Annotated in this window: 44 protein-coding genes and 2 pseudogenes (2 of these 46 running past the window's edge); 25 read left to right on the plus strand and 21 right to left on the minus strand. The window is 73.6% G+C overall.

The features are described 5' to 3' along the window. Nucleotides 1–3,633, minus strand: the 5' portion of a protein-coding gene (locus tag ACZ619_RS06570) for a glutamate synthase-related protein (RefSeq protein ID WP_469594927.1). It extends 1,887 nt beyond the left edge of the window; only the first 3,633 of its 5,520 coding nucleotides appear in the window; it begins with the start codon at nucleotides 3,631–3,633; its stop codon lies off the left edge, out of view. Between the two features lie 233 nt (nucleotides 3,634–3,866). Here ACZ619_RS06570 and ACZ619_RS06575 point away from each other — a divergent pair, with 233 nt between their 5' ends. Next, on the plus strand, nucleotides 3,867–5,660 hold the full coding sequence (locus ACZ619_RS06575) for a serine/threonine-protein kinase (RefSeq protein WP_469594928.1): 1,794 nt from the start codon (nucleotides 3,867–3,869) through the stop codon (nucleotides 5,658–5,660). A 20-nt stretch (nucleotides 5,661–5,680) separates the two neighbouring features. Here the strand turns inward: ACZ619_RS06575 and ACZ619_RS06580 are convergent, their stop codons facing one another. Next, nucleotides 5,681–6,325: a response regulator gene (locus ACZ619_RS06580; protein ID WP_469594930.1), complete on the minus strand. Its 645-nt coding sequence runs from the start codon at nucleotides 6,323–6,325 to the stop codon at nucleotides 5,681–5,683. Then, nucleotides 6,322–7,584 carry a sensor histidine kinase gene (locus ACZ619_RS06585; protein WP_469594932.1) on the minus strand — a complete coding sequence of 421 codons (1,263 nt, stop codon included), beginning with the start codon at nucleotides 7,582–7,584 and terminating at the stop codon, nucleotides 6,322–6,324. Before ACZ619_RS06585 ends, ACZ619_RS06580 begins: the two co-directional genes overlap by 4 nt. 301 nt (nucleotides 7,585–7,885) lie before the next feature. On the opposite strand from ACZ619_RS06585, the gene ACZ619_RS06590 reads away from it, so the two are divergent. After that, nucleotides 7,886–8,470, plus strand: coding sequence for a GlcG/HbpS family heme-binding protein (locus ACZ619_RS06590; protein WP_469594935.1), 585 nt, complete (start codon nucleotides 7,886–7,888; stop codon nucleotides 8,468–8,470). 146 nt (nucleotides 8,471–8,616) lie between these two features. Here ACZ619_RS06590 and ACZ619_RS06595 read toward each other — a convergent pair whose 3' ends face one another. The 3 genes from ACZ619_RS06595 to ACZ619_RS06605 all read right to left on the minus strand — a co-directional run bounded on the left by ACZ619_RS06595 (nucleotide 8,617) and on the right by ACZ619_RS06605 (nucleotide 10,634). After that, nucleotides 8,617–8,895 carry a hypothetical protein gene (locus ACZ619_RS06595; protein WP_469594938.1) on the minus strand — a complete coding sequence of 93 codons (279 nt, stop codon included), beginning with the start codon at nucleotides 8,893–8,895 and terminating at the stop codon, nucleotides 8,617–8,619. 16 nt (nucleotides 8,896–8,911) lie between these two features. Beyond that, the gene (locus ACZ619_RS06600; RefSeq protein WP_469594941.1) at nucleotides 8,912–9,772 is read right to left on the minus strand and encodes a bifunctional 5,10-methylenetetrahydrofolate dehydrogenase/5,10-methenyltetrahydrofolate cyclohydrolase; all 861 of its coding nucleotides are present in this window, start codon (nucleotides 9,770–9,772) and stop codon (nucleotides 8,912–8,914) included. A 295-nt stretch (nucleotides 9,773–10,067) separates the two neighbouring features. After that, entirely contained in the window at nucleotides 10,068–10,634 is a 567-nt protein-coding gene (locus ACZ619_RS06605; RefSeq protein ID WP_469594943.1) for a formyltetrahydrofolate deformylase, read from the minus strand. A 217-nt stretch (nucleotides 10,635–10,851) separates the two neighbouring features. Here ACZ619_RS06605 and ACZ619_RS06610 point away from each other — a divergent pair, with 217 nt between their 5' ends. Then, nucleotides 10,852–11,700 carry an alpha/beta hydrolase gene (locus tag ACZ619_RS06610; RefSeq protein WP_469594946.1) on the plus strand — a complete coding sequence of 283 codons (849 nt, stop codon included), beginning with the start codon at nucleotides 10,852–10,854 and terminating at the stop codon, nucleotides 11,698–11,700. A gap of 350 nt (nucleotides 11,701–12,050) precedes the next feature. On the opposite strand, the gene ACZ619_RS06615 is transcribed toward ACZ619_RS06610, so the two are convergent. After that, nucleotides 12,051–12,437, minus strand: coding sequence for a hypothetical protein (locus tag ACZ619_RS06615; protein WP_469594948.1), 387 nt, complete (start codon nucleotides 12,435–12,437; stop codon nucleotides 12,051–12,053). Between the two features lie 598 nt (nucleotides 12,438–13,035). Between ACZ619_RS06615 and ACZ619_RS06620 the strand changes: the two genes are divergently transcribed. Beyond that, nucleotides 13,036–14,568: a hypothetical protein gene (locus ACZ619_RS06620; RefSeq protein WP_469594951.1), complete on the plus strand. Its 1,533-nt coding sequence runs from the start codon at nucleotides 13,036–13,038 to the stop codon at nucleotides 14,566–14,568. A 610-nt stretch (nucleotides 14,569–15,178) separates the two neighbouring features. Here the strand turns inward: ACZ619_RS06620 and ACZ619_RS06625 are convergent. After that, nucleotides 15,179–16,000: a sulfurtransferase gene (locus tag ACZ619_RS06625; RefSeq protein ID WP_469595281.1), complete on the minus strand. Its 822-nt coding sequence runs from the start codon at nucleotides 15,998–16,000 to the stop codon at nucleotides 15,179–15,181. Between the two features lie 7 nt (nucleotides 16,001–16,007). Here ACZ619_RS06625 and ACZ619_RS06630 point away from each other — a divergent pair, with 7 nt between their 5' ends. Further along, entirely contained in the window at nucleotides 16,008–16,667 is a 660-nt protein-coding gene (locus ACZ619_RS06630) for a DUF4232 domain-containing protein (RefSeq protein WP_469594953.1), read from the plus strand. A 123-nt stretch (nucleotides 16,668–16,790) separates the two neighbouring features. Beyond that, nucleotides 16,791–17,234 (plus strand): universal stress protein, encoded by a 444-nt coding sequence (locus tag ACZ619_RS06635; protein ID WP_469594955.1) that lies wholly within the window; start codon nucleotides 16,791–16,793, stop codon nucleotides 17,232–17,234. 30 nt (nucleotides 17,235–17,264) lie between these two features. Here the strand turns inward: ACZ619_RS06635 and ACZ619_RS06640 are convergent, their stop codons facing one another. From ACZ619_RS06640 to ACZ619_RS06655, 4 genes are read right to left on the minus strand one after another with little or no spacing between them, the layout of a single operon-like run. Beyond that, on the minus strand, nucleotides 17,265–18,278 hold the full coding sequence (locus ACZ619_RS06640) for a sugar phosphate isomerase/epimerase family protein (RefSeq protein ID WP_469594957.1): 1,014 nt from the start codon (nucleotides 18,276–18,278) through the stop codon (nucleotides 17,265–17,267). Beyond that, nucleotides 18,275–19,378: a Gfo/Idh/MocA family protein gene (locus ACZ619_RS06645; protein WP_469594960.1), complete on the minus strand. Its 1,104-nt coding sequence runs from the start codon at nucleotides 19,376–19,378 to the stop codon at nucleotides 18,275–18,277. The genes ACZ619_RS06640 and ACZ619_RS06645 overlap by 4 nt, the downstream gene beginning before the upstream one ends. After that, nucleotides 19,375–20,493, minus strand: a complete 1,119-nt coding sequence (locus tag ACZ619_RS06650; protein ID WP_469594962.1) for a Gfo/Idh/MocA family protein — start codon at nucleotides 20,491–20,493, stop codon at nucleotides 19,375–19,377. The genes ACZ619_RS06645 and ACZ619_RS06650 overlap by 4 nt, the downstream gene beginning before the upstream one ends. Beyond that, the gene (locus tag ACZ619_RS06655; RefSeq protein WP_469594964.1) at nucleotides 20,493–21,290 is read right to left on the minus strand and encodes a sugar phosphate isomerase/epimerase family protein; all 798 of its coding nucleotides are present in this window, start codon (nucleotides 21,288–21,290) and stop codon (nucleotides 20,493–20,495) included. The genes ACZ619_RS06650 and ACZ619_RS06655 overlap by 1 nt, the downstream gene beginning before the upstream one ends. An 82-nt stretch (nucleotides 21,291–21,372) precedes the next feature. Here ACZ619_RS06655 and ACZ619_RS06660 point away from each other — a divergent pair, with 82 nt between their 5' ends. Then, on the plus strand, nucleotides 21,373–22,014 hold the full coding sequence (locus ACZ619_RS06660; RefSeq protein WP_469594966.1) for a TetR/AcrR family transcriptional regulator: 642 nt from the start codon (nucleotides 21,373–21,375) through the stop codon (nucleotides 22,012–22,014). 69 nt (nucleotides 22,015–22,083) lie between these two features. Next, complete coding sequence (locus ACZ619_RS06665; RefSeq protein WP_469594969.1) at nucleotides 22,084–22,590, plus strand: hypothetical protein; 507 nt, start codon at nucleotides 22,084–22,086, stop codon at nucleotides 22,588–22,590. A gap of 4 nt (nucleotides 22,591–22,594) precedes the next feature. Here the strand turns inward: ACZ619_RS06665 and ACZ619_RS06670 are convergent, their stop codons facing one another. Further along, nucleotides 22,595–23,533 (minus strand): amidohydrolase family protein, encoded by a 939-nt coding sequence (locus ACZ619_RS06670; RefSeq protein ID WP_469594972.1) that lies wholly within the window; start codon nucleotides 23,531–23,533, stop codon nucleotides 22,595–22,597. A gap of 104 nt (nucleotides 23,534–23,637) precedes the next feature. On the opposite strand from ACZ619_RS06670, the gene ACZ619_RS06675 reads away from it, so the two are divergent. From ACZ619_RS06675 to ACZ619_RS06685, 3 genes are all read left to right on the plus strand, one after another. Further along, nucleotides 23,638–23,949, plus strand: a complete 312-nt coding sequence (locus ACZ619_RS06675) for a hypothetical protein (protein ID WP_469594974.1) — start codon at nucleotides 23,638–23,640, stop codon at nucleotides 23,947–23,949. A gap of 170 nt (nucleotides 23,950–24,119) precedes the next feature. Continuing rightward, the gene (locus tag ACZ619_RS06680) at nucleotides 24,120–25,751 is read left to right on the plus strand and encodes a phosphodiester glycosidase family protein (protein ID WP_469594976.1); all 1,632 of its coding nucleotides are present in this window, start codon (nucleotides 24,120–24,122) and stop codon (nucleotides 25,749–25,751) included. Nucleotides 25,752–25,899: 148 nt separating this feature from the next. After that, on the plus strand, nucleotides 25,900–27,672 hold the full coding sequence (locus tag ACZ619_RS06685) for an ABC transporter ATP-binding protein (RefSeq protein ID WP_469594979.1): 1,773 nt from the start codon (nucleotides 25,900–25,902) through the stop codon (nucleotides 27,670–27,672). Between the two features lie 20 nt (nucleotides 27,673–27,692). On the opposite strand, the gene ACZ619_RS06690 is transcribed toward ACZ619_RS06685, so the two are convergent. Further along, nucleotides 27,693–29,096, minus strand: a complete 1,404-nt coding sequence (locus tag ACZ619_RS06690; RefSeq protein ID WP_469594982.1) for an MFS transporter — start codon at nucleotides 29,094–29,096, stop codon at nucleotides 27,693–27,695. 602 nt (nucleotides 29,097–29,698) lie between these two features. Between ACZ619_RS06690 and ACZ619_RS06695 the strand changes: the two genes are divergently transcribed. Together ACZ619_RS06695 and ACZ619_RS06700 are read left to right on the plus strand one after the other, a co-directional pair. Further along, complete coding sequence (locus ACZ619_RS06695) at nucleotides 29,699–30,817, plus strand: FAD-dependent oxidoreductase (protein WP_469594985.1); 1,119 nt, start codon at nucleotides 29,699–29,701, stop codon at nucleotides 30,815–30,817. 134 nt (nucleotides 30,818–30,951) lie between these two features. Then, a pseudogene (locus ACZ619_RS06700) lies at nucleotides 30,952–31,568 on the plus strand (transposase). A gap of 14 nt (nucleotides 31,569–31,582) precedes the next feature. Here the strand turns inward: ACZ619_RS06700 and ACZ619_RS06705 are convergent. Further along, nucleotides 31,583–33,178 carry a phospholipase D-like domain-containing protein gene (locus tag ACZ619_RS06705; protein ID WP_469594987.1) on the minus strand — a complete coding sequence of 532 codons (1,596 nt, stop codon included), beginning with the start codon at nucleotides 33,176–33,178 and terminating at the stop codon, nucleotides 31,583–31,585. Nucleotides 33,179–33,550: 372 nt separating this feature from the next. On the opposite strand from ACZ619_RS06705, the pseudogene ACZ619_RS06710 reads away from it, so the two are divergent. Beyond that, a pseudogene (locus ACZ619_RS06710) lies at nucleotides 33,551–33,793 on the plus strand (IS5/IS1182 family transposase); the annotation flags it as partial. Between the two features lie 39 nt (nucleotides 33,794–33,832). Here the strand turns inward: ACZ619_RS06710 and ACZ619_RS06715 are convergent. The 3 genes from ACZ619_RS06715 to ACZ619_RS06725 are packed head-to-tail and all read right to left on the minus strand — an operon-like array spanning nucleotide 33,833 to nucleotide 37,816. Next, entirely contained in the window at nucleotides 33,833–35,971 is a 2,139-nt protein-coding gene (locus ACZ619_RS06715) for an iron ABC transporter permease (protein WP_469594990.1), read from the minus strand. A gap of 4 nt (nucleotides 35,972–35,975) precedes the next feature. Next, nucleotides 35,976–36,947 carry an ABC transporter substrate-binding protein gene (locus ACZ619_RS06720; RefSeq protein WP_469594992.1) on the minus strand — a complete coding sequence of 324 codons (972 nt, stop codon included), beginning with the start codon at nucleotides 36,945–36,947 and terminating at the stop codon, nucleotides 35,976–35,978. Continuing rightward, nucleotides 36,944–37,816: an ABC transporter ATP-binding protein gene (locus ACZ619_RS06725; RefSeq protein ID WP_469594994.1), complete on the minus strand. Its 873-nt coding sequence runs from the start codon at nucleotides 37,814–37,816 to the stop codon at nucleotides 36,944–36,946. The genes ACZ619_RS06720 and ACZ619_RS06725 overlap by 4 nt, the downstream gene beginning before the upstream one ends. Nucleotides 37,817–38,213: 397 nt before the next feature. Between ACZ619_RS06725 and ACZ619_RS06730 the strand changes: the two genes are divergently transcribed. Together ACZ619_RS06730 and ACZ619_RS06735 are read left to right on the plus strand one after the other, a co-directional pair. Next, nucleotides 38,214–41,234 carry a glycosyl hydrolase gene (locus ACZ619_RS06730; protein WP_469594997.1) on the plus strand — a complete coding sequence of 1,007 codons (3,021 nt, stop codon included), beginning with the start codon at nucleotides 38,214–38,216 and terminating at the stop codon, nucleotides 41,232–41,234. A gap of 95 nt (nucleotides 41,235–41,329) precedes the next feature. Then, nucleotides 41,330–41,848 (plus strand): AAA family ATPase, encoded by a 519-nt coding sequence (locus tag ACZ619_RS06735; protein ID WP_469594999.1) that lies wholly within the window; start codon nucleotides 41,330–41,332, stop codon nucleotides 41,846–41,848. Nucleotides 41,849–42,053: 205 nt separating this feature from the next. Here ACZ619_RS06735 and ACZ619_RS06740 read toward each other — a convergent pair whose 3' ends face one another. The 3 genes from ACZ619_RS06740 to ACZ619_RS06750 form a co-directional block, all read right to left on the minus strand. Then, the gene (locus ACZ619_RS06740) at nucleotides 42,054–44,075 is read right to left on the minus strand and encodes a CASTOR/POLLUX-related putative ion channel (protein WP_469595001.1); all 2,022 of its coding nucleotides are present in this window, start codon (nucleotides 44,073–44,075) and stop codon (nucleotides 42,054–42,056) included. A 112-nt stretch (nucleotides 44,076–44,187) separates the two neighbouring features. After that, complete coding sequence (locus ACZ619_RS06745; RefSeq protein WP_469595003.1) at nucleotides 44,188–44,418, minus strand: hypothetical protein; 231 nt, start codon at nucleotides 44,416–44,418, stop codon at nucleotides 44,188–44,190. A 127-nt stretch (nucleotides 44,419–44,545) separates the two neighbouring features. Further along, nucleotides 44,546–46,015 (minus strand): sulfatase-like hydrolase/transferase, encoded by a 1,470-nt coding sequence (locus ACZ619_RS06750; protein ID WP_469595004.1) that lies wholly within the window; start codon nucleotides 46,013–46,015, stop codon nucleotides 44,546–44,548. 248 nt (nucleotides 46,016–46,263) lie between these two features. Between ACZ619_RS06750 and ACZ619_RS06755 the strand changes: the two genes are divergently transcribed. The 9 genes from ACZ619_RS06755 to ACZ619_RS06795 all read left to right on the plus strand — a co-directional run. Further along, nucleotides 46,264–47,604: an ABC transporter substrate-binding protein gene (locus ACZ619_RS06755; protein ID WP_469595007.1), complete on the plus strand. Its 1,341-nt coding sequence runs from the start codon at nucleotides 46,264–46,266 to the stop codon at nucleotides 47,602–47,604. Next, the gene (locus tag ACZ619_RS06760; RefSeq protein WP_469595009.1) at nucleotides 47,601–48,584 is read left to right on the plus strand and encodes a carbohydrate ABC transporter permease; all 984 of its coding nucleotides are present in this window, start codon (nucleotides 47,601–47,603) and stop codon (nucleotides 48,582–48,584) included. Before ACZ619_RS06755 ends, ACZ619_RS06760 begins: the two co-directional genes overlap by 4 nt. Nucleotides 48,585–48,647: 63 nt before the next feature. Beyond that, nucleotides 48,648–49,529 (plus strand): carbohydrate ABC transporter permease, encoded by an 882-nt coding sequence (locus ACZ619_RS06765; protein ID WP_469595011.1) that lies wholly within the window; start codon nucleotides 48,648–48,650, stop codon nucleotides 49,527–49,529. Nucleotides 49,530–49,555: 26 nt separating this feature from the next. Next, entirely contained in the window at nucleotides 49,556–50,671 is a 1,116-nt protein-coding gene (locus ACZ619_RS06770; RefSeq protein ID WP_469595014.1) for a LacI family DNA-binding transcriptional regulator, read from the plus strand. Beyond that, on the plus strand, nucleotides 50,668–51,687 hold the full coding sequence (locus ACZ619_RS06775; protein WP_469595017.1) for a Gfo/Idh/MocA family protein: 1,020 nt from the start codon (nucleotides 50,668–50,670) through the stop codon (nucleotides 51,685–51,687). The genes ACZ619_RS06770 and ACZ619_RS06775 overlap by 4 nt, the downstream gene beginning before the upstream one ends. Nucleotides 51,688–51,753: 66 nt before the next feature. After that, entirely contained in the window at nucleotides 51,754–52,782 is a 1,029-nt protein-coding gene (locus ACZ619_RS06780) for an ROK family protein (protein WP_469595020.1), read from the plus strand. A 290-nt stretch (nucleotides 52,783–53,072) separates the two neighbouring features. Then, complete coding sequence (locus ACZ619_RS06785) at nucleotides 53,073–56,006, plus strand: polysaccharide lyase family 8 super-sandwich domain-containing protein (RefSeq protein ID WP_469595021.1); 2,934 nt, start codon at nucleotides 53,073–53,075, stop codon at nucleotides 56,004–56,006. Between the two features lie 136 nt (nucleotides 56,007–56,142). Next, the gene (locus tag ACZ619_RS06790; protein WP_469595023.1) at nucleotides 56,143–56,934 is read left to right on the plus strand and encodes an IclR family transcriptional regulator; all 792 of its coding nucleotides are present in this window, start codon (nucleotides 56,143–56,145) and stop codon (nucleotides 56,932–56,934) included. A gap of 555 nt (nucleotides 56,935–57,489) precedes the next feature. Then, nucleotides 57,490–57,671: the beginning of a hypothetical protein gene (locus ACZ619_RS06795; protein WP_469595025.1), read on the plus strand. The gene runs 1,537 nt beyond the window's last position; the window shows 182 of its 1,719 coding nt (coding positions 1–182); it begins with the start codon at nucleotides 57,490–57,492; its stop codon lies beyond the right edge, outside the window.

Here is a 57,671-nt window from a genome sequence, read left to right on the forward strand (position 1 = left end):
CACCTCGGCGACGCCGATCTCCGCCGACCGGCCCGCGTACTTGAGGCTGGTGACGGCCGCGGCGCCGGTGCCGCCGGTGTTCCCGGCGACGTTGATGACGTCGGCGCCGGCCTTGGCGACGCCGACCGCGATGGTGCCGATGCCCTCCGAGGACACCAGCTTCACGACCACGCGCACCCGGGCGGCCTTGCAGTCGTGGATGAGCTGGGCGAGGTCCTCGATGGAGTAGGTGTCGTGGTGCGGCGGCGGTGAGATCAGCTCGATGCCCGGGGTGCCGCCGCGCGCCGCCGCGATGTCGACGGTGACCTTCGGGGCGGGCAGCTGGCCGCCCTCGCCCGGCTTGGCGCCCTGGCCGATCTTGATCTCCAGCTCCTGGAGCATGGGGTCGGCGAGGTAGCCCGCCCAGATGCCGAACCGGCCGGACGCGAACTGCTTGATCCGGGAGCCGCGGATGGTGCCGTACCGGGAGTGGTGCTCGCCGCCCTCGCCGCTGTTGGACAGGGCGCCGACCATGTTGGTGCCGTGCGCGACGGCCTCGTGCGCGGTCGCGACCAGCGCGCCGTGGCTCATCGCGCCGGAGGCCAGCGCGCGGGTGATCAGGTGCGCGGGCTGCACCTCATCGAGGGGGACGCTGTCGGGGGCGCCGTCGAGGAGGGCCAGGAGGCGGGCGGCGGTGCCGGTGGCCAGGACGAGGACGCCGTCGGGGCCCGCTTCGAGGGTCTCGACCTCGCCGGGGTGGGCGAGGGCGAGGCCGTCGGCGAGGGCGGCGTGGCGGGCGGCGGGATCGGGGCCCGGCGCGGTGAGGCGCAGGCGGACGGCGCCGTCGGCGGCGGCGGTCGCGGCCACCCCGCGGACGGTGACGCTCGCGTTGCCGGTGGTGGAGAACCGGCCGAGCTCGCGGGCGAACTCCGCGGGGGTGCGCAGTGCGCTCACGTCGGCGGGCAGCGCGAGCACGTCGCGGAGCGCGGCGGGGCGGCGCGAGCGCTCCTCGTGCGTGGTCCGCAGGAAGGCGCGGTACCCGGGGGTGATCCGGAACGCGTCGATCTCGGCGTCGCCGAGCGCGTCGTAGCCCGTGTCGCGGTAGGCGGCGTCGGTGATGCCGAAGGCGTCGTCGAGCTGGCCGAGGGTGAGCAGCCGCAGCGCGTCCGGGTCGTCCTCGTGGCCGAACTCGGGTCGTTCCTCGGTCATGTCGCCGAAGCCGCGCACGGCGGTGACGCCGAACGAGTGCCCGGCGCCGTCCGACCGCTCCTTGAACAGGCCGAGCAGCGGGATCTGCTGCTCGGTGGTGACCGTGCGGGCCCGCTCGTGCCAGTCCGTCGCGGCCTGCGCGATGCGGGCGAAGCCGACGCCGCCGACCGGGGCCGCCATGTGCGGGAAGATCCGGGCGAACACGTCGTCGCGGGTGTCGAGGTAGTTCGGTTCGAAGAACTCGCCGCCGATGTAGCTCTCGGCGGTGCACAGGCCGACCCGGCCCATGGTCTTGGCGAGGGCCTTCTCGGCGGCCTTGCGGAAGCGGGCCAGTGCCCGGTCGGTGTCGGTCGTCTCGCCCGCGGGCGCCGGTGCGCTCGGGTACTTCTCCTCGGCGCGCAGCCGGGCGCTGAGGCTGTAGACGGCCGAGGCGCCGAAGCCCAGCGCGGTCGCCACGTGGTGCGAGGAGGCCAGCTGGCCGCTCTCCGCGACGAGCGAGACGCGCAGCCGCAGTCCGGTCTCGATGAGGCGCTGGTTGACGGCGGCGACGGCGAGGATCACCGGCAGCGGGGCGCGGGCGGAGGAGACGGCCCGGTCGGTGAGGAGCGCGATGCCGCCGTGCTCGCCGGCGAACCGCTCGACGTCGTCGCAGAGCCGCCCGAGCGCGCCGCGCAGGGCGTCGGCGTTGGCCTTCTCGTCGCCGGGGACCGGTTCGTAGAGCATGGCGAAGCGTTCCAGCGGCACGATCCGCTGGTCGCGCAGCCGGACCATGTCGAGGTGGCCGAGCACGGGCGAGGAGACCACGAGCCGGCGGCCGTCGGTGTTGCCGGTGCCCTCGGGCCTGGGGCCGAGCGCGACGCGCATGCTCATGCCGTCGGCCTCGCGGATGCTGTCCAGCGGCGGGTTGGTGACCTGGGCGAAGCGCTGCGAGAAGTACTTGGCCATGCCGCCCTCGGTGTCGCTGAGCGCGTTGATGGCGTTGCCGTAGCCCATCGCCGAGATCCGCTCGGACCCGCTGGCGAGCATGGGGTCGAGCATGAACCGGAAGCTCTCCTGGTTCAGCGAGTAGGCCACGTAGCGGCCGGCGAGGGTGAGGTCGCCGTCGTAGCCGAGGGTGGTCGTGGTGCGCCGGTAGCCGGGGGCGGGCAGGTCGTCGAGGTGGACCCGGGCCGCGCCGAGGAGTTCGGAGTACGGACGGCGGGCGGCGAGGGCGTCCAGGATCTCGCGGGTGCGCATCCGGCGGCCGGTGCGGTGGTCGACGACGAGCATGCCGCCGGCCTCGATCCGGCCCCGGTGCACGACCTCGTCGTCGGAGAAGGCGACCTGGCCCGCCTCCGAGGCGACCATGAGGTACTCGGCGGTCTCGACGGTGCGCAGGGGGCGCAGGCCGAGCCGGTCCAGCCGGGCGCCGACGACGTCGCCGTCGCTGAAGACGACCGCGGCCGGGCCGTCGTTCTTCTCCTCGTACAGGGAGAAGTACTCCAGCATGTCGCGGACGGCGGCGGGCAGGGTGCGGTCGTTCTCCCAGGCGGGCGGCATCAGGGAGACGACGGCCTCGACGAGGTCCAGGCCGTCGTCGAAGACCCGGCTCTGCAGGGTCTGGTCGAGGCGGCTGGAGTCGGACTGGCCCGGCGGGCGGACGATGCTGCGGGTGCGGGCGCGGGCGAGCGCCTCGTCGGAGAGGCGGTTCTTGCGGTCGGTGTTGAGTTCGCCGTTGTGCGCCATGAGCCGGAACGGCTGGGCCATGGTCGGGTGCGGTTCGGTGTTGGTGGAGAACCGGGTGTGGAAGTACAGGGTCCGGACCGAGTGCCGGGGGTCGCCGAGGTCGCGGAAGTAGCCGATGACCTCGAGGGAGTTGAGGCGTCCCTTGAGCACCTGGGTCCGTGCGCTCAGGGACAGGGGGTACAGGCCGGCGTGGGTGTCGTCGGCGTAGGCGACGGCCTCGACCGCGAGCAGGGCGCGGTGGGCGGCCGCGTCGACGTCGGCGCGCGACCAGGTGTCTGGGGCGCGGAACACCCACTGGACGATGGGCAGTTGATACCGCTCGGCGGCGGGGCGGGCCGCGCCGTGGTCCACGGGGACGTCCCGTACGGCCACGGTCTCGAAGCCCTGCTCGGCGATGCTGCGGCCGACGAGGCGCACGGCGTCGGCACGGCGGGCGGTGTCGGTGGGGACGAAGCAGTTGGCGACGCCGAAGTGCCCGGCGCGCAGCGGCAGGCCGGTGATCGCGCGGAAGAACTCCACCGACAGGTCGACGCTCACGCCCGCGCCGTCGCCGACGCCCTCGGCGGCCGCGCCGCCGCGGTGCGGGATGGCGCGCAGCGCCTCGTCTCCCTTGCGGATGACGTCATGACCGGGCGTCCCGTCGAGGCGGGTGATGAAGCCGACGCCGCAGTCGCTGTGTTCACGGGCGGGGTCGTGGAGACCGAAGGCGGAATGGTTCAAGTGCGGTCCTGTGAGCGGGTTCCGACGGCGGACGGCCAGGCTGCGTCGGTGAAGCGCTCGCCGCGGGCGGGCCGGTGAGACGGCCGGGCCCCGAGTGGTGCGATTGAGTACGGTAAGGCTTACCTAACTTAACCGCAAGTATGCTCCCTGCGCGTATCCGCCCGGGCCGTGACCGAACTACCCAAGCTGATATGAATAGATCACCGCAGGCCGACCCACGCCCGGAGACGTTCATGAGGAGTCCCGACCCGACGGACCCGCCCGCCGTCGGCGGCTATCCGCTGCTGGCCCGGCTCGGGGCCGGCGGCATGGGGCAGGTCTTCCTCTCCCGCACGGCCTCCGGCCGGCCGCTCGCGCTGAAGACGGTACGCGGCGAGTTCGGCCAGGACCCCGGCTTCGAGGAGCGGTTCGCCCGCGAGATCGCCAGCAGCGACCAGGTCCGCTCCCCGTGGACGGTCGCGGTCGTCGACTACAGCGCGCCGGGACAGCGGCCGCAGTGGCTGGCCACGGAGTACGTCCCGGCACCGACCCTGGCCGACTGGGTGGCGCGGCACGGCCCGCTGCCCGGGAGCGCCGTCCGTGCGCTGGCGGCGGAACTCGCCGAGGGGCTCGGGGCCGTGCACCGGGCGGGGCTGGCGCACCGGGACGTGAAGCCGTCCAACGTGCTGCTCGCCCGCCGCCGTCCGCTGCTCATCGACTTCGGCATCGCCCGCGCCGCCGACGACACCCGGCACACCCGCACGGGCGGGGTCATCGGCTCCCCCGGGTACATGGCACCCGAACAGGTCACCGGCGGGGCCGCGGCGGAGCCCGGCGACATCTTCTCTCTCGCCGCGGTCCTGGTGTACGCGGCCACCGGACAGGGGCCCTTCCTGCGCCGCGGGGAGGAACCCTCCGCCGCCCAGCTGCTCTACCGGATCGCGCACGAGGAGCCCGTGCTCGACGACGTACCGGGCCCGCTCGCGGCGGTGCTGGCGGCCTGCCTGGACAAGTCGCCCGGGTCCCGGCCCACCGCGCGGGAGTTGCTGGAGCGGCTCGGGTCCGACTCCGGCTCCGGCTTCGCGGACTGGGCCGCCGCGCTCGTCCCCGGCCTGGCGCAGGACCTCGCGGCGCGGGAGACCGAGCTGCGCGGATGGCTCGACGCGCCGGGGTCCGCCACGACCGCCGGGACCGCCGAGCCAGTCGGTGCGGCGCCGGACACCGCCTCGCCAGTCACCTCCGGGCCAGTCGGCGCCGCGCCGGACACCGCCTCGCCGGTCACCGTCGTGGCGCCGCCGGTTCCGGCCGAGGCGACGGGGTTCGGACCGCCGCCGCACCTCCCGCCGCCGCACCTCCCGCCGCCGTACCTCCCGCCGTCCGCCGTGCCGCCGCACGCCGTCCCGGCCTGGAGTGGCACGGGGGCGGGGAGCGGCACGGGGGCCGGGCCCGTGGGCGCCCCGCCTTCGCCGGCCGCCGCGCGGGGGCCGGGGCGGTCCCGGGCCGCGGTCGTGGCCGCGGCGGTGCTGGCGGTCGCGGCGGCCGTCGCCGTGGCGGTGTGGGCGGACGGGGACGGAGACGGCGGCGACCGGGCAGCGGACCGCACCTCCGCGCCGTCGACCCCCGCCTCGTCCACGACGACGGCGGTGGACGCGCTGCCCGCCTCCTGGGTCGGCACCTGGAAGGGCACCGGCCCCGGCAGCACCGCGGGCGACGGCGTGTTCAACGCCCGTACGACGGGCGTGTCCGTGACCGTCGTCCTGCACGCGGCGGCACAAGGACAGATCGTCGGCCGGCAGATCAGCCGGGTCACCGAGGCGGACAGCGGCGCCGACATCGGGTGCACCGAGACGCTGCGGCTGGCGGAGGCGCACGGGACGTCGATGGTCTTCCAGGCCGCCACCAGCACCCCCACGGACCCTTCGGCGGGCGTGGTGTGCAGTGCGGGCAACGTCTACACGCTGACCAGGTCCGGGGCCGACGCCCTGACCCTCGGCGACGAGGGCAGCCAGACGGCGGGGTCGCCCTCGCGGCTCGACCGCGTCGGCTGAGGGGCGGCACGCCCGCGCGTTCACAGCAGCAGGCGCTGTTCCTTGGCCACCGCCACGGCGCCCGCGCGGGTGTCCACGCCGAGCTTGTCGTAGATGCGGCGCAGGTGGGTCTTGACCGTGGCCTCGCTGATGTACAGGGCGCGGGCGATCTCCCGGTTGCCGATACCGCGGGCGAGCTGGGCCAGGATCTCGCGCTCGCGGCCGGTGAGGGTGGGGCGGGGGCTGCGCAGACCGGCCATGACCCGGCCGGCCACCGGCGCGGACAGGACGGTCCGGCCCTCGGCGGCGGCCTGGATCGCCGCGAACAGCTCGTCGGGGCGTTCCGCCTTGAGCAGGTATCCGGTGGCGCCGGCCTCGATCGCGCGGGTGATGTCGGCGTCGGTGTCGTAGGTGGTCAGGACCAGCACACGGGGTGCGGCGGCGGGGCCGGCGGTGAGGCGGCGGGTGGTCTCGACGCCGTCGATGCCGTCCCCCAGTTGCAGGTCCATCAGCACCACGTCCGGGGTGAGCCTGGCCGCCAGGGCGAGCGCCTCCTCACCGGTGCCGGCCTCGCCGACGACCCGGATGTCCGGGGTGCTCTCCAGGAGCGCGAGCAGTCCGGCGCGTACGACGGCGTGGTCGTCGCAGACCAGGATGCGGACGGCGGCTCGGTCGGGGGTGGTCACGGGGCCTCCAGGGGGACGGCGGCGGACACGACGGTGCCCTCGCCGGGGGTGGACTCGACGGTCAGGGTGCCGCCGAGCGCGCGCAGCCGGGCCCGCATGGCGGGCAGTCCGTACCCGCGCGTGCCGTCGGGGGCCGCGGTCCGCGCCGCGGGGTCGAACCCGGTGCGGTCGTCGAACCCGGTGCCGTCGTCGAACCCGGTGCGGTCGTCGAATCCGGTGCCGTCGTCGAATCCGGTGCCGTCGTCGGAGACGTCGAGGACGACCTGGTCGTCGAGGAGGGTGAGGGTCAGCGCCGCGCTCCGCGCGCCGGCGTGCTCGCGGACGTTGGCCAGGGCGCCCTGGGCGATGCGCAGCAGGGCGCCCTGGACGCGGTCCGGGAGGCGGCCGAGCCGGCCGTCGGCGTCGACGTGGACGCGTACCGCGAGCCGGGGTCCGGACTCCCGTTCGGCCAGGGTGCGCAGCGCCTCGCCGAGGCCGCCGTGGGCGAGGTCGGCCGGGGCGAGGTCGTGGACGAAGCGCCGGGCCTCGGTGAGGTTGTGCTCCGCGACCGAGGCGGCGGTGCGGACATGGGCCCGCGCCTTGTCCGGCTCCGCGTCCCAGACCCGGTCCGCCGCCTGGAGGAGCATCCGCTGGCTGGACAGGCCCTGGGCGAGGGTGTCGTGGATCTCCATGGCCAGCCGCTGGCGTTCGGCCAGGGTGCCCGCACGGCGTTCCGAGGCGGCCAGGTCGCGCCGGGTGCGGATCAGGTCGGCGATGAGCGCGCGCTGGCGCGCGGTGTGCCGTTCGCCCTGTAGGAAGACGGCGGTGGCGAGGGCCGCGACGGCGGGCGGCGCGAGGAGCAGGTTCGGGTCGAAGCGGCCGGCCAGCCGCAGTTGCGCGGCCACGACGAACGCCGTCAGGACGGCCACCAGCGCGAGCGCGGCGCGCGCGGGCAGGGTGCGCAGGCCGGTGTACAGGAGTGGTACGGCGCACCAGGCGAAGCTCGGTGCCAGGACGACCAGCACCATCCACACGGCCACGACCAGCGCGAGCCAGGCCGCGCGGCGGCGGCCCCCGGCGCGTCCGCTCCCGGGTCCCAGGAGGTGCAGCACCGCGAGCACGACGCTCAGCGCGATGATCCACGGGGTGCGGGGTTCGCCGGGGTGGCGCAGCAGGAACCGGGCGAGCGCGCCGCCGAGCAGCAGGAAGAACGCGGTGTGCATCACCGCGCCGAGCCACCGGCCGTCCCCGGCGTCCGTCCCGTCCGGCACGTCACGCATCCGCCGCCCGCCTCCTCTCCGCTTCGCTCTGTTCTGCTCTGTTCTGTTCTGTTCTGCTCTGTCCCGCTCCCGGCGCGCTGGCCCGGTCCCACGGAACGCCGCTGAACTGGGCAGACACACTCCATTGTGACCACGGCCGGCGGCCTGGCCCGTCAACCGATCGGATGACCCGGGCATCGTCCGACGCGCTCGCCTCAAGCAGCCGTAGCGCCGACCGTCCGGGCCCTCGGGCGGCCCGAGGGTGGAGAGCAGACGAAGCGGGACGGCAGCAGGCCGCCCGCCCAGCCGAGGAGTGGACCCCATGAAGGCCGACAAGCCCGCACACAAGAAGTTCTCCCGCCGTGCCCGCGTCACCGCCGGAGCCGCCGTGCTCGCCGCCGTCGCCCTCGCGGGCTTCGGCACGGTGTCGTCCGCGAACGCCTCCGCACCGGCCGCCGCGGTGTCCGCGTCCGCCACCACCACCTCCACCTCCACCTCCACCTCCACCTCCACCCACCTGAGCGTCGACGCCGCGCTCAGGGCGGCCCGCGCGGCGCTGGACGCGGCGGAGAAGGAGGGGCAGCGGGTGACGGTCGCCGTGGTGGACCGCAACGGCAACACGATCGTCACCCTGCGCGGTGACGGCGCGGGCCCGCAGTCCTACGAGTCCGCCGAGCGCAAGGCGTTCACGGCGGTGTCGTGGAACGCGGCGACCTCCGAACTGTCCGGGCGGCTCGCGGACGCCCCGAACCTCAAGGACATCCCCGGCACCCTGTTCCTCGCGGGCGGTGTCCCGGTCGACGTGCGCGACGCGCCGGTCGCCGGCATCGGGGTCGCGGGTGCCCCGTCCGGCACCCAGGACGAGAAGTTCGCACAGGCGGGCGCGAACGCCCTCACCCGCCGCTGACACGGGCCGCCGGCCCGGCCGACACCGTCCGACGATCCGGCCCGCACCGTCGGACGGGCAAGCGGCTCGGCCCGCACCGTCCGGCGGGCAGACGGTTGGGTGCCTGTCCGGCGTACGGTCGGCCGGGCCTGCGGGCGCCGATGCGCTCACGGATGCGGGTGACCCCCTCGGTGCAGGCGGCGCGGTCGAGCGAGCCGGCCCTGCAGCGGCACCGGCACCGGCACCGGGCCGCGGGCCGCGGGCCGCGGGCCGCGGGTACCGACGCGGCGGACGTCGTGGAAGCGGGCGCAGGTCAGCCGGCCCTCGAAGCCGGCCGCCACGGCCCAGAAGTCCTCGGAGTCGAGCGCCGCGGGATCGTCGGTGACGTCCGTGAGCCCGGTGGCCGGGCGGTCCCCGAACGGCGCGACGGGCGCGAACCGTTGCACGCCTCCCGCTGTCCCGCTACGCGGCCACGGTCCGGGGTTCGGCCTGCCGGCGGGCCGCGCGCAGGGTGTTGAGCACGAGCATGGCGATGGTCATGGGTCCCACGCCGCCCGGAACGGGGGTGACGCGGTCGGCGATGCCGTCGAGTTCGGCGGAGCGGACGTCGCCGCGCAGGCCGGACGGGGTGCGGTGGATACCGGCGTCGACAACGACGGCGCCCCGGCGGACGTGCTCGGGCCCGATGAGCCCGCGGACCCCGGTGGCGGCGACGATGTCGGCGGGTCGGGTGACGGACGCGAGGTCGGTGGTGTGCTCGTGCGCGACGGACACGGTCGCCCCGCGTTGCAGCAGCAGTTGGGCCAGGGGTCTGCCCACGAGTGCGCCCCAGCCGACGACGGCGACATGGGCGCCCCGCAGCACGACGCCCTCGGAGTCGAGGAGTTCGATGACGCCCATGGGCGTGCAGGGGCGCAGGCCGCGCTCGCCGCGGGCGAGCAGCCCGGCGCTGGCGGTGGTGAGGCCGTCGACGTCCTTGGTGACGGGGATGCGGTCGATCAGCTCGGCGGCCTCCAGCCGCCGGGGCAGCGGCAGTTGGAGGAGGATGCCGGAGACCTCCGGGTCGGCGGCGAAGGCGTCGATGGCGGCGGCCACGTCGTGCTGGGTGGCGTGCGCGGGCAGGTGACGGTGGAAGTCGCGCATGCCGACCTCCCTGACGGCGCGCCGTTTGGCGGCGACGTAGACGGCGCTGGCCGGGTCGTCGCCGACGAGCAGGGTGGCGAGGCCGGGTACGCGGCCCGGCCCGGTCGGCGCGGAGACCTCCGCGCCGACCTGGGCACGGATGCGCCGGGCGATCCCGGTGCCGTCGATGGTGCTGGTCATGGTGGCGGAACCGCCTTCTTGTCGTGAGGGACGAACCGCCCGGCCACACGGGATACCGGGGCCGGCCGGACCGCGAAGAGCCAGGCCGGTCGGGCCGCCAGGGACCAGGGACCAGGGGCCAGGGGCCAGGGGCCAGGGGCCAGGGCGATGGTGGGGGCGCCGGGCCGGGGGCGGAGCGCCGGGCGTTCGGGACGCCGAAGGTGCCGTGGTGCCGTGGCGTCGTGGCGTCGTGGTGTCGTGCTCCGTCGGGCGGAGTGCTGTCAGGCGAAGACGATGGTGTGGTTCCTGGACCGGATCACCCGGTCCTCGGCGTGCCAGAGCACGGCGCGGGAGAGCACGGCGCGTTCCACGTCCGCGCCGCGCCGCGCCGGGTGAGGTCGGCGGCGGTGTCGGCGTGGGTGACGCGGACGACGTCCTGCTCGGTGATCGGGCCCTCGTCGAGGTCCTCGGTGACGTAGTGGGCGGTGGCCCCGACCAGCTTGACGCCGCGTTCCTCGGCCTTGGCGCAGGGGCCGGCGCCGATGAAGGCGGGCAGGAAGGAGTGGTGGATGTTGATGACGGGGACGCCGACCCGTTCGATGAAGTCGCCGGAGAGGATCTGCGTGTAGCGGGCGAGGACGACGAAGTCGACGTTGCCCGTGAGCAGCCGCAGGTGCTCCGCCTCGACGGCCGACTTGTCCGCTCCCTGGCAGGGCACGTGGAAGTACGGGATACCGAAGCCGCGCACCTCCTCGGCCAGGTCGGGGTGGTTGGAGATCACCATGGCGACGGTGACGGGGAGTTGGCCCTGCCGGTGCCGCCAGAGCAGGTCGAGCAGGCAGTGGTCGGACCGGGAGGCGAAGATCGCGACCCGTTGGGGCACCTACCCGATCGCCGACGGCCCGACATCACCGGCGCCCCCTGGGGCCTTCCCGGAGCCGAAGCCGTCCTGGCACAACCGTGCCGCCCGCGAGCACGAACGCCGCTGCCCGACCCCGAACAGCGAACGTACGCCCTCACCTCGTGATCGCGGCCTTCGATCCGGGCCAACCGCACACAATCCCTTTGAGGCGATCGGACAGCGTCTCTAGGGTGCGGGCGTGACCATCGAGCTGCCCTTTCGTCCGCTCCCCGTCGACCAGCAAGACGTTCGCTACGCCTACGGACCCGATTCGGATGTCCAGCCGGGTGTCCCCACCGGCTCGACCTTGGAGTTCGACTGGTGCGAGAGCACGGTCTACCCCGGCACCACGAGGCGGTACTGGGTCCATGTGCCCGCGCGGTACGACCCCTCCGAACCCGCGTCGCTGATGGTGTTCCAGGACGGATGGTGGTACCTGGACCCGAACGGGGAGGTCCGCGGCGCCATCGTGCTGGACAACCTCGTGCACCGCGGCGAGATCCCGGTCACCATCGGCGTCTTCGTCGACCCGGGCGTCCTCGAGAACGCCGAACGGCCGAAGAACCGCAACGCCGAGTACGACGCGTTCGACGACCGCTACGTCACCTTCCTCCTGACCGAGATCATCCCCCAGGTCACACGGCGCTACACGATCGCCGAGGACGCCGACCGCTGGGGCATCTGCGGTGGCAGCAGCGGCGGCAACTGCGCCTTCACGGCCGCGTGGATGCGCCCGGACAGGTTCCGGCGAGTCATCTGCTACCTCTCCAGCTTCACGCAGATGCCGAACGGGAACCCCTACCCTGCCCTGATCCCCGACGCCCCCCGCAAGCCGCTGCGCATCTTCATGCAGGCAGCCCACCGCGACCTCAACTGGAACGGACCCGAAAGGAACTGGCTCGCCGGCAATCTGCGTGTGGCAGCCGCTCTCGCGGAAGCGGGCTACGACGTCCGTCTCGTCCTCGGCGACGGTGGCCACAGCCCCAACCACGGCGGAGTCCTGCTCCCCGACGCGCTCCGCTGGCTATGGCGCTCACCCACGACCTGACGAAACCTGCCCGACCGATCACTCCGTCCGAGCCGCACCCATGTCGGATCGGCGTTCCCAACCGAGGGGTAGGCGGCGGAAGCCGTGCGGCCGGGCGAAGGTCCGCTCGACCGCCCCCGCCCGCAACCGTGCCTGCATCGGACACGCTCAAGAAGGACCCGTTTGCCTCCGTCCGAGCGAGAACACCGCGCACGACCGTGCGGGACGCGCCGAACCGCTCGCCACAACCGCAGGCGCCTGCGCAGGCGTCCCGACTGACGCCACCTCACGCCCCCCGAGACCCGCCGGTGCCATCACAGCGCACATGTGGGCCCCTCCCGGCGATGGGGCCCACGCGGCGCGCGCGGTTGTCAGCAGGTGGAGTCGTCCTGGATCTCGATGCCGGTCACCGTGAAGGAAGAGGAGAAGTAGACCCCTTCGTTCGGCGCCAGGCAGGTGTAGTACGTGCTGCCGCCGTAGGTGTACCTCAGGTAGGCCAGGTCGGTGTTGCGGGTGTTGTACACGTAGTTGGCGCCCTTACTCTTCGAGCCGAGGGTCTGGTAATAGCTGGTGATGTCCTGGTACGCGGCGGTGGGCGAGCCCGCACTCCAGTCGCTGTCGGTGAGGTAGAAGCAGACGCGCGGGTGCACGCAGCCGTTGTAGCTGGTGGCGCTGGCGGGTGCCGCGGAGAAGAAGGCCGCGCCGGCAGCCATGGCGAACGCCATGGCGAGAGTCCGCTTGGGGAATGGCATGCGCATGGTCGCCTCTTTCTGTTGAAGAGATGTCACGGTGGGGTGGGACGAGCGGTGAGGCCGCAGGCCCGGCTCGTCCCGTGCTGCGAACGCCGAACTCGCCGGTGGCTCCACTCGGCGGCGTTCCGTGTTGCAGACAGAACGGTGCGCCATGGACCTTGTGAAATTCTTGCGCCCTTAGTGGACGGTTCGTGAGTTGATGTCCGTTTCGAAGCGACGCTTGGGGCAAGGGTGCTGGCCGCGGCGCCGGCTGTCGCTTCCTGACGAAGTTGCCGGTGTCCGCTTCGCTGAGGATGCCGAGTTCGACGACGACCACGAACACCGGCCCTCCGTCCCCTTCGGGACCGCAGGGAAGGTCCGCGACCGCACATCTCACAGCGTCACGACCGTCTCACTGGACTTGAAGTCCTCCGTGGTCCTCGTCACTCGACTCTCGGCTATCGACGTTTTCGTTGATCGTCGTCGGGGTCGCTCGGAGCAACCAGACCCTCTCCAGTGTGGTGTCGAAGCATCCAGGCAGGCCCGAGGGCACCCCCGGGCCAGGGCCCCTGGCAGCCCTCGTACGCTTCTGCGATCACGCGCAGCGGAGGAGACGACGGAACCGATGATCGCCAGCTTTGTGGGGCTCGTGGTGATGCCCTTGGTCATAGCCGGGCTGGCCCGGTGGGCGGCGGCAACCAGGCGGCGCGGCCTTGCCGCGGGCCGGGCCGTGCACTTCCGCTGCCGATTCGACGGTCACAAGGGCCGACTGCTGGTCGACCCACGCCTCGACGGGCCCGTCTTCCTGGACCGTTCCGGGAACGTCACCGCCCTCCCACGCGGTGGCGAGGCCCTGGACGCGACAGTCTCCACCAACGGCCGGCCCCCCTTCGAGAAGGCCGACCTGCGCTACCGCACACCCGAAGGCCAGGTGCTGCGGCTGCGCCTGGCCACGCACGATGCGCGGACCCTCGGCGCCTGGCTGGGCGAACGGACCCGCCCGGTTTCCGCGCCCGCCCGACGGCTTCTCCTGCCGGCCGCACCGCCATGGGCGGTACTCGCCCTCGCGGCGTCCCTGTTCGTGGGCCTGGCCACCGCGGACGTCGCCCTGCTGGGGAAGCACACCGCCGCCGAGGTCGTCCGTGTGGACCGGGACGACGAAAGCTGCACCGTCGGCTGGGACGGCGGCTCACAACGGGCGGCTGTGGACTGCGACACGACAGCCGTCCGCTCCGGCGACCGCATCCGGATCACCGCCCTGCCCTGGCCCTTCCTGGGCGAGGCCGTGAACACGCGAACCGCCCTGAGCGCGGCAGCCGTGCTCGGAGGCGGCCTCGGCCTTCTCGGCCTGGGCGGTGCGTTGCTGGTCAACCCGCTGGCCTGCGCCCGACGCGTCCGGCTGGCTCGCCGGGCCCGGCCGTCGATCCCCCCGCAGGCGGCCGCGGGCGGCGAGTCGGGCGAGGACAGGTGGCCCGTCCTTGACGACGACCTGAGCCACGCGAGCCTCGCTGCCGCGGCCCGGCACGGCGATCGCCATCGCCCGGGCCCCCGGGTGACCCCGCCGCGCCGCGGCTCCGGCCGCACGTCCGTGTCGCCGCGCATCTGGGTGCTGACCACCACCCTCGGCACCAACGCCTGGTACTCCCTGGGGTTCTCCTCCGCCGCCGTCCTCGAGGACCACTTCCACCTGGGGCACTGGCGCCTCCTCGTGTTCGGCACGGTCGGCATCGCGTCCCTCGCCCGGATCGGCTGGGTCGCGACCGACCGCTCCGCCCTGTGCGGTCCGGTACTGCGTGCCGCGCGTTCGGAAGCCGGGAAGGACACATGGCAGCCCATGCGCTACGTCCGTCTGTGCCGGGATCCCGGCGAGATGGCGCTGGTCCTGTTCCGGCCGGAGGGCGGCGAGGTGACGGCGCCGCTGTTCCTCCAGCCGATCTCCCGATCCCGCGGCAGTGGACGCCGCACCGTCGGCGGTCCCGCTCCGGTCGGCGAGGCCCTGGTGCTCAACACCGGCGTGGGGCCGCTGATCTGCGAGATCGACGGCGTCCGCTACCTCCCCAGAGGCCGTGCCACCGAGGCCGCGACCGACCCCGCACGAACCCGCGAAGAACTGCGCAGCTTCGCCGAGAGCCACCTCCGGCCGGCCGGACGGAGCTAGTTCGGACGGGTGATGTGGCGTCATCCGGCCGCGCAGGCAGACAGCCGAGAAGCATCGGCGGTGCTTCCGTCTCCTCCGGGGAGGGACCCGCCGATGCCGCCGGATCCGACCGTACCTGCTTCACCACCTCCTCCTCGCCGGTCTCGCATCGCTGTCGACGTCTCCGCCCTGTCACCCCGCAGGCCCGGAGGCGGTGTCGTAGTCGTCCTTGTACATCGCGCCGGCCTCGCAGGCCGTCGAGAAGGCTCACGTACGGGTCTGGTGCGCCCGCAGGGCAGCCTTGATCTCACCGCAGCGGTGACTGCAGGCATGGATCGGCCCAACAGGGCATCGATCTCCAGCACGGCTGTTCCCTCGTCACAGAACTCACCGAACCGTCAAACGTAGCCCCACGCACGGCCATTTGCACTCGAAGTGCCCGATTGCACTCGGAGCCCCCGAAACATCACCTCAGCTTGAGGACAGCCGAGTTGGGGGCTCGACACCGCGGCGCCTTCAACGACGCCCCGGCCCACCCACACGGCCTGGGGCAGCATCCCGAACTCGGTCCCGCTCCCCTGCTCAGCCCGGCCCTGTCGTCCCGGCTCGGCCAGGCCGGTTCATCCCGGCTTCACCGACCGGTGAGGACCGGGAGCTGTGCGTCAGGCGTCCACTCCTCCAACGAACCGTCATAAAGGGCGACTTGCCCGACCCCTGCCAGGGTGAGGGCAAGTGCGGTGAGGGAGGCGGAGATTCCTCCGCCGCAGCAGATGACGATCGGACCGTCGTGATGAGCTCGCCGCGGACGCCGGGCGTACGACATCAGCGCGTCGCCGGTCAGTACGCGTCCGTCGGGAGCGGTCGCGTCGTGGGCGGGCAGGCTGCCGCTGGCGGGGATACGGCCACGCCTGGTGTAACGGGTGGGGGTGGTGCCATCGAAGTGGGCCGGCCCCAGCGCGCACACCCACCGCGCCGGGCGCACACGGCTGCCCGAGGACCATCCCGGCGTCCGCCACCGGCACGGCTGACCACCCGCTGCCGCCCACCCGGGTCCGGCCGGCGGAAAATCCTGGACGACCCCGCCCGTTCCGTTGCGCGGCCCCGGACACCGGCGGCAGGGAGGACGTCGGCGCTTGCGAGGTGGAGAGCCGTCACGTCCACCCAGCCGGCGGCCACGGGCTGGGTGAGCCCCTTCACGCCCGCGCGGCCGCCCAACCCGAAGCCTTCCCGGCCTCGCCGTCGGCGCGGCCCGCACCGACACGGACCCGGCCAGAGATCCGTGACCGGCGGACCGCGGGACGTGTCGTGACGGCTCGCGGTGGGGGCCGCGGATATTTTTCTGTGGTCCGCCGCGAACCGACCGCCCGCACCCCGCATCGAACCTCGTGCAGAAGACATGGAGGACGGCGCGGGACGCGGGACGCGGCCCGCCCGCAGAGCACGAGTGGAGCATCGTCACCGTGAACGCACACCAGGACACCACCCACCGGACCGTCACCGACCGGACCGTCACCGGCCGAACCGGCACCCACCGTCCCGCCGACAGCCTTTCCGTCACCGTCCGTTCCGCCGCCCTCCGTTCCGCCGGCCGGGGCCGCGCGGGGCTCGCCCTCGCCGCCGTCGCCGGGCTCGGTCTGGGCCTCGCCGGCGCGGGTCCGGCGCAGTCCGCGGTCGGCACCGCGCGGTCCACGCCGACCTGCTCGGCCGCCGCGCTCAGGGCGACCTTCGGCGCACAGCTCGCCGGCGGCATGAACCACCGGGGAGTCGTCGTCCGGCTGCGCAACCTCGGCGGCGTCACCTGTGCCCTGCGCGGCTATCCCGGGCTGGGGCTGGAGGACTCCGCGCACCGGGCGCTGCCGACCGGCACGCACTGGGGCGACACCTGGTACGCCGCCGACCCGGGCCGCAGGACCCTGGTCCTCAAGGACGGCCAGAGCGCCGAGGCCGTCGTCGCCTGGACCCACGCCAACACCGGCACCCCGGACGCGGTGCACGCCGCCTACCTGCGGATCACCCCGCCCGCCGCCACCGTGCACAAGACGTTGGCGTTCCCCGAGTGGGCCGACCACGCCGACCTCTCCGTCACCGCCCTGGCCAGGCACATCGACGTCACACCGTGACCCGGGCCCGGCGCGGGCGTCCGTCACGCGGCCGGCGGCGCATCTCTGGCGGGGCGGCCCGGGGTCCCGCAGGGTGGAGGGGTGCGGGTGGGTGGCGCGGGTGCCGCCGGAGAGGTGGGACACATGGACAGGGATGCCTCCGTGGCGAGGGTCGTGGTCGGCGTCGACGGGTCACCGGCCTCGTACGCCGCCCTGCGCTGGGCGGTGCGCTACGCCGGGCTGGTCGGCGGCACCGTGGAGGCGATCGGCGCCTGGGAGCTGCAGGGCCTCCAGAACTGGGCGGGGCCCGCCGTGGACATGGACGTCGACGAGGACGACGCCCGGCAGCGGATGCGGCAGGAACTCACCGACGTGCTGGGTCCGGAGGCGGCCGGGTCGGTCTCGGCGCACCTGGTGCACGGCAACGCGGCGGACATCCTGCTGCGGGCCGCGCAGGGCGCCGAGGTGGTGGTCGTCGGCAGCAGGGGGCGCGGCGGGTTCGCCCGCGCGCTGCTGGGCTCCGTCAGCCAGCACGTGTCCCAGCACGCCCCCTGCCCGGTCGTGATCGTGCGCCCGGAGCCGTCCTGACCCGGCGCCCGAACCGTCCCGACCCGGCGCCTACTGGTTGCTGAACGCGGCGTCGAAGGACGCCTTCGGGGTGGGCCAGAGCAGCGACCGCACGAAGGTGACCGCCTCGGCCGCACCGTGCAGGCGGTCCATGCCGGCGTCCTCCCACTCGACGGAGATGGGGCCGTCGTAGCCGATGGACTCCAGGGCGCGGAAGGCGTCCTCCCAGGGCACGTCGCCGTGGCCGGTGGAGACGAAGTCCCAGCCCCGGCGCGGGTCGCCCCACGGCTGGTGCGAACCGAGCACTCCGGCACGGCCGTTGCGGGGACGCAGCCGGGTGTCCTTGCAGTCGACGTGGTAGATGCGGTCCTTGAAGTCGGTGATGAAGCCGACCGGATCGATGTTCTGCCACATCATGTGGCTGGGGTCCCAGTTGAAGCCGAAGGCCTCGCGGTGGCCGATCGCCTCCAGCGCGCGGACGCTGGTCCAGTAGTCGTAGGCGATCTCGCCGGGGTGGACCTCGTGGGCGAAGCGCACCCCCTCCGCGTCGAACACGTCGAGGACCGGGTTCCAGCGGGTGGCGAAGTCCTCGTAGCCGGCGTCGATGACGGAGGCGGGGACCGGCGGGAACATGGCGACGTAGGGCCAGATGGCGGAGCCCGTGAAGCCGACGACGGTGTCCACGCCGAGCTTTCGGGCCACCCGCGCGGAGCGCTTCATGTCCTCGGCGGCGCGCTGCCGGACCCCTTCGGCGTCCCCGTCGCCCCAGACGTACGGGCGCAGGATCGCCTGGTGGCGGAAGTCGATGGGCGCGTCGCAGACGGCCTGGCCGGCGAGGTGGTTGGAGATGGCGAAGACCCTGAGGCCGTGCCGGTCGAGGATCTCCAGGCGTGATGCCGCGTAGGCGTCGTCCTCGTCGGCGCGCCTGAGGTCGAGGTGGTCGCCGGAGGCGGCGATCTCCAGGCCGTCGTAGCCCCACTGCGCGGCGAGGCGGGCGACCTCCTCGAAGGGGAGGTCGGCCCACTGTCCGGTGAACAGGGTGACGGGGTGGGTGGCTGCGGTCATGTGCGGTCCTCCGTCTCGGGTGCGGTCTCGGTCCAGGCGCCGTCCGCGGCGGCGGAGGCCAGGACGGCCTCGGTGAGGCGTGCGGCGCGCAGTCCGTCGGCGAACGTCGGCATCCCCTCGGGGCTGCCGCCCCGTACGGCGTCGTAGACGTCGGTGACGAACGCGGTGAAGGCGTCCTGGTAGCCCAGGGCGTGTCCGGGCGGCAGGACGGAGACGCGGGCGGCGTCGGGGGCGGCGGCCGCGGGGTCGCGCAGCAGCAGCCGGGACCCTTCGCGGGCGCCGATCCACAGTTCCTCGGGGCGTTCCTGTTCGAAGCGCACGCTCTGCCGGGTGCCGTGGAGTTCGAGGGTGAGGCTGTTCTTGCGGCCGGGAGCGAGCTGGCTGACCAGCAGGGTGCCCAGCGCGCCGTTGCCGAGCTCGACGAGGAGGGCCGCCGTGTCCTCGTTGCTGACCTCGTTGCCGGCCCGGCTCTCGAAGACGGTCCGGGTGCGGGCGGCGAGGCGGTGGATGCGCAGGCCGGAGACGAACTCGACGAGGTCGCACAGGTGGGAGCCGATGTCGGCGAAGGCGCGGGAGGGGCCGCCGGCCGCCGGATCGGCCCGCCAGTTGCTGTCGTCGGGGTCGAGGAGCCAGTCCTGGAGGTAGGAGGCGTCCAGGGTGAGGACGGTGCCGAGCTGTCCCTCGGCCACCAGGGCGCGGGCCTGGCGGGCCATCGGGTGGTAGCGGTAGACGAAGGGCACCGCCGCCACCCGGCCGGCCTCGCGGGCGGCCCGCACCAGGCGTTCGGCGTCCGCGGCCGTGGTCGCCAGGGGCTTCTCGCAGATGACGTGCGCGCCCGCCGCCAGCGCGGCCAGGGTGTGTTCGGTGTGCAGGTGGTTGGGGCTGCACACGTGGACGACGTCGAGGTCGCCGGCCGCGGTGAGGGCGCGGACGTCCGGTTCGGACCGTTCGACGCCGAGGTCCCGTGCGGCCTGTTCGCCGCGTTGCGGTGTGGAGCCGGCCAGCGCGGCCGGCCGGCCGCGGGCGGCGCGGCTCGCGCGGGTGTGCACGGCCGCCATGAAGCCGCCGCCGATGAAGCCGGCGCGCAGGGGACGGCTCACAGGGTGGCTCCGTAGGGGTCGCGGTCCTCGGGGACGAGGGGGACGGCGGGGGCGGCGCTGGCGACGCGGACGGTCTCGCCGGAGGTGACGGCCTCGTCGATGCACATCATGGTGTCCAGGACGTGGTAGCCGAGGTCTCCGGTGGCGATGTGGGCGTGTCCGCCGCGGATGGCGCGGGCCATGTCCAGGACGCCGAGTCCGCGGCCCGCCTCGACGCCGACCGGGGTGACGGTCTCCCACCGCGGTTCCGCGTCCGGCCCCGGCACCCGGGTGATCCGGACGTCGCCGGCGAAGGTGTTGGGGTCGGGCAGGACGAGGGTGCCCTCGGTGCCGGTGATCTCGACGAAGCCGGTGCGGGTGAGCGGGGAGTCGAAGCTGAACACGCTCTGGCCGACCCCGCCGCCCTCGAACCGCGTGAGCGCAAAGACGTGGGTGGGGACGGCGACGGCGAACTCGGTGCCGGCCCGTTCGCCGCTGCGTACGGTACGGACCGCGCGGGAGGTCGAGCCGAGCGCGGCGACCCGGTCGACCGGGCCGAACAGGCAGACCAGGGCGGTGAGGTAGTAGGGGCCCATGTCGAAGAGGGGGCCGGCGCCCCGGGCGAAGAGGAACTCGGGGTTCGGGTGCCACAGGTCGGGTCCCGCGTACTGCATGACGGTCTGTGCGGACAGCGGGGTGCCGATGTCGCCGCGGGCGACGGCCCTGAGGGCCGTCTGGAGGCCGGGGCCGAGGATCGTGTCGGGGGCGACGCCGACCCGCAGGCCGGTCGCGGCGGCCCGGTCGAGGAGGGCGCGGGCGTCGGCCCGGTCGACCGCGACGGGCTTCTCGGACCAGACGTGCTTGCCCGCGTCGAGGACGGCCGAGCCGACCTCGGCGTGCACGGCGGGGACGGTGAGGTTGACGACGATCTCGGCGTCGGGGTGGGCCAGGACGTCCTCCGCGCTCCCCCACGCCTCGACACCGTACTTGCGGGCCTGGGTCTCGGCGCGCCCGGTGTCGAGGTCGCCGACGACGACCACGCGCAGGTCGGGGAAGCCGGTGAGGTTCGTCAGGTACTGGTCGCTGATGTTGCCGGCGCCGATGAGGCCGACGCCGACCGGGTTGCGTGCCGCCATCAGGCGATGCCCTTCCCGTTCAGGTAGGAGACGCCGGTCGCGATGCCCTCGAAGACGTCCCCGTCGTAGTGGTCGAACTCGAGGACGGCGTACTCGGCGTGCGGGGCCGCGTCCAGCGCGGCGGCCAGCGGTATCTCGCCCCGGCCCGCCGGGACCTGCCGGGTGTCGGCCGGGTCGAAGGCGGCGCCGGAGGTGAACGGGTCGTCGATGACCGGACCGTCCTTGATGTGCAGGGCGCGCACGCGCGGGCCGAGGCGGTCCAGCAGCGAGACCACGTCGTTGCCGCCGGCCGAGGCCCAGAACAGGTCGATCTCCAGGACGACTTCCGGGTTCAGCAGCTCGGCGAAGCGGTCGAAGGCGTTGACGCCGGCGACGGTGTGCACGAACTCCTGCGAGTGGTTGTGGTAGCCGAGGCGCAGTCCGTGGTCGGCCGCGCGCCCGGCGGCCTCGTTGAGGAGGCCGGCGGTGCGGGCGATCTCCGTCTCGTCGGCCCACCGGGACGCGGGCACGAACGGGTCGAAGAGGATCTCCACGCCCAGCCGGCGGGCGGCCCGGAACGTCTCGTCGAGGGTCGCGCCGGCCGCCTCCTCGCCCGACAGGAAGCCCGCGTGCCCGGTCCGCGCGGACAGGCCGTGTGCGGCGAGGGCGTCGGCGAGTTCGGCCGCGCGGTGCACGAAGCCGAAGGCCTCGACGTTGCGCAGTCCCAGTGCGGCCAGACGGCCCAGGGTGGTGTCTTCGTCGGCTTCCAGGTCCTGGCGTACGGAGTAGAGCTGAACCGACAACTGTGGTGTCGACATGAGGAACTCCTCTCGTGGCGGACGGCCGGGAACAGAATACCGACAGGGCTGATGGTTTCTAGGGGTCGTTAGCATCTCGTTCATGGCGAGCGAGACGGCGCGGGAGACCGCGCGGCAGGGGGCGGCCCCGCGGAACTACCCCAAGGGCGAGCGGCGGCGCGCCCAGATCATCGAGGCCGCGTTCACCGCGTTCGGGCAGGTGGGCTACCGCAACGCCAGCATGGTCCGGCTCGCCGCCGCCTGCGGGGTCTCCCGGGCGGGGCTGCTGCACCACTTCCCGACGAAGGAGTCGCTGCTGGAGGCGGTCCTGGAGGAACGCGAACAGCAGGACGACGAGCACTTCTTCGACTCGGGGGCGGTGAACGACGACGGGCTCGCGTACTTCGCCAGCATGATCCGGCTCGTCGCGCACAACCAGGCGAACCCGCTGATCGTGAGCCTGTTCGCGGTGCTGTCGAGCGAGGCCACCACGGCCGGCCATCCGGCGCGCCCCTACTTCGTCGCCCGCTACGAACGGACCCGCCGGCACATGCAGCTGGCCGTCGACGACCTGGCACGCCGTGGGCTGCTGCGCCCCCATGTGCAGGCGCCGGGACTGGCGGCGGACCTCATCGCCTTCATCGACGGCCTCCAGATCCAGTGGCTGCTCAGTCCGGCCGACATCGACATGCCGGACCATCTGCGCCGGATGCTGCGCACCCTGATCAGCGTCGAACTCCCCTAGTACGGGCGCCGGGTGCCGGAGCGCGCGGGCCGGTGGGCGCCGGTGGGGCCGTGTGCTTGAATGCGGTCCATGGACGGCACCCCGCGCATGTGGATCGGCAGGATCCCCTCGTTCGACCCGGACGCCAGGGGCACGATCCTCGCCGTCGACCAGATCTCCTCCGACCCGGCCGAGCGCATGGTCGCGGTGCTCATGAACCGGGGGCACGAGGTCGACGAGGGCGTCTTCTACCTGCTGCCGGAGGATCTTTCGGCGCGGTACGAACGCACCGGGGACCGGCTCGGCGTGACCCTGCTGGGCCGCCGGGACGTCCTCACCCGCGATCTGGAGTCGCATCCGCCCGAGTTGCGCGCGCATCTGGACCTGCTCCCGCACGTCCCGGGCCACGAGGAACTCGTCGCGCTCGTGCGCCGTGAGACCGTCACCGGCTACGTGCCGCCCGAGCGCGACGGCGTGGCCCAGTCCGTCGTCCTGATGGACCATGTCGGCGGGCCGGTCGAACTCGCCGAGCTGGTCGGCATGTTCGAGGCGCAGGAGTCCGGCATCTGTGTCGTCGCCGCGACGCGGCGGGACTGAGCGTTCACAGCCCGAACAGCCGGGCCGCGTTGTCGTGGCAGACCGCGCGCAGCCAGTCGTCCCCCAGGTCCAGCCGCTCCAGGGCGTGCAGCTGATGCGGGTACGGATAGGGGATGTTGGGGAAGTCCGACCCGAGCAGGACGCGGTCGCCGAGGGCGGCGAGCCGGGGCAGGGCGCGGGCCGGGAACGGCATGAACCGCTCGGTGAAGTCGGTGAACGCCATCGTGGTGTCCAGCCGTACCTCGGCGTACCGTTCGGCGAGGCCGAGGAACTCCTCGTACTCGGGCATGCCCATGTGCGCGACGACCAGCCGCAGCGCCGGATGCCGGGCCAGTACCCGGGCGACCGGACCGGGGCCGGTGTGCTTGCCGGGCGCGGGCCCGGAGCCGCAGTGGATCACCACGGGAATCCCGGCGTCGGCCAGCAACCCCCAGGCGTCGTCGAGGAGTTCGTCGGCCGGGTCGTAGGCCCCCACCTGGACGTGCGCCTTGAAGACCCGGGCGCCCGCCTCGACCGCCTCGCGGACGTACGTCGCGACGCCCGGCTCGGGGAAGAGGGTCGCGGTGTGCAGGCAGTCGGGGGTGCGCCGGGCGAAGTCGGCCGCCCAGGCGTTCAGCCAGACCGCCATGGAGGGCTTGTGCGGGTAGAGCATCGCGGTGAAGGCCCGGACGCCGAACTCCCGCAGGATGGCGGTGCGTTCCGCCTCCTGCTGCCGGTAGGTGATCGGCCATTCGAGCCCGCCGACCAGCGGTCCGTTGATGTCGAAGTAGTTCCAGACCTTGTGCAGGACCCGCTCGGGCATGAAGTGCGTGTGCACGTCGACCAGTCCGGGCAGCCCCAGCCGCTCCCGGAACCGGCGTACCTCGGCGCTCTCCGCTCGGCGGTCGGGAACGGGGGCACTCTCGGCGGCGTGCCCGGCGGGCACCGTACGGTGATCGTCCATGGATCCACGATCGATGCTCACGGGCACCGAGTCCAGTGCCGCCGGGACGCGCCGCGCCCCGGCGGACCGCGGACACCGCCCGAACCCGCACCGAGGAGGCCCGTATGTCCCCCCTGGTGAAGCCGCTGCCACGGCCGGCGACGCCCCTGGACGGCGCGCACAGAACACTGCTGCTCCTGGAAGCGGTCTTCTCCGCGGGGGCGGCCCTGTGGTGGATCAGTCTGTGCTTCGCCCACCCGGAGCAGGTCCGTCCCGCGGTGCTGTGGGGCATCGGCGTCGTGCTGGGTTCGATCCCGCTCACCTTCCGGCTGGTGACGAGAGGCCGGGCGGCCGGGAGGGGAACGGGGTGGACCCTGGTCGCCCTACGGTACCTGACGGCGTTCATGGTCTCGCTGCCCAACGCCTGGCTGCTGTAGGCCGGGTGAGGAGGCGCCCGTGGGCCGCCCTGCCGGTGTGCCCGGATGTCGGTGAGGCTTTCCCGGCCGGTGTCCGGGCTTTCACACGGGCGTCTTCGCGCGGGCCTGGGATGGCGGGGGCGGTGCGGTAGTGCCGGGTGGTGCCGCCGGAGTCGTACGTCAGGAGAGGCATGTCTGTCACGACCGGGACGTCAGGGAAGACGGTGCGCGGGGTACGGCGGGGAGCCGGACGCGCACTGGTGCTGGGAACCGCTCTCGCCCTGATCGCGTTCGTTCCGCCGGCCGCCGCGGACGCGGGAGCCGCCGCGTCCCCGGCGGACGCGGTCTCCTGGACCGCGCAGCAGCTCGCGCCCGGCGTCGAGGTCCGCACCGGGGTGCTGAGCGACCCGCGGGCCTCGGGCGCGTGGACGGTCACCGTGCAGGCGCCGGCCGTCGACCGGCTGACCGGCGCGGCCACCTGGGCCGCGCTCGGCGACCGCGACTGGGCCGACGCCACCGCCGCACAGCTGCGGTCCGCGGGATTCGCGCCGCGCCTGGAGCGGGTGACCTGGGACCGGTACGCCGACACCCCGCACGGCACGATGGGCTGGCAGGTCAGGGTCGGCCGGTACGGCACCCAGGCCGAGGCGGGCACGCTCGGCTCCGCGGTGTCGGCGGCCGGTTTCCGCACGGCGGTCGAGTGGACGGGCTACGACGGACGGCAGCCCGTGGACGCCGAGCGCATCCACGTCGCCGTCGTGGACCCGGCGAAGCTGCGGGGCACGGTCGAGGTGAGCGACGGCGGAAACGCCGCCGACCGGGAGAAGACCTCGGCGGTGTCCGCCCGGCTGGGCTCCCTGGTGGGTGTGAACGGCGGCTTCTTCGTCACCTCCGACGCCGACGGCGTGCAGGGCACCTCGGCCGGACTGTCCGTGGTGCACGGCGAGTTGCAGTCGATGGCGGTCGGCTCGCGAGCGGCGCTGATCCTCCGGGACGGCGGGCGGCGGGCGCGGGTCGCGGACCTGTCGAGCACCGTCACCGTGCGCGCCGGTGCCGCCTCCCACGCGGTGCAGGGCGTCAACCGGGTGCCGGGCAGGCTGCGCGACTGCGGCCGTCCCGGAGCGGTGCCGACCGCGCTCCCCCGCCAGGACGTCACCTGTTCGCTCACGGACGACCTGGTGAGGTTCACCGACTCCTTCGGGGCCCCGCTGCCGACCGGGACCGGCGTCCAGGTGGTGCTGGACCGGTACGGTGTCGTGGTCTCCCGGGGGGACCGGGGCGGGTCCGTACCGGCCGGCGGGTCGGTCCTCCAGGGCATCGGGGAGGCGGCCGCCTGGCTCACCGGGCACGCGGTGCCGGGGCACCGGCTGGCCGTGCGCGAGGTCGTCCGGGACGCCTCGGGCCGCAAGGTCCCGCTCGGTCCGGACGACAGCGTCGTCAGCGCGGCGCCCACCCTGGTCGAGGACGGCCGCGTGCACATCGACGCGGCAGCCGAGGGCACCCTCGACCCGCTCGACCTCTCCTTCGGTTTCGCCTGGTCCAACGTGCGCCAGCCCCGCACCCTGGCGGGCGTCGACGGCGACGGGCGGATCCTGCTGGTGACCGTGGACGGCCGCAGGCCCGGCGTCAGCGAGGGCTTCACGCTCGCCGAGGCCGCGGAGTTCATGCGCTCCCTGGGCGCCGTCCAGGCGCTCAACCTCGACGGCGGCGGTTCGACGGCGATGGCGGTCGGCGGGTCCCTGGCCAACGTCACCTCGGACGCGAGCGGTGAGCGTGCCGTGGGCGACACCGTCCAGGTGCTGCCGGAGGCCGGCCGGAGCTGACCTCGGGCGGCGACGGCACGAGGGGGCGGCGCGGCCCCGGCTCCGCCCTCTCGGGCAGGAACCGGGCCGCGCCCGGCCGGTGTACGGTGATCCGGCATCGCGAGAAAGCGGTTTCTACACGTCTGGGACCTGGGGAGGGCCACGACCGTTGGCTTCGACATCGGAACGACCGCTCGATCACCGCTACCGGGGCGAACACCCCATCCGCACACTCGCCTACCTGCTGCGCACCGACCGCCGCCAGCTGGCCGCGGCCGTCGTCGTGTTCACCGTCAAGCACAGCCCCATCTGGCTCCTACCACTGATCACCGCGTCGGTCGTCGACACGGTCGTCCAGCACCAGCCGGTCTCCCGGCTGTGGACGGCCGTCGCGGTCATCATGGCGATCCTGCTCGTCAACTACCCGCTGCACGTGCTGTACGTGCGGCTGCTCTACGGCAGCGTCCGCCGCATGGGCACCACGCTGCGCTCCGCGCTGTGCACGCGGATGCAGCAGCTGTCCATCGGCTACCACTCGCGGGTCAGCGCCGGCGTGCTCCAGGCCAAGGTCGTGCGGGACGTCGAGACCGTCGAGCAGATGGTCCAGCAGACCGCCGAGCAGGGGCTGGGCGCGCTGACCGTGCTGACCGGCGGACTGGTCATCATCGGGGTGCGCACCCCGGAGTTCCTGCCGGTCTTCCTCGTCGTGGTGCCGGCGGCGACGCTGCTGGTGGCCAGCCTGCGGTCGCGGCTGCGGACCCACAACGAGCACTTCCGGCACGAGGTGGAGACCCTGTCCTCCCGGGTGACCGAGATGACCCGGCTCATCCCGGTCACCCGCGCCCACGGGCTGGAGGGCAAGGCGCTGCGCCGCATGGACGGCACCCTGCGCCGGCTGCTCACCTCGGGGATGCGCCTGGACCTGGTCAACGGCCGCTTCGGCTCGCTGGCCTGGGTGGTCCTCAACGTGATCGGCGTCTGCGTGCTCGCCGCGGCCGCGCTGGTGTCGTACTACGGCGTCTGGGGCGTCACCGCCGGTGACGTCGTCATGCTCAGCGCGTTCCTGACCACGCTCACCAACTCCACGACGACGCTGACGAGTCTGGCCCCGGTCGTCACCAAGGGCCTGGAGTCGGTGCGTTCGGTCGGCGAGGTGCTCCAGGCGCCCGAACTGGAGGACAACGAGGGCCGGGAGGAGGTGACCGCGGTCCGCGGTGCCGTGACGTTCGAGCGGGTCGGCTTCGGCTACGAGGAGGCCGAGCGCCCGGCCGTGGCGGAGTTCAGCCTCGATGTCGCCCCCGGCGAGACGGTCGCCCTGGTGGGCGCCTCGGGGGCCGGCAAGTCGACCGTGCTCAACCTGGTCATCGGCTTCATCCGGCCCACCTCGGGGCGGCTGCTGCTGGACGGCGCCGACATGAACGGCCTCGACCTGCGCACCTACCGGCGGTTCGTGTCGGTGGTCCCGCAGGAGTCGATCCTCTTCGACGGCACGGTCCGGGAGAACGTGGCCTACGGCATGGAGGACGAGGCCGACGAGGAGAGCGTGCGGGCGGCGCTGCGCGATGCCAACGCCCTGGAGTTCGTGGACCAGTTGCCGCACGGCCTGGACACCGTGGTCGGCGAGCGCGGCGCCCGGCTCTCCGGCGGTCAGCGCCAGCGCCTCGCCATCGCGCGGGCGCTGATCCGCGACCCGCGCGTCCTGGTGCTGGACGAGGCCACCTCGGCACTGGACACCCGCTCCGAGGCGCTCGTGCAGCAGGCGCTGGCCCGCCTGCTGCACGGCCGTACCACCTTCGTGGTGGCCCACCGGCTGTCCACCGTGCGCGGCGCCGACCGCATCGTGGTGATGGACGACGGCCGGATCCGCGAGATCGGCACGCACGAGGAACTGCTGCGCCGGGGCGGCGCGTACACCGCGCTGCACGGCGGCCAGGCCGCCTGACCGGCGGCCCGGCGGCGCGTTCAGCCCCGGGCGCCGGTACGGACCCCGTCGGCGGCGGGAACGGCGTCGTCGTCCAGGGAGACGTCCTTGGTCTCCCTGGACAGCAGGAGCGCGACCAGCGTCAGCACGGCCATCGCGGAGAGGTAGACGCCGACCAGCCACGGCGAGCCGTCGCCGCTCTCCCAGAGCGCGACCGCGATGAACGGGGCCACGGCGGCGCCCAGGATCGAGCTGACGTTGTACGAGATGCCGGAGCCGGTGTAGCGCACGCTGGTCGGGAAGAGCTCGGGCAGCAGGGCGCCCATCGGCCCGAAGGTCATGCCCATCAGCGTGAAGCCGAGCACCAGCCACAGCACCACGCCGAGCGTGCCCAGGCCGATCAGCGGCACCCAGACCAGCCCGAACACCACGATCGCGGCGGTGACCCAGACCAGGGTGGCGCGCCGGCCGAACCGGTCGGCGAGCGGGCCGGAGACCAGGGTGAACACGGCGAAGAACAGCACGCCGAAGATCATCATCAGCACGAACGTCCGGTAGCCGTAGCCCAGTCCGGGCACGGCCGCGTCCTTCGCCGTACGCCCGTAGCTCAGCGAGAACGTGGTCATCAGGTAGAAGAGCACGTAGGTGGCCAGCATGATGAAGGTGCCGAGGATCAGCTGCTTCCAGTGCCCGCGCGCCACGGTGGCCAGCGGGAGCTTCTGCACCTTGCCGGCCTCGCGGGTCCGGGCGAAGACCGTCGACTCCACGAGCCGCGAGCGCACCCACAGGCCGATCGCGACCATCACCGCCGAGAACAGGAACGGGATGCGCCAGCCCCAGTCGGTGAAGGCCTGGGAGGGCTGGGTGGGGTCCGATCCGGCGGCCGACGGCAGCAGCGCGCCCATCGCGAGGAACAGGCCGTTGCCGATGATGAAGCCGAGCGGGGCGCCGAGCTGCGGGAAGGTGCCGTACAGGGCGCGCTTGCCGCTGGGGGCGTTCTCGGTCGCGACCAGGGCCGCGCCGCTCCACTCGCCGCCGAGCGCGAAGCCCTGGGCGAGCCGCGCCAGCACGAGCAGCGCGGTGGCGGTCCAGCCGGCCTGCGCGTAGGTGGGCAGCACGCCGATGAGGAAGGTGGCGACGCCCATGGTCAGCAGCGAGACCACCAGTGTCTTCTTGCGGCCCAGCCGGTCCCCGAGGTGGCCGAAGAAGACGGCCCCGATCGGACGGGCGACCATCGCGGCGCCGAAGACCGCGAACGAGGACAGCAGTGCGGTGGTCGGGTCCCCGGTCGGGAAGAAGAGGGAGGGGAAGACCAGGACTGCGGCGGTCGCGTAGATGTAGAAGTCGTAGAACTCGATCGTGGTGCCGATGAGGCTGGCGATCAGGACCCGGGACCGCGGGTTGACGGGGGCCGGGGACGTGGGGCCGGTGGCTGGTGCGGGCATCGCTGGGACTTTCGCGCGAGGTGCAGGTCGGTCGTGGGGCCCGGACGGCACACGTGTCCCCCTCGCTGAAGGACCGCATTACATGTATGGGCCATGTAAACGATCTCAAGCAGTCTTGGTTTTCGGAAAACGAATATCGACATGTGAGACGACTGTACCGTGAACGGGAAGGTTTGCCGGGCGTTCGTTCCGGCCCTCGCATGCACGGCGGCGTCCGCCCCGACGGCCGGGCGCGCGGAAAAGCCTGCCATCGACCGGTGAAGCGTCACCCACAGTGCCGACCGTTTCACCCTCCGTGGCTTGCCTGGACGACTCCGACCCGGCGGCCGGGTGTCCGGTCAGCGCCCGGAATGTCGGCCCGCACCCGTCGCCCGCGTCAAGCAGCTCGGCGGCGGCTCCCGGTGATGTGCTCGCGGGTGGGCGCGTCTGCCGGTACGCCGCTCCGGCACGCGCGTCGGTGGTGTCGGTGTGCTGTCGGTGCGTTGTCGGCTGTCGGTGACGGTTGTCGCTGAGGCGTCGGTGATCTGTCGGCGGCGTCTGGAACGTTCAGTGGAGATCCTGCCGGGCGTCATCCGGCAGGCGTGAACACGCGAGGAATCACTATGAGCACTCACGTCACGATCATCGGCGCGGGACTCGGCGGTCTCACACTCGCCCGTGTCCTGCACGTCCACGGAATCCCGTCCACGGTCTACGAGGCGGAGTCCTCCCCGACGGCGCGCACGCAGGGCGGGCTGCTCGACATCCGCGACTACAACGGCCAACTGGCCCTGGAGGCGGCCGGTTTGATGGAGGAGTTCCGCGGCATCGTCCTGGAGGGACGTCAGGCGATGCGGGTCCTGGACCGGGACGGGAAGATCCTTTTCGACCTGCCGGACGACGGTACGGGTGGCAGCCCCGAGGTCCTGCGTGGCGAGCTGCGGCAGATGCTGCTGGACTCGCTCCCGGCCGGCACCGTCCGATGGGGGCACAAGGTCAGCGGTGTCCGTGCCCTCGGCGACGGCCGCCATGAGGTGGCCTTCGCCGACGGCACCACCGTCACCACGCGCCTGCTGGTCGGCGCGGACGGCGCCTGGTCGAGAGTCCGGCCGTCGCTGTCGGACGCGGCCCCCGAGTACATCGGCATCTCGTTCGTCGAGACCTACCTGTTCGGCGGCGACACCCGGAACCCGACCAGCGCGAAGACCCTCGGTGCCGGAGCAACCATGGTGCTTGAGCCGGGAAAGGGAATCATGGCCCACCGGGAGCGCGACGGGAACTTCCACACCTGGGTGATGCTCACCAGGCCGCGGGAATGGTTCACCGGCATCGACTTCACCAGTCCCCCCGCGGCCACCGCGCGGATCGTTCGGGAGTTCGCCGACTGGGCACCGGAGCTCACCGCGCTGATCACCGACGGTGAGACCGCGCCGGTCCTGCGCACCCTTCACACCCTGCCCGTCGAGCACCGGTGGGACCGGGTGCCGGGGGTGACCCTGATAGGCGACGCCGCCCACCTCACGGGCCCGAACGGGGAAGGCGCCAACCTGGCCATGTACGACGGCGCCGAACTCGGCAAGGCCGTCGCCGCACACCCCGACGACATCGAGACCGCGCTCACCGCATACGAGCAGGCCATGTTCCCCCGCAGCGCCGCATCCGCCGCCGAAGCCCCCGATCTCCACGAGATCCTGGGCGACGGCACACCCCACAACCTGATCACCAAGTTCGCCGGGAACTGAGCGTTCCGACCGCAGGGGCTCGCCGGCTTGTTCGGACAACTGCGCCGGTGAGGAGGCGTCCGCCCCGGCGGATGCCCCGAACCTTCGCGGTCGGAGCACCAGGCCGATTCTTTCGGATCATCTGATCGTCGGGTCTGGTTGTGCCGTTGCCTGACGCGAAGTGGGCGCGGACTGAGCCGTTGTTCCCGGACCGGGCGCCGAAGCGGGGCGGGCGGTGGCGCGATCACCGTGAGGTGATCGATGCCATCGCGTGGAAGTTCCAGACCGGTGCGCGGTGAGTGAACCTGCCTGCGCAGTACGGCTCATGGAAGGGCCTCTACACCCGGTGCTGCGGAAGTGGGCGGTCGACGGGACTGGGAGCGGGCCTTCACCGCGCCGCCGGCTCGGGCCGACGCAGAGGGCGACCTGGACTGAGTGGTCTCAGTCGATTCCACTAGCGTGCGAGCCCACCAGCACGCGGCCGGAGCCCGTAAAAAAGGGCTCCGGCTGATCGGACGCCCATGGACCCGGCCCGAGGCGGTGCCGGCAGACAAGCCGGCGGGACCAGGTCGCCCAGCGCCGACGAGGCGGTCGCGGCGGCGGAAGACCGCCCCGCTTCGACCGCAGTACCTACAAGAAACTCGACACCGTCGAACGATGCATCAACCGACTCGAGCAATGGCGCTGCATTGCCACCCGCTACGAGAAGACCGCCACCGTCTACCAGGCAGGACTCCACCTCGTAGGCGTCTTCCTCTGGTCAGCACGCTGATCGGAGGAAGAGGTCTAGCTCTCGTAGTCGCAGTAGGCGCCCTTTCGTGAGTAGAGCCACTGCTTGTCGAGGAAATGCGTGGTCAATTCCTGGGCGGCCTTCTTGTCCTCGATGATGAAGCCGTGGTCCTGCGTGGTGTCCGGGTAGACGTTGCGCGAACCGACGTAGAAGGCGGTGGTGTCGACCACGACCAGCTTGGTGTGCAGACGGTACTTGTGGCCGTTCGGCCAGCAGGGGGCATCGGAGACACGCAGCGACGCGAGCTGGAGGTTCTTCTTGAGTACCTGCGTCGCGGCCTCGTCGGAGGGGCACAGCAGCCTGACGCGGTCGAAGAGCACCTCGTGGACGAGGCCGATGCTGCTGCCCGAGATGTTGGAGTAGTCCGGGGCCCCGGGGGAGCTGATGACGATCCGGACCTTGACACCGGCCCGCATCTTCTTCGCCAGGAGGTCGACCAGCAGCACATCGAACTTGGCGTGCCCCAGGATCGTGAGGCCGGTGATGTCCTGCTGTGAGAGCACGATCGTCGTCTTCGCGCAGGAGACGAGGGCGTGGATGGCGTTCGCGTCGGGGTTGACCGTCATGAAGTCGCGGTCCTCGTTGGTCTCGTTGTTCCCCCGGGTTGCGGCCGCCTGGACGGACTTGGACTGGGGTAACTTCCAGGTCGATTTGCTGTCCGCACCCGCGATGCCGTAGCCGAGGCTGCCGACCGCGATCACGTCGATGCCGCCGGGGGCGGTGTAGGGGTCGAGGCCGTAGAGCGGCCCGGGTCCCGATACCGGCACCGCTCCGTCGTCGACCGAAATCCACGCTTTCTTGCCTTCGAGTCGGCTGGTCGTGGACCCGTTGGCCAGGACCCATCCCCAGAGCACGTCCAGGTACGCACCGGCCGACCAGGCCGCCGGGCCTGACAGCGAGATGTCCAGATCGGTGACCGGGGACCGGTCACCGATGCCGATCCCCCCGGCCAAGGCCAACCGGTTCGTTCCGTCCTCGATGTAGAAGTTGGTCATCCAATTGATCCCCCCGTGGATGACGTGCAAGCCGTCGACCAGAAGGAACTTGGTGTGGTTGTAGGAGGTGGAGCCGCGCGTGGTCATCGAGGCGACCCGCAGGTCCACGCGGTCGGCGGCCGACCCCAGTTTGTTCTTCATCTTCCGGGCGAAGGCCCACGGATCGGCCGTGAGGTCGACGCCCCCGACCCCGGTGAGCATCCGGACGATCAGACGCCGCCCGGAGGTGAACCTTTCGGCCGCCTGGGCGATCCCCCTGCACATGGAGTCGAGGAACAGACCGTCGGGGAAAGGTCCTGACGCCGTGGCGCCCAGGTCCGGCGGTCCGAAGCCGGTGATGTCGATGCACCGGGTGGCGCCGGCGAGGACGGATTCGATCTTGACCAGAAGCCGGCCGACTCCGGCCTTTTCCCGGCCTTTTGGAATATCGGCGTCCGACTTCCATCCCCAGCAGTCCGGGACCTGCAGGATCCAGTCGCTGTCGAGCCGGTTCCCGGAGGTCCGGGCCCAGAGCGTCCCCTCGTAGCCGGGCGAGAGCGACTCCAGAACACTCTGGACCTGGTCCAGATACGGCGTGGGACGCCTTTCGTCTTTCACGGCAGGCAGCATGAGCGGATTGTCACACGCGGTCCGCGACAGCTGAACAGAACTTGATGAAACGGGAGATCGCGGTGCGGACCGGTCTGGTGCGGGCCTGTCCGCGCGGTTCGGGGCGTGGAAGGGGGCCCACAACCGGCTGCGGACGTGGGCCCTGGACGGGACCTGGAAGGAGGTCTTCACGGCCCTGCTCCCCCAGGCCGACAAAACGGCACCCGGGTTCTGCACGCTTCATGCCCACACTGCTGAGCGCGAGCCAGCCTCGTCTTGTCAACAGGGCTCTCAGGCCCGGGCATACTCAAAGGCTCGGCTCGCGCCCGCAAAGGTCAGCTCTCGCCAACCTTCGTTTCCCATTAGGCGTACTCCTCCCGCGCGAACCGCTCCCATCTGCGACAGCACGGCATCCGCGCCCTCGTCCCGCAGCCCGCCGACCAGATCGCCAAGCGCAAACGCAAGGGCAGTGCCGACGGCAGGCCCCCGGCGTTCGACCGCACCGCCTGCGAACAGCGCGACACCGTCGAACGCTGCATCGACAAGCTCAAGCGGTGGCACGGCCTGGCCACCCGCCACGACAGGACCGCCACCGGCTACCTCGCCGCACTCCGCCTCGCCGCCGTCCGCATCTGGACAGCGAGGCGATCCGAAAGAAGCGCCCTAGCCGCGCCTCCCGGTGCGGACCAGCAGGTACAGGAAGTACGGGGTGCCGATGACGGCGGTCATCAGGCCCGCGCCCAGCTGGGCCGGGGCGATCACGGTGCGGCCCACGAGGTCGGCGGTGCCGACCAGTGCCGCGCCCAGCAGGACCGCCACGGGCAGGACCCTGACGTGCCTGCGGCCGACGAGGGCGCGGGCCGCGTGCGGGGCGATCAGGCCGACGAAGCCGATGGTGCCCGCGGCGGCGACGGCGGTGGCGCTCAGCACCACGCCGACCACCAGGAACAGCAGCCGGGCCGGGGCCAGGCGCAGCCCGAGCAGGCGCGGGGTGTCCTCGTCTACGGAGACCAGGTCGAGTTCGGTCCGCCGCGCCGCGGCCACCGCCAGGCCGATCAGCAGGGCGAGGGCGACGGGCACGAGGTCGGGCAGGGTCCGGCCGTAGGTGGAGCCGGACAGCCAGGTGAGCGCCTTCGTGGCGTTGAACGGGTCGGTCAGCACGATCAGCAGGCTGATCAGCGCCGTCGTCGCCGCGGCGACGCCGACCCCCACCAGGACCAGCCGGTTCTGCCCGAAGCCGCCTCGGGCGGCCAGCCCGAACACCACGACCGCGGTGCCGGCCGCGCCCGCGAAGGCCGCGCCCGCCACGCCCCAGGAGCCGGCCGCGGGCACCGTGGTGACGCACAGCACGGCACCCAGCGCGGCCCCGCCGGAGACCCCGAGGGTGCCGGGCTCGGCGAGCGGGTTGCGGGTGACGGCCTGCACGAGGGTGCCGGACACCGCCAGGGCCGCGCCGGCGAGCACGGCGGCCAGCACCCGCGGGACCCGGGTGTCGAGGACGAAGGACACCGACTGCGCGGCCCTGCCCTGGGCCCAGTTGGCCACGTCGCCGAGCAGTAGTTTCGTGTCGCCCAGCAGGACGCCGGCGACCATGACCGCGAGCAGCACGGCGCCCAGCGCCACCGTGGTGGTCAGGAAGACGGCCCTGGTCGGGATGCGCAGCCGTTCGGGGGTGCCGGCGGCCGCCGGGTCGCGCAGCCTGAGGGCCGTGGCGACCAGGAACACCGCGCCCAGCAGGCTGGTGACGACTCCGGTGGGCACGGCGACGGCCGCCTCCGCGGAGACCAGGGAGCGCAGCAGGACGTCCGCGCCGAGCACCAGTGCGGCACCGGCCAGCGCCGCCGCAGGCAGGCCCGCCCGGACCTTGGCGAACGGCCGGACGCGGCGCGCGAGGGGCCGTACCAGCGCCGGGGCGCACAGGCCGACGAAGCCGAGCGGACCGGCGAGGGTGACGGCGGCGGCGGAGAGCAGTGCCGCGCACACGACGGCGGTCGTGCGGGTGGCACGGACCGGGACGCCGATACCGCGGGCGGCCTCGTCGCCGAGTGCGAGGGCGTCCGTGCGGCGCGCGATCGAGAGCAGACCCACGAGGCCGACGAGGACCACGGGGGCCATCTGGAGCACGCCGTCGAAGCCGTTCTGGGCGATGCTGCCCTGGCTCCAGCCGTACAGGCCCTGGGTCCGCTCGGGGAACAGCAGGAGCAGTCCCTCGGTGACGGAGGACAGGCCCAGGGTCAGGGCGCTGCCCGCCAGCACGAGCCGCACGGTCCCGGTGCCGAGGCCGGACAGGGCGAGGACGACGGCCGCCGCGCCGAGCGCGCCGACGAACGCCACGCCCGAGGAGGCCAGCAGCGGCACCGAGACACCGGTCGCGGCGAGCACGCCGAGCGCCAGATAGGAGCCGGCGTTGACGGCGAGCGTGTCCGGCGCCGCGAGCGGGTTGCGGCTGACGGCCTGGAGCGCCGCACCCGCGATCCCGAGCGCGGCGCCGACCAGCAGGCCCGCGGTCATCCGGGGCAGCCGTGAGGCGACCACCACGGAGGCGTCGCCGGGGTCGGCGTGTCCGGTGAGGGCCTTCCAGACCTCCGCGGGGCCGACGGCCGCCGTGCCCTGGGCGATGTCGACCACGGCGAGGGCGGCCACCAGCAGGACGAGGACGGCCGTCACCGCGGCCACGCCCGCCCCGCTCCCGGCGGCGGACGTGCCCTCGGAGGGACCCGGCGGCCCGGTGCGGGGGCCCGGTGGTGTGGCGGCGGGGACCGGCGGGGTGCCGGTGGGAACCGGTGCTGCGGCGCGGGTCATGCGGCTACTTCGTGAGCGCGGCGACGACGGCGTCGACGTACGCCTGCATGGACCGCGGGCCGCCGAACATCCAGATGCCGTCGGGCAGCCGGTGCACGTTGCCCTTCTTCACGAACGGCAGGGACTTCCACACGGCGTTGTCCTTGAGGTCCTTGGCGAAGGGGTCGCTGGCCTCCTCGCTGTTGCCGATGTAGGCGAACTCGACGTCGCCGAGGCCGGTGAGGCCCTCGACGTCGGTGGAGCCGAGGCCGTAGCTCGCGTCGCCCTTGATCTTCCAGGCGTTCTTCAGGCCTATCGCCTCGTTGACGGCGCCGATGAGCGAACCACTGGCGTAGGGGCGGACGGTGACCTGGTTGCTGGTGACCCAGCCGTCCGCGAACGCGATCTTCCGTCCGGCGAGGCCCGCGTCGGCGAGCGCCTGCTTGCCCTCGGCGATCTTGGCGTCGAAGGTCTTCTCGGCGGCCTTCGCCTCGGTCTCGGTGCCGGTGGCCCGGGCGATGAGGTCGAGGTTCTCCTTCATCTGCCCGATCTGGTCCGCGGACTTGGCGGAGCGGACCTGGAGCACCGGGGCGATCTTCCGCAGCTGCTTGACGGCGGCGGCGGACAGGTCGGTGGTGGCGACGATGAGGTCCGGCGAGAGGGCGGCGACGGTGTCCATGGAGGGCTCGCCGCGGGTGCCGATGTCCTTGGGCGAGTTGGTCAGCGGGGCGGAGGTGTCCCAGGTCTTGTAGCCCTTGACGTCGGCGACGCCGACGGGGTCGACGCCGAGCGTGACGAGGCTCTCGACCACGTTCCACTCGGTGCCGACGACCTTCTCGGCGGGCCCGTCGAGCTTCACCTCGGTGCCGCTCGCGTCGGTCAGGGTGATGCTCTCGGCGCTCGCCTCGGAGCTGCCGGCGGCCGGCTCGGTGGTGCCGCAGCCGGCCAGGGCGAGGGCGGCGGACGCGGCGGCGAGGACGATCAGGGGGCGTCTCATGAGGTGGTGCTGAGCCTTTCGGTACGAGCGTGATGGCGGCCGATCGCGCGGGTGCGCAGCCGGCCGGTCAGCGGGTCGGTGTCGGTCTCGATGCGGATGCCGTACGTCTCGGTGAGGCGCTCGGCGGTCAGGACGTCCTCGGGACGGCCGTCGGCGACGATCCGCCCGGCGTGCAGCAGGGCGATCCGGTCGGCCACGGCGGCCGCCTGGTCCAGGTCGTGCAGGACGACGCCGACCGCGATGCCGTGGTCGTCCGCCAGATCCCGCATCAGGTCGAGGAGTTCGACCTGGTAGCGCAGGTCGAGGTAGGTCGTGGGTTCGTCGAGGAGCAGCACGCCGGTGTCCTGGGCCAGGCAGCTCGCCAGCCAGACGCGCTGGAGCTGGCCGCCGGAGAGGTGCTCGGCGCCGCGGCCGGCGAGGCCCTCGGCGTCGGTCAGCGCGAGCGCGCGGCGCACGGCGGCCGGACCGTCGGGGTCGGGCCGGCCCCAGCGTCCCCGGTACGGGTAGCGGCCGAACTGCACGATGTCCCGTACGGTGAGACCGCTGGGCGCGGTGCGCCCCTGGGTCAGCAGGGCGACCCGGCGGGAGAACTCACGGGCCGTCAGGGCGAGCCCGTCGGTGCCGTCGCCGTCCCCGGTGCCGAGTTCGAGGCTGCCGGCGCGGGCCCGCTGGAGGCGGGCCAGGCTGCGCAGCAGCGTGGACTTGCCGCTGCCGTTGGGGCCGACGAGTACGGTCACCTCTCCGGGCCGGAGGGTGAGCGCCGCGTCGTGCACGACGTCGGTCCCGTCGTACGCCACGGTCACGTTCCGGGCGGTCAGCCGATGGCCGCGGGAACGTGAGGGCTCGGTCGTCTCTTCACCAGAACTCACAAGCAAAGGTTAGCCTAACCTAAGCAGCGCGTCGCCATCGAAGGTCATCCAGCACGGCCGCGCGACCGGCACGGACCGACCGTTCCCCACGCCAACAGGGCGTGCGGCAAACGGAGTTCGCAAGATCTTGAGGGCGGTCCGCGGGGCGCCCGATTCGCCGCGCGCCGGGCCGCGGAGCCACCCGCGGAGCCATCCGCGGATCCACTCGCGGACCCGTCGCCGGGCGATTCCGCGCCCACCACCCCCAACCCCCTCCCCCGTTCGCTCGCTTGAATCGTTGTCACACCTATTGACCTCAGATCAAGCCCCGGATTACGGTTCCCGCGCCTGCCGTGATTGAAACGATTCAATCCCTGGCCAGTCCGTATCCGCCCTTGGGAACACTTGGGGTTGAACCATGCTCGAATCCTCCTCGCAGCGCGGCGGGGCGACCCGCCGGTCGGTGCTGGCGGCCGGTGTGTCGGCCGGCGCTCTCGCCGCGTTCGGACCGGCGGCGCGTGCCGTCGCCGCCCCCGCCGGTACCGTCGTGACGGGAGCCGTCCCCTCCGCCGACTGGTTCGCCGGTCCGGCGAAGGCCGTCCGGCCGAAGTTCCGCTGGTGGTGGCCGGACGGGCTGGTGGACCCCGCCGAGATCGCCCGGGAGATCGACCAGATGGCCGACGCGGGATTCGGCGGGGCCGAGATCGCGGCCGTGCACCACAGCATCACCGACACCTCCGTGCTGGACACCGCCCACCACGGCTGGGGCGGCGAGGCCTGGCGCGACGGCGTGAAGGCGGCGCTGCGCCAGGCGGCCAGACGCGGTCTGACCGTCGACCTCACCCTGGGCCCCAGCTGGCCCGTCGCGGTCCCCGGTGTCACCCCCGACGACGACGCGGCCGTCAAGGAACTCGCCTACGGCAAGGTCACGCTGACGGCCGGCGCGGCCTACGACGGCCCGGTGCCCGCCTCGGTCTACGCGGCCGCCTCCGCGGTCGGCGTGCAGAAGCTGTTCGCGGTGCAGGCCGCCCGGGTCAACACCGCCTACTCCAGCGGCAAGGCGACCGGCCTGGACGCCGACAGCGTCACCGACCTCACCGGCCTGGTCTCCGACGGACGGCTCGCCTGGACCCCGCCGGACTCCGCGACCTGGGTGATCCTCTCCTACTGGCAGCGGGGTTCGGGGCAGCAGCCCGAGGCGGGCCCGCACTCCTCCCCCGCCGCCTACGTGGTCGACCACTTCAGCGCGGCCGGGACCGCGGCCGTCACCCGCTACTGGGACCGCGAGATCCTCGACACCACGCTGCGCAGACTGCTCGCGTCGGCGGGCGGGGCCTTCTTCGAGGACTCCGTGGAGCTGGAGACCAAGGGCCTGCAGTGGACGCCCGCGCTGCCCGACGCGTTCCGCCGGCACACCGGGCGCGACCTGCTGCCGTACCTGCCGGCCGTCGTCCTCGACAACGGCAACCAGATCTTCGCCTTCGAGGCCCGGTTCACCCAGGAGATCCGCCACGACTTCTGGGAGACCGTCTCCCTCCTGTTCAACGAGCACCACCTGGAGGCGCTCAAGGACTGGGCGCACGGGCACGACATGCTGCTGCGCTCCCAGCCGTACGGGCTCCAGACCGACGCGATCGCCTCGGCGGCCGTCCTCGACATCCCCGAGGGCGAGTCGCTCGGCTTCAAGAACCTCGACGACTACCGCTGCCTGGCCGGCGGCCGGGACATGGCCGGCCACCGCGTCCTGTCCTGCGAGGCGGGCGCCTACGCGGGCGGCGCCTACAACACCACCTGGGACAAGTTCCTGCGCACCATGGGCGGCGCGTACGCGGCGGGCGTCAACCAGACGGTGATCCACGGCTTCTCCTACGCCACCGCGCCGGGTGTCAGCTGGCCCGGGTTCGCGGCCTTCAGCCCGTACAACGGTGCGCCGGGGTACGGCGACTCGTGGGGGCCGCGCCAGCCCACGTGGCGGCACGTCCCGGACATCGCCGACTACCTGGGCCGGGTGCACGAGGTCCTCCAGTCCGGCACCGTCCGCGCCGACATCGCCGTCTTCCGGCAGACCGGCTACAGCGCGACCGGCATCGGCGCCTCCTGGCTGACCTCGACCGGCATCCCGCTCGGCTGGACCCACCAGTTCCTCAGCGGACCCCTGCTCGACCTGCCCTCGGCCAAGGTCTCCGGGAAACGGCTCGCGCCCGACGGACCCGACTACAAGGCCCTCTTCCTCGAAGGGGACTTCTTCTACGGCTCCAACCCCACCCTGGCCGTCACCGACGCCAGGAAGCTGCTGGCGTTCGCCCGGGCGGGGCTGCCGACCGTGCTGTACGGCGCCTTCGACCAGGCCCTCACCCCGGGTCTCCCGGACGACGGCGAGACCGACGAACTGCGCGCGCTGACGGCCAAGTTGCTGGCGCTCCCGAACGTCCGCCGGGTCACCGACAAGACCCTGGTGGGCGCGGCCTTCGCGGAACTCGGGGTGACACCCGACGTCTCCTACGCCACGTCCTCGACGCTCCTCAACGCGCACCGCGCCACCGACGACGCCGACTTCTACTACTTCTGCAACGGCAAGCACGCCGAGACCGTCAAGCCGGCGGTCGCCGCCATCGACCACGACGTGACGGTGCACAGCACCGCGCGCTCCGGCTCCGGCACGGTCCCCTACCTGCTGGACCTGTGGACCGGACGCGTCACGCGGCTCGCCGAGTACACCCAGGACGGGGACGCGTTCACGTTCCGGGTGACGCTCCAGCCCGGCGAGACGGTCGCGGTCGCGCTGGCCCGGCCCGCCGCGTTCGGGGACCGGACGGGTGCCCGTCCGCACGCGGTGGCCACGGACGCGGACAGCGTGCTGTTCGACGACGGTTCGCTGGCCGTGCGCGCCACGGCGGCCGGCACGTACAGCACCACCCTGTCCAACGGCCGCACGGTCACCGCGAAGATCCCCGAGGTGCCCGCGGCCGTCACCCTGGACCAGTGGAGCCTGTCCGTCGACGACTGGCGGCCCGGCGCCGACGCCACCAGCACCGAGATCGTCAAGCACTCGCTCACCCTGGACGCGCTACTGCCCTGGTCGCAGATCACGGAACTGGCCGACGTCGGCGGCATCGGCCGCTACCGCGCGACCGTCACGCTCCCCAAGACGTGGACCTCCTCGCTGGGCGCCCTGCTGCGGCTGGGCAGCGTCAGCGACACCTGCCGGGTCACCGTCAACGGCACCCGGCTCGATCCCGTCGACCGCCTCAACCCCGTGGTGGACCTGGGCTGTTCGCTGCGGGCGGGGACGAACACGATCGAGGTCGAGGTCGCCACACCGCTGTTCAACCGGCTGCGGGTGAGCAACCCGGCGGTCTTCGGGACGGCGGCGCGCCAGTCGTACGGCCTCGTCGGCCCGGTGCAGCTCGTCCCGTACGCCCAGCGGACGGTGGCCTGACCCGGACCGGCCGCCACCGGTCCGTCCCCCGGCCCGTCCCACTGTCCGTCCCACTGTCCGTCACGATGTCCGGCACGTCCGGATAGGGTGCGGGCATGGAACGGATCTTGGTGGTGGGTGTCACCGGCGCGGGCAAGTCGACGCTCGCCCGCGCCGTCGGACAGCGGCTGGGGGTGCCGTACCACGAGATGGACGCGCTGTACTTCAGCGGTCCCGGCTGGGCCGTGAACGACGCGTTCGCCGAGGAGGTGGCGCGGCTCGGCGCCCGGCCGCGCTGGGTCGTGGACTCCCTCGGCCAGCCGGAGGTCCGCGACCTGCTGTGGGAGCGCGCGGACACGGTGGTGTGGCTGGACTACCCCCGGCACGTCGTCATGCCCCGGGTGGTGCGCCGTTCCTTCGGGCGCTCCGCCCGGCGTGAGGTCCTGTTCGGCGGCAACCGGGAGACCTGGGGCGGCTGGCTGAGCCGGGAGCATCCGGTGTGGTGGTCCTGGTCCCAGCACACGGCGCGGCACGCGGAGATCGAACGGCGGACCCGTGATCAGCGGTTCGCGCCGCTGGAGACCCTCCGCTTCACCCGGCCCGACGAGACCACCGCCTGGCTGGCCGGCCTCTGACCCGGGGCGCGGACAGGGGTCCCGGCAACGCGAAGGGCCCGTCCGGAGTACGGACGGGCCCTTTCGGCGAGCGCTGGGCAGGCCTTGCACCTGCATTTCCCCACAGGAAGCGGAGCGTCTTTCCTTGGACCACCAACGCGACACCGGGCGCCGGGACTTCACGGCGACCAGCTCGTGATCAATGTTAGCGCACGCGAGGGCCTCCTCATTCCACCCCGCCGCCCGGCGCCTCGGCCGTCCCGGTCAGGTGCGGCGCGGACCGCGCCGGCCGGTGGTCGGGCCGGGGGGCGGGCAGGACCAGGGGAGTTCCTTCCGCGGTGCCCTGCCCGGCGGTGAGCACCAGGATCTCGTCCCCGGCGCTCCACCGGCGCCGCTCGGACCTGCCGGGGCACAACAGGACCTCGTCGTAGGGCCGGAGCGCGTGCGGGTCGTGCGCGCGGTAGCCGATCGCGCACTCGCCGCGCTCCAGCGCCGCCGCGACGACCGTGGCGAAGTCGGCCTCGTGGCCCGGCAGTACGTAGTGGTCGGCCGTGCGCAGGGCGAGCGCGCCGCCGCGGGTGGCGAAGATCTCCTCGAAGACGGCGGCCAGTTCGGGGTTCTGCACGATCTGCGCCATCAGCAGCGCGGTGAGTTCACCCCGGACGACGACGTCGGACGCCGGGCCGAGCGGAGCGACCGTACGGCTGCGGTGGTCGTGCATCTCGGCCACGACCGGCAGCACCCGGCCGGACCGCTCCTCCCACGCCAGCAGGGTGAGCAGGGCCAGCAGGGTGCGCTCGTCGGGCCGTTCGGGTCCGTGCTCCTCGTCCGCGCCGAGGGCGACGACGCTGTCGTAGGCGGAGAGGTCGAGGCCGTCCAGCGCCTCGGGGGCGGCCAGGTCGCGGATGTGGTGCACGACGGCGAGCGGTTCGGTGTCCGCCGGCCGCTCGACGGCGGAGCCGGCGGCGGTCACCACGTCGAGCCTGGAGCCGGACCGGGCGGTGCGGCGCAGGGCCTCCACGATCAGCGGCGCCCGGCGGTTCCAGCCGAGCAGCAGCAGCCGCGCGGGCGCTTCGGAGAGCGGCCCGGGCGGTGCGAGCGCCGTGCTGTCGACCCTGGCCCAGCGGTCCGCGAGCGGGACGGGCCGGTCGTCGTGGGCGACGGTGACCAGCCGGTCCCCCGGTTCCAGCACGGTGTGCGGCGGGGGTGTGAGCAGCGGGCGCCCGTCCGGACGCAGCAGTCCCACGGCGCAGACCGTCTCCAGCCGCATCGCCACCTCCTCGAAGGACAGTCCCACCGCCTCGGGGACGTCGGCCACGTGGAACTCGGCGCCGGAGAAGTCGAGGAGGTCCCGCAGGGCCGACGGCATCCCGGGGCGCCGGGCCGCCTGGACGAGCAGCCGTGCCGAGGTCCGGTCGGTCTCCAGCACGGTGCCGCGCGCTCCGGCGGCCAGCCGTGCGGCGGGCAGGTAACGGCCGTCGTGGACGGCGGCGACCACCCGCGGCCCGGGCCGTCCGTCGTCCGCGCCGAGCAGGGCCCGCAGCGCCAGCAGGGTGCGTACGACGGTGAGGTCGCCGTCGGCGTCGTCGGCGGGCAGCACCGCCACCGCCCTGGCCGCGCCCGGGCTGACCAGGGCGAGGGCGTCGGGGTCGGTGGGCGCGCCGGTCCGGCAGACCAGCCGGACGCCGTCGGTGACGCCGAGGGCGGCCGTGAGCGCGGCCTCCATCTGCGCCGGGTCCCGGTCCGCGAGCACGGTGATCACGTGCCGTCCGGTGGCTGTGCTCCCGGTTCCCGCTCGTCCGGCGATCGTCTCGGAGACCAGGGTGAAGATCTGGTCGGTCCAGCCGAGCACCACGTCGTGGTCGCGCTCCAGCACCCGGGAGCGGCCGCGCCGCAGTTCGGTGAGCCGGTCGCCGAGGCCCGTGGTGACGACTCCGACGACCGTCGACACGCACAGCAGGGCGATCAGGCCGAGCAGCACGGACAGCAGCATGCGCGTCGGCGCGCCGCTCACCGCGCCGAGCCGCAGGGTCTCCGCGCTGGTGCGCCACACCTGGGCGAGCCGGCCGGAGAAGGAGTGCGGCGCGTCGGGGTCGGTCCACACCAGCAGGGTGCTGACGGGCACGACGACGGCCAGACAGCACCCGGCGAGCCAGCCGAGGAGTATCCCCGTGCTCCGCGCGAGCGTCCTGTCGAACAGGTACCGCGCCCGGTGCCGTAACGCGGTCCGTTCCCGCCCTCGTTCCACATCAGCCCCCTGATCCCCGCATATGCCCCGGCGACTTGTAGGGTGCCGGGTGCGGAGGGCGCGACACGCCGTCCGACCGGGGACTTCATCCTTTCGGGCAGCGTCCGGTGGCTCAAACCCGGGTGCGGGCCGCGGTGTCGGCGAGCAGCAGCCGTCCGGTCGTGCCCGCGCGCAGGAGTCCCGCGGTCATGACGGCCAGGCCTGGGCCGGGGCCCGAGGTCCGGTCGGCGCCGGGCGCGCACGGCGAGGACCGCGGCCACCGCGATGCCGGTGCCGGTGAGCGCGAGCGGGGCGGGGCGGGGCGGGTGCGGTCGATGCCGGCCCCGGCCGGGGCCGCGAGCACGCCGCCGTCCCGCGGCCGTTCGCACGGTGCGTGGACCTGCGCGTGCGGGCCGCCTCCGCCTTCACGTCGTGGGCGCCGGCCTCCCCCGGTGTGTCGGTGATCCCGGGGACGAGGAACGAGGAGGTGGTCAAGCGCGCGTCCGCCGTGGGGGGACCGTGTTCCCCGGGGGCGGTTCGAAGGACGTGGCCAGGGTGCCCGGTGCGACGGGGGCGCGCTGTCCGGTGCCGGCGACGGGCAGGCGGGCGCCGTCGAGGGCGGGGTCCACGTGGACGGCGAACCACTCGTCCATGCGGGCGGCCAGGGCGGTGCGGGTGGCCCGATGCTCGGGCGCGTCGGCCAGGTCGGTTTCCTCGCCCGGGTCGGCGAGCAGGTCGTACAGCTCGTGCGGTCCGTGCGGGTGGCGGTGGACGTACTTCCACTCCCGGGTGCGGATCATGCGCACCGGACCGTACTCGTCGTAGACGACCACGCGGTCGTGGCCCGCGTCGGTACCGGTCCCGCCGCCGGTGAGCAGGCCGGCGAAGGAGCGGCCGGGCAGGGGGCGCGCGGCGGGGCCGGCGGCGGGCGCGGGCAGGCCGAGGTGGTCGGTGAGGGTGGGCAGGACGTCGTACTGGGAGAGCAGGGCGTCGCTGGTGCGGTCGCCGGGGATGCGGCCGGGCTGGGCCGCGATGAAGGGCACCAGCACGGAGCTGTCGTACATGTTCTGCGGGAAGGTGCCGTTGCCCTTGCCCCAGATGCCGTGGTGACCGGCGTTGAAGCCGTTGTCGCTGGTGAAGACGGTGAGCGTGGACCCGGTGAGGCCGAGGGAGTCGAGGCGGTCGAGGACCCGGCCGACCGCGGCGTCCATCGCGGTCGTCGCGGCGAAGTAGCCGACGAGGGCCTGGCGGACGTCGGGTTCGCCGCCGACGGGGGCGCCGTCCGCGTCCACCGGCTGCCAGGGGTGGGCGGGGCCCTGCGGGCAGGTCTCGAAGGCGCAGTCCTCGTACAGCCGGGTGTACCGGCTGGGGTGCTGGCCCTTCCAGGGTTTGTGCGGGGCGGTGAAGTGCAGGGACAGGTGGAAGGGTTCGGGGCGGTCCGCCTCGGCGGTCAGGAAGCGCTCGGCGTCCGCGGCGAGGGCGTCGGTGAGGTAGTCGGGCTCCTCGGTGCGGACGCCGTCCCGGTACATCGGCGCCCCGCGGTACGGTCCGCCGCCGCTCTCGTGGGCGTACCAGTGCACGAACCCCTTGCGGGGACGGTCGTTGGCGCCCAGGTGCCACTTCCCGCTGAGGCCGAGGCGGTAGCCGGCGTCGGCCAGCAGGTCGGTGAACAGGGTCTGGCCCGCGAGGAAGTCCACGCCGGTGCGGCCCGCGTGGTGGTAGGAGAGCCAGTCGTGCACCCCGTGCTGGGACGGGAGACGGCCGGTGAACAGGGAGGCGCGGGCCGGTGAGCACACCGGTGAGGTGCAGAAGAAGCGGCTGAGGCGGATGCCGCTCGCGGCCAGGGCGTCGAGGCGCGGGGTGTGGATCTCGTGGTTGCCCGCGCAGCCCAGGGCCCAGGGTCCCTGGTCGTCGGAGAGCACCAGCAGGACGTTGGGACGGGCCGGGTCGCGGCTTGCCATGGGTCGGGGCCTTCCTCGCGTGGACGGCTCCGCATCATTGGCCGGGCCGGCGCCCCGGGTCAACCGTCACGGCGATATGAATGGCGCATGACCGTCGTGCGTGCTCGGCGCGTTCGGCGCGGCAAACGCCGCACTTCCCGAAGTCATCCGCAATTCATTACGTCCGATCGCCGTTGACCGGCACATGAACCTGAATCAATCATTTGGCCATCCCTCCCCTGCTTTCAGGCCACTTGAGGAGCGCGCCCATGTCGTCTGTCAGAACCCCCGCGGTCACCGGTTCGCCCGCCCGCCGCTCGGTGCTGGGGGCGGCCCTGGCCGCGTCCACCGCCCTCGTCACCGGCTGCGGCTCCGGCTCGGCCGGCACCGGGGACGGCGGCTCGTCGTTCACGTACTGGTCGATGTGGAAGCAGGACGAGCCCCAGGCCGCCGTCCTCAAGAAGGCGATCGGCCGGTTCACCGAGGACACCGGCGTCAAGGTGAGCGTGCAGTGGAAGGGTCGCCAGGTCGTCCAGCAGCTGGCTCCGACGCTCAACACCTCGAACGTGCCGGCCGACCTCGTCGACTCCGCGGACCGGTTCGCCTACGCCCAGCTCTACGCCACCGGCCAGGCCCTCGACCTGACCCCCGTGCTCGACCTGGCCGTGACCGGCGAGTCCGGCCACACCGTCGGCGGCGTCGTGCCGGCCAAGTACCGCGACCTCGCCACCACCAAGGGCACGCTGTGGCAGCTGCCGTACGAGGTGGTCACCACACAGCTCTGGTACGACGGGCACGCCCTTCCCGAGGTCGCCGCAGAACCGCCCGCCACCTGGGCGGAGTTCACCGAGCTGCTGGCCACGCGCCGGCGGCGGCGCGGGGACGGCCCGCTGGCCCTGGACGGCGACATACCCGACTACGCCGCCTACTGGACGTACTACGCGGTGCTGCGCGGCCTCGGTCCCGGCGCGTTCGGCAGGGCGGCCACGGACCACAGCGGCGCGCTGCTGCGGGCGGACGGGTTCGTCGACGCGCTGCGCCACGTCGAGGACCTGGTCTCCGGCGGCGACTTCACCAAGGGGTACGACGGCTCGAAGTGGCCCGCCGTGCAGCAGAAGTGGGCCAAGGGCAGGTCGGACTTCCTGCTGCTGGGCACGTTCGCGCCCAGCGAGACCTCGACGTTCGCCGGCTCGGACTTCCGTTACCGGTCCTTCCCGTTCCCCGCGTTCACCGAGGGCGGCGACACCTCGCAGGACATCTCGCTGATCGGCTTCTCCATCCCGAAGAAGGCGCGCAACGCGGCCGCCGCGCAGAAGTTCCTGGCCTATTTCTTCGCCGAGGAGCACCTGTCGGGCATCTCGTCCACGGCCAAGAACCTCACCCCGCGCGCCGACATCGCCGCCCCCTCCGAACTCGCCGACGCCCAGCGGGCCCTGGCCTCGGGGGGCGTGGTGAAGACGCTCGACGGGGTGAAGGAGACCGCCGCCGAGTGGTACACCAAGGTGTTCCTGCCCTCGAACACCAAGTTCGTCACCGGGCGCCTCACCGCCGCGGAGTTCGCCAGGACCCTGGCGAGCGACTCCGCGGGCTACTGGAAGACGGCCGCGTGAGCGCGCCCGCCGCGGACGCCGCCGGCGTCGCCGTCACCGACCGCGTCCGCCCCGGCGGACGGCGGGCCGCGGGACGGACGAGGGCCCGCAGCAGCCCGCTGGCGGCCCGCCGCCGCCGGCTGTTCTGGCCCATGCTGCTGCCCGCCGCCCTGGTCTACCTGGTCTTCTTCGCGGGGCCCTCGCTGTACACGGTGTGGCTCAGCTTCAACGAGTGGGCGGGCGCGGGCCCGATGGCCTTCGTCGGGCTGGACAACTACCGGCGGCTGTTGCAGGACCCGACCTTCCACCACGCGTTCGCCAACACCCTCTGGATCATCCTCGGGGTCGGCGGGGCGACCTTCCTGGTCTCCTTCGCGCTGACGATGTTCCTGCGCGACATGCGGGGCCGCAAGGCCGCCCGGTCCGTCCTCTTCTTCCCCAACATCGTGCCCAGTGTGGTCCTGGCGATCCTGTGGGGGTTCCTCTTCCAGGGCGAGGGACCGGTGAACGCGGCCCTCCGGGCGGCCGGTCTGGCCCATCCGCCCAACTGGCTCGGCCAGGAGCACCTGTTCGCCGTCGTCATGCTCGGACTGGTGTGGACCTCGACCGGCTTCTACACCACGATCCTGATGGCCGCCGTCGACCAGATCCCGCCCGAGCTGTACGAGGACTGCGAACTCGCGGGCGCGGGCGCGCTCCAGAAGTTCCGGTACGTGACGCTGCCGCTCCTGTGGGACGTGGTCGGGGTGTGCGCGGTGCTGTGGACCATCTCCGCGGTGAAGGTCTTCGAGTTCATCTACGCCTTCGCCGGTGCCGCCGGCCAGATGCCCGACACCGGGGTGTGGAACACCGCCCTGTACACCTACGGCGAGGCCTTCGCCTCGGGCGGTGTCCCGCGCTACGGCTCGGCCGCCGCGAGCGCCGTGGTGATGGTCACGCTGGTCGGCGTGCTGGTCGTCCTCGTCCGCCGGGTCATGCGCCGCGACTCGGTGCAGTACTGACCGCCCCCTCGTCGACCGCGGTCCCCCGTCCCGCCCTTCCGCCCACCGTCACGGAGGTCCACCATGGCTGTCGCCGGTCACGGCCGAAGCCCCGGCCCCCTCGCCCGCCGGCTGCGCCGGCTCACCGCCGCCCGGCTCGCCGGCGTCCCGCTGGTCTGGCTGTTCGTCGCCTTCAACGTGCTGACCGGGCTGTGGCTGCTGGTGTCGTCGCTGAAGACCGCCGACGAGATCTTCAGCTCGCCCTGGCAACTCCCGCACGCCCCGCGGTGGGACAACTACGCCCGCGCCTGGACCGGCGGGCTGCTCGGCCGGGCCGCCGCCAACACGGTGACCGTGGTCGGCGGCACCGCGCTGCTGACGGTGCTGCTGGCGGCGCCCGCCGCCTACGTCCTCAGCCGGATCACCACCCGCCTCAACGGCGGCCTCACCCTGTTCTTCGCGCTCGGGCTGGGCGTGCCCGCCCAGGTCGTGATGCTGCCGCTGTTCGTCGTGATGAACCAGCTCCAGCTGGTCGACAGCCTGGCCGGGCTGATCGTCGTCTACGTGGCGACCTCCCTGCCGTTCGCGGTGTTCTTCCTGACCGGCTTCTTCTCCACCCTGCCGGTGGAGCTGGAGGAGGCCGCCGCGCTCGACGGGGCGTCCCCGCTGCGCACCTTCTGGCAGGTGATGCTGCCGATGGCCCGCGGCGGACTGGTCACCGTGCTCATCCTCAACATCGTCCAGCACTGGGGCGAGACGGTGTTCGCGCTGGTCTTCGTCCAGACCAGCGACCACCAGACCCTGTCCCTCGCCCTGCTCGGGCTGCTCCAGCAGATGCAGTACAACGGCGCCGACTGGGGAGGGCTGTTCGCGGGCGTGGCCATCGTGATCCTTCCGGTCCTCGCCTGCTACGTATGGCTGGGCCGACGGATCATCGAGGGAATGACCGTCGGCTCCGTCAAGTGAGCCGCTCCACAGGGGGACTGAGACCCATGAACACCGACGCCCGGGACCTGAAGTTCCGTCAGCTCGCCGCCGAACTGCGGCAGCGGCTGCTCCAGGGCACCTGGCCGGCCGACTCCCGGCTGCCCACCGAGAAGGAACTCGCCCAGGCCAGCGGCACCTCGGTGAGCACCGTACGCCGTGCCGTCGACGAACTCGTCTCCGAGGGGCTGGTGGTACGGCGGCAGGGCTCGGGCACCTTCGTGGTGCCGCCGAGCGCGCCCGCCCCCGGCCGGGCCCTGGTCGGCGTCATCGTGCCCGACACCGCGTTCTACTTCCCGAAGGTCCTCCAGGGCATCGAGGAGACCCTGTCCGCGGCCGGGGCCCGCCTGCTGCTGGCCTGCTCCGGCTACGACCAGGCCCGCGAGACCAAGGACCTCGCGGACATGCTGGAGGCCGGTGTCGACGGGCTGCTCGTCGTGCCCACCCTGAAGGGACCCGAGCCGGCCGCCGCCTGCCTGGCCCGGCTGGCCGCGCTGCCGGTGCCGACCGTGCTGGTCGAGCGGCGCGCCACCGCGCTCGCCGACACCAACACCACCGTCTGCACCCATCACGAGGCCGGCGCGCACGACGCGGTCCGGCACCTCGCGGCGCTCGGCCACCGCCGGCTCGGCCTGGTGCTGCGCGATCTGAGCCCCACCACCGGGCCGGTGGCCGACGGGTTCCACCAGGCCGTCTGCGAACTCGGCGCCGACAGCACCGAGTTCCGGGCGGCCCGCGAGGAGTGGAGTCCGGCTACGGCCGACCGGTGCCTGACCGCGCTGCGGGCGGCCGGGGTCACCGCCGCCGTCTGTTTCGGCGACCGGCAGGCCGCGCTGCTGCTGGCCGCGGCCCGCCGCGCCGGGCTCACCGTCCCCGGCGACCTGGCGCTGGTCGCCTACGACGACGAGATAGCCGACCTCGCCGAACTGCCGCTGACCGCGGTCGCGCCGCCCAAGCACCAGCTCGGCCGGGTCGCCGCGCAGACGCTGCTGCGTCACCTCGACGACCCCGGCGCGCCGCGCGGCCGGGTCCTGCTGCGCCCCACCATCACCGTCCGGCAGTCCTGCGGAGCCGCCGCCCAGGCCGCGGCCCCCACCCCGACATCCGAGGAGAACATCCCGTGACCGACATCCGGCTCGGCCTGATCGGCGCGGGCGCCGTCGGCGCCCTGCACGCCGACGCCGCCGCCGTCACCCCCGCCGTGCGGGTGACCGCCGTCTGCGACCTGGCCGTCGGCACCGCACGCCAGGTCGCGGCGCCGTGGGACGCGGCCGTCTTCACCGACCACCGCGATCTCGTCGCCTCCGGGCTCGTCGACGCCGTCGTCGTCAACACCCCGCACGCCCTGCACACCGACATCGTGGTCGACGCCGCCGCCGCGGGTCTGCACGTCCTGGTCGAGAAGCCGATGGCCACGAACTCCGCGGACTGCGCCCGCATGGACGCCGCCTGCGCGGCGGCGGACGTACGGCTGTTCGTCGGCCACATCCAGCACTTCCTGCCGCCGATGGCCGCCGCCAAGGCCGCGCTGGAGGCCGGCACCGTGGGCGCGGTCCGCGCGGTCCACGACTGGCGGAGCACCGACTACCGGCCCGGCAGCCGGCCCGGCTGGTTCTTCGACCCGGCGGTCTCCGGCGGCGGGGTGTTCATCAACATCGGCACCCACTGCGTGGACCGGCTGCTGTGGCTCACCGGACAGCGCGCGGTCGCGGTCGCGGCCACCGCCGTCACCCGGGGCGGGCTGCCGGTGGAGACCGATGTGATGGCCCGGCTGGAACTGGAGGACGGAGCGGTCGGCCACATCACGGTCACCAGCACGCTGCTGCCCGTCCGCGACGAACTCACCGTGATCGGCGAGCGCGGCACCCTGGTCGTGTCCCGTGGCACCGGTGCCACGCTCCACCCCGACGACGGCTCCGGACCGGTGCTGCTCGCGGCCGAGTCCGAGGACGACGTCCCGGCGGCCTTCCGCGACCAGCTGGCCGCGTTCGCCGCCGCCGTGCGCGGTGAACGCCCCTGCGCGGTACCCGCCGCCCACGGCCGCCGGGTCGTCGAGACCGTCGAGACCGTCTACGCGGCCTGCGCGACGGGCGACCGCAGGCCGGTCACCGGCGCCGCCGTGGAGGTGTCCCTTGGCTGAGCCGGGAACGGGCCGCGCGGGCTCGCCCCGCCCCTGCGCGCGCGTCGGCCGCAGGGGCGTGCCGCGATGAGCCGCGGCGGCACGCCGTACGGTCCGGTGGTCGCCGTCGATCTCGGCGGTACCGGGATCAAGGCCGCGCTGGTGGCGGGCGACGGCACGGTGCTGCGGTCCGTGCACCGGGCGACCCGGGCCGAGGCCGGGCCCGGCGCGGTGGTGGACCGGGTCGCCGACACGGCCGCCGCTCTCGCCGCCGGGAGCCGGACCCTGACCGGGCGGCCGCCGCTCGCCGTGGGCGTGGTCGTGCCCGGACTGGTGGACACGGCGGCCGGGGTGGCGCGTTACTCGGCCAACCTGGGCTGGCGCGACGTACCGCTGCGCGCCGTGCTCGGCGAACGGCTCGGCCTGCCCGTGGTGTTGGGGCACGACGTACGGGCCGGGGCGCTCGCGGAGGGCAGGCTGGGGGCGGCCCGGGGGCACGACGACTTCCTGTTCGTCGCCCTCGGCACCGGCATCGCCGCCGCCCATGTCCACGGGGGCCGGGTGCTGGAGGGCGGCCGGGGCGGGGCCGGGGAACTCGGGCACCTCGTCGTGCGCCCGTCCGGCCCGCGCTGCGGCTGCGGCCGGCGCGGCTGCGTGGAGGCCCTGGCGTCGGCGTCCGCGGTGGCCCGCCGGTACGCATGGGCGACGGAGGGGCGAACGCGCCCGCGCACCCGCCCCGGTCCCGGTCCCGGTCCCGCCGGGACGGCACCGCACCCGGCCACGGACCCCCCGGGCATCACCGCCGAGCAGGTCCACGGCCTGGCCGTCGCGGGCGATCCGGTGGCCCGGCGTGTCTGGCGGTCCGCGGTCGCCGCGCTGGCCGACGGACTCACCGCGTACACGGTGCTGTGCGAGCCGGGACTGATCGTGCTCGGCGGGGGTCTCGCCAGGGCGGGCGCGGCGCTCCTGGACCCGCTCCGCGCGGCGCTGGCGGAGCGGCTCGCCTTCCACGAGCCCCCGCCCCTGGCCCAGGCCGCCCTCGGCGACCGGGCCGGCTGCCGGGGCGCGGCCCTCATCGCCCTCGACCTGGCGACGACACACACCCGAACCCCATGACCCCAGCCACCCCCACAGGACCGACGACGACCCCAGCCACCCGTGCAAGGCCGACCATCACGTCGGCCGGGCGCGGGAGTTCGGCCGTCGGCGGCCGCCGCTCGTCACGGGCCGGGTCTTCCTGACACGCCCGGCGTGGACAGGCAGCTCCGGCTCAGGCTCCGGACTCCTCCCTCTTCCCCGGCTCTCCACCCGCGCCCCGCGCCCCGCCCCCGCCCCCGCCCCCGCCCCGAGTGCCTTTGCCCTGCTGCGAGTACGCCCCGTCTCCAGATACGGAAGGGAACACGCCCGTGCCCCAGAACGTCGAGCCAGCACCCCCCTCCTCCTCCCTCCCCGCGGCGCTGGGCCGCCGTGGGTTTCTCGCCGTCTCGGCGCTGGCGCTGGCCGGCCTCGCCGGAGGGCTGACGCTCGGCCCCGGCGCGGGCAGCGCCCGCGCGGCCGACGGCGACCCCTACGAGACCCTCCGGCTGCGCTGGGCCGACATCCTCACCGGCGGCGCGCTCGACCCGGCCGACGAGGCCTACGCGACCGCGCTGACCGCCGTCTCCACCACCGCGACCACCCTGTGGAACACGCTCTCCGCGGACGCCTCCACCGGCTCGCTGTGGCCCGGGCTGCCGCTCGGCACCCCGGCCGACCTGACCACCAGCGCCAAACGGCTGGCCGCGATGGCCACCGCGTACGCCACTCCGGGCACCGCGGCCACCGACGGCAGCGGAAGAGCCCTGTACGGCGACGCCACGTTCGGCGCCGCGATCGCCGACGGCCTGGAGTTCGTGTGCGCCCAGGTCTACAACGCCGCCACCGCGGAGTCCGGCAACTGGTGGGAATGGGAGATCGGCACCCCGCAGGCCCTGCTCAACACCGCCGTCCTGGTACGGCCGTTGCTCTCGGCCGACCAGCTGGACGTCCTGCTCGCCGCCGTCGACCACTTCGTGCCCGACCCCACCCTCAACCGGTACGGCACCGACCGCACCACCTCCACGGGCGCCAACCGGGTGGACCTGTGCCAGGTCGTCGCGGTGCGCGGGGTCCTGGGCGCGAGCTCCGAGCGCCTGTCGACGGCCGTCGCCGCGCTCTCCGCCGTGTTCCCGTACGTCACCTCGGGCGACGGCCTGTACGCCGACGGCTCGTTCGTCCAGCACACGTACATCCCCTACACCGGGACGTACGGCATGGTGCTGCTGCGCGGCCTCGGCGTGCTGTTCCAGCTGCTCGCCGGCTCCGACTGGGAGGTCACCGACCCGGCGACGGCCCACGTCTTCGACTCCGTCGAGACCGCCTTCCGGCCCTGGGTGTGGAACGGGCTGTGCATGGACGCGGTCCGCGGCAGGGCCGTCGCCCGCCCGGCCGAGACGGACTTCTACGACGGCAACCTGATCGTCCAGTCCGTGCTGCGGGCCGCCGAGTCGGCGCCCACCGCGGCCCAGGCGGCCCGTTTCCGCTCCCTGGCCAAGGGCTGGATCACCCGGGGCGAGGTCGTGGCCCCCTTCGCCGCCACCGCGAGCGTCGCCGGGATCGCGCTGGCCCGGCCGGTGCTGGACGACGACTCGGTCCCGGCGGCCGAGGAGGGCACCGGGCACGTCCAGTTCCCCGCCATGGACCGGGTCGTGCACCGACGGGACGGCTGGGCCTTCGCGCTCGCGCTGTCGTCCGTCCGCACCGCCCGCTACGAGTCGATCAACGGGGAGAACCTGCACGGCTGGCACACCGGCGACGGCATGGGCCACCTGTACCTCGCCTCGGACCCGACCCACCACACCGACGGCTACTGGCCCACCGCCGACCCGTACCGGCTGCCCGGGACCACCGTCGACACCCTCGCCCTGGCCGACGCCGCCGGCACCGGGACCCGGTCCGCCGCCACCTGGTCGGGCGGGGCGAGCCTGTCGGACGGGTACGGCTGCGCGGGACTGGACTTCCGGCAGTACGGGTCCACGCTGACCGCGCGCAAGTCGTGGTTCCTGCTCGACGACGCCGTGGTCTGCGTCGGCTCGGCCATCACCGGGGGCAGCGGCGCCGCGGTGGTCACCGTGGTGGAGAACCGCAACCTCCACCAGGACGGCGGCAACACCCTCACCGTGGACGGCACCGTCCGCTCGGCCGCGTCCGGCTCGGCGCAGACCCTCGCCGTCTCCTCCTGGGCCCATCTGGAGGGCGTGGGCGGCTACCTCTTCCCGGGCGGGGCCACCGTCGAGGCCGCCCGCACGGACCGCACCGGCGCCTGGAGCGACGTCAACTCCCTCTCCGGCACGGCCGATCCGCTCACCCGGCAGTACCTCTCGCTGTGCCTGCCGCACGGCACCGCGCCGTCGGCCGACTCCTACGCCTATGTGCTGCTGCCCGGGCTCACCCGGGCGCGGACCGAGGCCCGAGCCGCCGCGCCGACCGTCACGGTGCTCTCCGACAGCGCCACCGTCCACGCGGTCCGGGACAGCGCGAGCGGGGTGATCGCGGCCAACTTCTTCGCCGCGGGCAGCGCCGGCGGCATCACCGTCTCGGCGCCCTGCTCCGTCATCACCCGGCAGCGGGACGGGCGGCTGACCGTCGGGATCTCCGACCCCACGCGGGCGTCGGGCACCGTCACCGTCCGGCTCGCCGTGGGCGGCAGCACGGTGAGCGCCGACGACGGGATCACCGTCACCGCCGCCTCCCCCGCCCTCACCCTGGTCGCCGACCTCGGCGCGGCGGCCGGCGCCACCCGCGAGGCCGTCTTCACCCTCGCCTCGGCCGTCCTCTCCCCGGTCGCCGACGCCTACGTGCGGGACGGCTCGTACTCCGCCACCGCGTACGGCACGGCCTCCACGCTGGTCGTGAAGAACGCCGCCGGCAGCGGCTACACCCGTCAGGCCTATCTCACCTTCGACACCGCGCCCGTGCTCGGCACGGTCACCGCCGCCACCCTGTCGGTGTACGGGTACGTCTCCGACTCCGGCGGCACGTCCACCCCGCTGGCGGCCCACGCGGTCGCCGACTCGACGTGGACCGAGTCGGCGCTGACCTGGGACAGCAGGCCGCCGCTGGGCGCCACGCTGGACACCGTCACCGCGACCACGGCCAAGGCGGTTCTCGCCTTCGACGTGACCGCCCGGGTGTCCGCCGCCGCGGGAGGCCTGGTGTCGCTGGCCCTGGCCGAGGACGACGCGGGTCTGGCGGTGATCCTCAACTCCCGCGAGAACACGGTGAGTCCGCCCACCCTGACGCTCACGCTGGCGAACGGCTGAGCGCCCGGTTCCGCCGCCGGGGGTTCCCGCGCCCCCGCGCGGTGAACTCCCGGTGACAGGGAATTTACCCGCGGCCCCTTGTCGGGCCGCCGGTCGCCACCTAAGGTTCCGCCGTCTCTCACAGAAGGACGGTGTCATGCATATTGTGACAACGGGCGACGGGGCGGCGGCCGAGGAGCCACGCCGCGCCACCCGGCCCCTGAGTACGGCGGTGAAGTTGCTGGCGCTGCTCGACGTCCTGGCCGACGTCGACGAGCCCGTCCGGGTCTCCTCCCTCGCCCGCGCCGTCGGCGCCCCGCGTGCCGAGGTGCACCGCCAGCTGGTCACGCTGGAGGCGGCGGGCTGGATGGAGCAGCTGCCCGACGACAGCTACCGGCTCACGCTGCGCCCGGCGCACCTGGGGCACACCGCGCTGCGCCAGGCAGGTATCGGGGAGCGCACCTCCCCGATGCTCGCCGACGCGGCGCGGGCCTGCGGCGACGTGGTCAGCATCGCCGTACTGGACGCGGCGACGGCCCGGGTCGTGCAGCGGGCCGAGCCGGGGCGCGGGCTGTACGCCACACTCCTGCTCGGCGACCGGCTCGACCTGGCCAGCAGCGCGACGGGACGGCTGCTGTGCGCGCTGGCCGACGCCAGGACCGCCACGGAGCTGGAACAGGCCGGTGTACCGCTGCCCGGCCCCGAGGACCGGGCGCTGATCCGGGCCACCGGGTGGGCGACGTCCACCGACGACGACGCCGACGGCATCGCCGCGGTCGCGGTCCCGCTGTGCCGCGAGGACGGCCCGCCGGTGGCGGCGCTGAGCCTGCACGGTCCGCGGGAGCGGATCACCGCGCGGGGCGCGCTGGCCGTCCTGCGCCCGCTGGCCCACCGCATCGAGCCGCTGCTGCGCCTCGACAGCGGCGCCCGGTTCGGCCTGCACGGCTGATACCCGGGCGCGGCGGCCGACGCCGTCCGCGCCCACGGCCCGCACCGCGCCCCTCCCCGGCTCCGCACCCGAATCCCTTCCCGGCGCCGCCCCAAGTCCCTTCCCGGCTCCGCCCCCCGCGCCGCCCCGCCCCCACCCGGGCGCGGGCCCCCGCGCCCACCCGACCGGCCCCACCCGCCCCTGACCGGGGCTACGGGCCCGGCGCCCCCCTTGCTTCCGCATGGCCCCCGCACGGCCCGCACGGCCCCGGCGGCCCCGGCGGCCCTAGCGGCCACCCCGGCCACCCCGGCCACCCCGGCCACCCCGGCCACCCCGGCCACCCCGGCCACCCCGGCCACCAGCACCCGCGTACCCCACGCCCCATGCCGCCGCCCGCCGCCTGCTGCCGGCCGGCCCGGCTCCCGATCCCGCCCGCCCGGCCCCGTCTCCGGCATGCCTCGCGCCGCCCCGCACACCGGGGCGTTCCCCGGCGCGCCCCCGTACCTCTCGGACCCCTCCCCCAGCCATGCCCACCTCCGGCGGGGCTCCCCTCCCCCGGACGACCAGAGAGTTCTCATGACCACGACCCCGACGGTGCCCGGCACCGCACCCACCGAGCCGCGTCCCGTGGGCCGGCTGCTCGCCCCCGACCGGCTCGCCCTGCTCCCGCCCACCCGGCTCAGCGCCGGGCGGGCCCTCGTGAACCGGATGGTCAGGGAACGCTGGCGGGTCGAGTGCCTGGAGTTCGACGTCGACCC

Source organism: Streptomyces sp. NPDC104367 (genome assembly GCF_055583825.1).

Bases quoted from the DNA above. Each gene is read 5' to 3' on its own strand.
- ACZ619_RS06690 (WP_469594982.1), bottom strand. From the start codon at position 29,096: ATGCCCGCACCAGCCACCGGCCCCACGTCCCCGGCCCCCGTCAACCCG.
- ACZ619_RS06750 (WP_469595004.1), bottom strand. From the start codon at position 46,015: ATGGCAAGCCGCGACCCGGCCCGTCCCAACGTCCTGCTGGTGCTCTCC.
- ACZ619_RS06680 (WP_469594976.1), top strand. From the start codon at position 24,120: ATGTCTGTCACGACCGGGACGTCAGGGAAGACGGTGCGCGGGGTACGG.
- ACZ619_RS06615 (WP_469594948.1), bottom strand. From the start codon at position 12,437: ATGCGCATGCCATTCCCCAAGCGGACTCTCGCCATGGCGTTCGCCATG.
- ACZ619_RS06765 (WP_469595011.1), top strand. From the start codon at position 48,648: ATGGCTGTCGCCGGTCACGGCCGAAGCCCCGGCCCCCTCGCCCGCCGG.
- ACZ619_RS06675 (WP_469594974.1), top strand. From the start codon at position 23,638: ATGTCCCCCCTGGTGAAGCCGCTGCCACGGCCGGCGACGCCCCTGGAC.
- ACZ619_RS06670 (WP_469594972.1), bottom strand. From the start codon at position 23,533: ATGGACGATCACCGTACGGTGCCCGCCGGGCACGCCGCCGAGAGTGCC.
- ACZ619_RS06665 (WP_469594969.1), top strand. From the start codon at position 22,084: ATGGACGGCACCCCGCGCATGTGGATCGGCAGGATCCCCTCGTTCGAC.
- ACZ619_RS06755 (WP_469595007.1), top strand. From the start codon at position 46,264: ATGTCGTCTGTCAGAACCCCCGCGGTCACCGGTTCGCCCGCCCGCCGC.
- ACZ619_RS06575 (WP_469594928.1), top strand. From the start codon at position 3,867: ATGAGGAGTCCCGACCCGACGGACCCGCCCGCCGTCGGCGGCTATCCG.
- ACZ619_RS06770 (WP_469595014.1), top strand. From the start codon at position 49,556: ATGAACACCGACGCCCGGGACCTGAAGTTCCGTCAGCTCGCCGCCGAA.
- ACZ619_RS06650 (WP_469594962.1), bottom strand. From the start codon at position 20,493: ATGGCGGCACGCAACCCGGTCGGCGTCGGCCTCATCGGCGCCGGCAAC.
- ACZ619_RS06695 (WP_469594985.1), top strand. From the start codon at position 29,699: ATGAGCACTCACGTCACGATCATCGGCGCGGGACTCGGCGGTCTCACA.
- ACZ619_RS06625 (WP_469595281.1), bottom strand. From the start codon at position 16,000: ATGCTCCACTCGTGCTCTGCGGGCGGGCCGCGTCCCGCGTCCCGCGCC.
- ACZ619_RS06660 (WP_469594966.1), top strand. From the start codon at position 21,373: ATGGCGAGCGAGACGGCGCGGGAGACCGCGCGGCAGGGGGCGGCCCCG.
- ACZ619_RS06640 (WP_469594957.1), bottom strand. From the start codon at position 18,278: ATGACCGCAGCCACCCACCCCGTCACCCTGTTCACCGGACAGTGGGCC.
- ACZ619_RS06720 (WP_469594992.1), bottom strand. From the start codon at position 36,947: ATGAGACGCCCCCTGATCGTCCTCGCCGCCGCGTCCGCCGCCCTCGCC.
- ACZ619_RS06590 (WP_469594935.1), top strand. From the start codon at position 7,886: ATGAAGGCCGACAAGCCCGCACACAAGAAGTTCTCCCGCCGTGCCCGC.
- ACZ619_RS06585 (WP_469594932.1), bottom strand. From the start codon at position 7,584: ATGCGTGACGTGCCGGACGGGACGGACGCCGGGGACGGCCGGTGGCTC.
- ACZ619_RS06620 (WP_469594951.1), top strand. From the start codon at position 13,036: ATGATCGCCAGCTTTGTGGGGCTCGTGGTGATGCCCTTGGTCATAGCC.
- ACZ619_RS06655 (WP_469594964.1), bottom strand. From the start codon at position 21,290: ATGTCGACACCACAGTTGTCGGTTCAGCTCTACTCCGTACGCCAGGAC.
- ACZ619_RS06635 (WP_469594955.1), top strand. From the start codon at position 16,791: ATGGACAGGGATGCCTCCGTGGCGAGGGTCGTGGTCGGCGTCGACGGG.
- ACZ619_RS06600 (WP_469594941.1), bottom strand. From the start codon at position 9,772: ATGACCAGCACCATCGACGGCACCGGGATCGCCCGGCGCATCCGTGCC.
- ACZ619_RS06730 (WP_469594997.1), top strand. From the start codon at position 38,214: ATGCTCGAATCCTCCTCGCAGCGCGGCGGGGCGACCCGCCGGTCGGTG.
- ACZ619_RS06735 (WP_469594999.1), top strand. From the start codon at position 41,330: ATGGAACGGATCTTGGTGGTGGGTGTCACCGGCGCGGGCAAGTCGACG.
- ACZ619_RS06780 (WP_469595020.1), top strand. From the start codon at position 51,754: ATGAGCCGCGGCGGCACGCCGTACGGTCCGGTGGTCGCCGTCGATCTC.
- ACZ619_RS06790 (WP_469595023.1), top strand. From the start codon at position 56,143: ATGCATATTGTGACAACGGGCGACGGGGCGGCGGCCGAGGAGCCACGC.
- ACZ619_RS06715 (WP_469594990.1), bottom strand. From the start codon at position 35,971: ATGACCCGCGCCGCAGCACCGGTTCCCACCGGCACCCCGCCGGTCCCC.